Here is a 56,384-nt window from a genome sequence, read left to right on the forward strand (position 1 = left end):
CTGAAGGAACGTTGAAGACGACGACGTTGATAGGTCGGGTGTGTAAGCGCAGCGATGCGTTGAGCTAACCGATACTAATGAACCGTGAGGCTTAACCTTACAACGCCGAAGGTGTTTTGGCGAAGAGACACGATATTTTCAGCCTGATACAGATTTAACAGAATTTGCCTGGCGGCTTTAGCGCGGTGGTCCCACCTGACCCCATGCCGAACTCAGAAGTGAAACGCCGTAGCGCCGATGGTAGTGTGGGGTCTCCCCATGTGAGAGTAGGGAACTGCCAGGCATCAAAATAGAAGAACCCCGTACCGAAAGGTGCGGGGTTTTTTGCTTTTGTTTTCCCACTCTGGCCTTTCTCTTAATCCCTTATCCTGCTAATGGAATGTGTGATCTCTGTCTCAATGTGATTTATAACAAAATTATAACATTTCATTTACGAGCTTATTGAGTCTCCTGGCTCAATACGCCGCAGTTTATGGCAGGAGCATAATCACAATGACAGAAAGCATGACATCAAACGGGACGCTGGGTCACAGTGATACCCGAAGAAGGGTATGGGCAATCGTCAGCGCCTCTTCAGGGAATCTGGTTGAATGGTTCGACTTTTACGTCTACTCATTCTGTTCACTCTACTTCGCACATATCTTCTTCCCCTCCGGCAACACCACAACGCAGCTGCTTCAAACGGCAGGGGTGTTTGCCGCAGGATTCTTGATGCGACCCATCGGGGGCTGGCTGTTTGGCCGCATTGCGGATCGTCGCGGGCGTAAGGCCTCTATGCTGATCTCGGTGTGCATGATGTGCTTTGGCTCGCTGGTGATCGCCTGCTTACCGGGATATGCATCGATTGGTACCTGGGCACCGGCGCTACTTTTGCTGGCCCGCTTATTCCAGGGATTATCGGTGGGCGGTGAATACGGTACCAGTGCAACCTACATGAGTGAAATTGCACTGGAAGGCCGTAAAGGTTTTTACGCGTCATTCCAGTACGTCACGCTGATTGGCGGTCAGCTGCTGGCCATTCTTGTGGTGGTGATCCTGCAGCAAATTCTGACGGACGAACAGCTTCATGCCTGGGGATGGCGGATCCCTTTCGCAATGGGCGCAGTACTGGCGGTCGTTGCACTTTGGCTACGTCGTCAGCTAGATGAAACCTCTCAGAAAGAGGTCCGGATGCTGAAGGAGGCGGGAACATTCAAAGGGTTGTGGCGTAACCGCAAAGCTTTCCTGATGGTGCTGGGCTTCACCGCGGGCGGTTCTCTCAGTTTTTACACGTTCACCACCTATATGCAGAAGTACCTGGTGAACACTACAGGCATGCACGCCAACGTCGCCAGCGTGGTCATGACCGTGGCGCTGTTTGTCTTTATGCTCATACAACCCATTATCGGTGCGCTCTCGGATAAAATTGGCCGACGTACCTCAATGCTCATTTTTGGCGGATTATCTGCATTATGTACGGTTCCTATTCTGACTGCGCTTCAGCATGTCTCTTCACCGTATGCCGCATTTGCGCTGGTGATGGTGGCGATGGTGATTGTCAGTTTCTATACCTCAATCAGCGGGATACTGAAAGCCGAGATGTTCCCGGCGCAGGTCCGTGCGTTAGGGGTAGGGCTCTCTTATGCGGTCGCCAACGCGGTGTTTGGCGGATCGGCGGAGTACGTTGCGTTGTCGCTTAAGTCATGGGGAAGCGAAACGACATTCTTCTGGTACGTAACGGGTATGGGGGCTCTGGCTTTTATTGTTTCCCTGATGCTGCATCGCAAAGGGAAAGGTATCCGACTTTAATAGCGCGCCATCTGCCAAACGGCGTAGCCGGTTGTTGCGCCGGCAACATCCCAGGCGAAATCTTTCCAGCTCCAGCCGCTCCCTGCGGGGCGGCTATCCCATAGTTCTTTTGATGCCCCAAGACCTACTGAGAACATAAGCCCGATCGCCGCGCTACGGTCCCGGCTGTATCCCTGATGCTGGGCATATTCATTACCGGCTGCGGACAACATCGCGGAAGCGAGGAAATGCTGTGCTTTATCCTGTCCGGACCAGCTATCGTTGGCCATATGGCTACAGCCACTCAGGAAAAGGACGCTCAGTAACAGAGGAATACGCATCAACGGGCTCCATAAAAAAGCCCTGCGGGTGGCAGGGCCTGGACATTACAGAATACGGCTGATAAGTCGGTCGATACGGATACGACGTAAGCGGCGGATAAGCTTGCGGACTTTCACCGGATAATCGGCAATGCTCTGCAATTCGCGGTAATGATTAACCACAGTGGTATGTGTGCGAATCAGCTCCAGCTCGCGTTCACGTTTTGCGGCTAACTCATGCTGCGGGTCATGGATCAGGATAGCGTTTTCCAGATCCAGTCGCCACGCGCGCGGGTTCAGGTTGTTACCGGTCAGCAACATCCACTCATCGTCGACCCACATGCCTTTCAGATGGTAACTATTGTCTTCATCTTTCCAGAGACGCACAACCAGTTGGTCAGTGTTGACGTAATACTGTAAGCGGCTCAGGAAACGGCGAAGGTTAATCTCATAGAGATAAGGCAGCGCACCGATGATTTTGAACGGCTGATCTTCAGGAATGAAGAAGTCGTTTGCCGTTTTATCACCAACGATAATTTCCACTTTTTTACCGTCGCGCAGCAGCTGAATGATATTACGCACCAGCACGGCAGGAAGGTTAAAGTACGGCGTACAGATGGTGAGTTTCTGCTCCGCACACGGCATCAGATGGAAGATCGTTTTGTTCAGCTGGCTTGATTTGCCGAGTCCTACCAGCGGGGTAACGGATAACTCTTCGTTGTTCGCATCGCCCTGGAAATGATAGACCGCATCACGCAGCTCCTGGCGGAAGGCGCGAACATCGTTTTTAATTTCCGGGCTTTTAGGGCGCTCGGGATCGTCAAGACGGTTAACACCACGGCCGTGGACCAGATTTTTATCAACCCAGTTAAACATGATATCGGCCATCTGCGGATTACGGATCAGATGATAGCGGTCGTAGCGATATTTATCGAGCTGATGAAGGTAGACATCATTGAGGCTGGCGCCGCTGTACAGCACGCTGTCATCAATGATGAATCCCTTGAAATGAAGGACGCCGAGCGCTTCACGGGTATTAACCGGGACACCATAAACAGGCACATCGACGCCAGGATTTTCCTGCGCCGTACGGCAATACCAGTCAGCATTGGTATTAGACGCGGCAGCGCCAATACGGCCACGCTGAGCTCGATGCCAGTCTACCAGCACGCGAACATCAAGTTCCGGGCGCTGACGTTTGGCATCATAGAGCGCGTTCAGGATCGCGCGCCCGCCTTCATCCTGTTCAAGATACAGTGCCACAATGCAAATGCGTCGTGTGGCGCTGGCAATCTTTTCCAGAAGCGTCTCCCGAAAATGAGCGGGAGCGTAAAAGAACTCTACATCATCAACTGACTGAGAAATCTTCGGTAGTTGAGCAAGGTGTTGTTGATGTTTATTACGCTTAAATTTTGACAACATCACAGTGCGTATCTTCTCTGTTCATTGAAGGGTTGTCTGTACTATGCAAACAACATAAGCGGACAATGATACCACCAGTCCCGTCCAAAGTGGGTAACATTTCCAGTAGCTTACTCGCGTTTGCTTGCTGATGTCAGACTAAGGGACAAGGCAACAATACCTTCGTCAAGCTGAATATCAACGTCAAACCCAAGTTTTCGCGCCAGGGTCACCATACCGCGATTGTTAGGCATAGTAATGCCATTAAGGCGTAACAATCCGTGATCTCGCGTATAACTGATGAGTTTTTCCAGCAACCGTCTTCCCAGACCCAGGCCTTTAAGATCGGAGCGCACCAGCACCGCAAACTCCGCATCGACGTTATCCGGGTCAGAAATCGCACGCGTGACGCCGAGGATCTCATCACCCTTATCGGAGCGACGAACGGCAACAAACGCCATTTCTCGATCGTAGTCGATCTGGGTCATATTGGCTAAATCATCGTGGGTAAATTCGTTGATTTCGCTAAAATAGCGATAATAAAGATCCTCTTTCGTGACCTGAGAGATAAAGGCTCGCAGCTGGGGCTCATCTTCCGGCAGAATAGGGCGGAACAAGGCGCGTTCACCATTTTTCATCTCAACCCACTCCTCCAGCTGCAGGGGATACGGGCGGATTGCCAGGCGACTCTCTCTGTCTCCTTCGAATGGTGCGATATCCAGAGTCACGTCCAGCGCCGTAAACTCATTGCCGGAGGCGAGCAGCGGATGAATGTCCAGCCGCTGGATCTCTGCACAATCTACAATCAGGTTAGAGACCTGCACCAGGAACTGACTTAGCCCGGCAATATCGAGCGGACGCAGCGCGCTCCGGCCGCGGATCTTTTTACTTTTAATCGCCTGAATGATCAGATAACGCGCCAGATTCATGTTAAGAGGCGGCAACGCCACCACGGCCTGCTCTTCCGGGCGCCACTCCACGCCGCCTTCTCCCAGCATGATGAGCGGACCGAAGACGGGATCGTGTTCAACCACCACCCGTAATTCCTGAGCACCAGCGCGGTTGGCCATGCTTTGCACCAGCAATCCGTGGATTCTTGCCTGCGGCCAGGCCATTTTCACACGATCGAAAATGGCATCAGCTGCCTGCTGCACCTCCGTTGCCGTGCGCAGGTACAACATGACCCCCTGCACATCCGACTTATGCGGGATATCCGGGGAGCGCAGCTTCAGGGCAACCGGATAGCCAATCTGCTCGGCAATATGCACGGCCTCAGCGCTGTCGCTGGCGATCCAGGTCGGCAGGGTTTGCATCCCGTAACTGCCCAGAATCGGCTGGACCTCATGTGTATCCAGCGACGTTGCGCCTTCTTCAATGGCCTGCTGCAACAGCCTGTGAACGTCAACGGTATTGGCCGTCAAATTCCCGGGCAACGCCGGCGTCTCGCGGAGCTGTTTCTGGTTACGGCGATATTCCACCATATGCATAAACGCGGTGATGGTGCCTTCCGGCGTGCGGTAGGTTGGCAACCCGGCCTCGCTGAACAAGCGCCGCGCCTCCTGAGAAGAAAACTCACCGCACCAGTTGGTGAGCAGGGTGACATATTTGCCTCGCGGATGGTTGCGTACGGCCTCAATGAGCGCGCGCGCGCTTTCACTGCCCGGCGCGACCGCGCTGGGTGAGTGGATAATCATCAGCGCATCGAAATCCTGGCTATCCAGCAAAATGGAGATCGCCCTGATATAGCGGTCGCTGCTGGCGTCATCGCGCAAATCAAGCGGATTGCCGGGCGTCACGCTGGTCGGAAGTGCTTCTTTCAGGCGCTGCAGCGTCTCTTCACTCAGCGTTGCCAGCTTGCCGAAGCGCCGCCATAGCTCATCCAGAGCGAGCGCGGCAGGGGCGGCACCGTTACTGACGATCATTAGCTTCTCGCCGCGCAACGGGCGCATATGGCTTAACGTCTCAACGGCGGAAAAAAGCTCGTGCGTATCCTGCACCCGCAGCAACCCCGCGCGCTGAATGGCGGCGTCCCAGGCGGGATCCATGCCGGAATGCGAATGCAGCAGGCGCTGTGCCGCAGGGCTTCGCCCGCTTTTGATCACCAGGATCGGCTTATTGCGCGAAGCGCTTCGAGAAGCCGAGACAAAACGACGCGCGTCGCTGAGGTGCTCAAGATAAAGCAGGATTGCACTGGTTTTGCCGTCACGTGCCAGAAAATCCAGTAGCTCATCAACGTCGATATCCAGGCTGTCGCCCAGGGCAATGAAGTAGGAGAATCCCATTTCACGCTGCTGCGCCCAGTCGAGGATAGTGTTCGATACCGCAGCCGATTGCGAGATAAACGCGAGCTTGCCTTTGCGGATCGGAACCGGAGAGAAGCTGGCATTTAAGCCCTGCCAGGGGGCGAGCAGGCCGAGACTGTTTGGCCCAAGAATGCGCATTTGATAGCGGCTGGCGCAGGCCAGAAGCTCGGCTTTCTGTTCAGGCGGAGACGAGAGAATAATGCAGGTTTTACATCCCTTCTTGCCGAGTGATTCCAGCAGCTCCGGGTTACGCTTTGCGTTTGTACAAAGTACGGCCAGATCGGGTACGAAAGGCAGACTCTGTACATCAGGCCATGCAAGCACTCCCTGAACCGCCTTATACGCGGGCGTGACGGGCATAACGGGACCATTAAATCCCCCGGCCAGTAGGTTGCGCATCATCAGATAGCCAGCACGATCCGGTTTCATTGATGCGCCGATGACGGCAATGGATTTAGGACGAAGTAGCGCTTCTAACCCTCGCTGGCTCATGCAGGCCTCCTGTGAATGCAAGCGACCTGATAATTTTAAACGCTTTCCGTCTCGGCTGCTGTGACGCTGCCCTTATGAACGGTTTTTCCCGCCAGATAGCGTTCCCGGAAACAGGAGAAATGGTTGCCCAGGGCGCCAGCCGCAGCGGTATCACCCGCCAGATCCAGAAGCGCAATGGCCACTTCGGCGGTGCAGTATTGTCCGTCAGCATGCGCTTCACGCAGGCGGTAGGCGGAGACGCGGGAAAGATCGACAGAAATCACCGGAAGTGCGTCGAGATACGGGCTTTTGCGAAACATTTTTCGCGCTTCGGTCCAGGTGCCGTCCAGCATAATAAATAGCGGCGGTTTACCGGATGGCGGCGTCGAAAGCACCTGGCGATCCACGCCTGCATAAGAGGCGGGGAAAACGACCATCGGCTGATAGTCCGGACTAGCCACTAAGTCGAGCAGGGCCTGAGGTGGCTCCGTTCGGGACCACTGAAAAGCCGCAGTATCCGGGAGAATATCGGCGATAAGGCGTCCCGTATTGCTGGGTTTCATCGGCTCGGTATCGAACATGACCAGACAAAAACGGCTCTGTGCCGTACTCGGGGTCAGCGTCTCGCACAGGCAAACCTTCAGCGGCAGCAGGCAGCGCTGGCAGCGGCGAATACGGTTGCCTCGGGCGAGGAACGGTCGAGTGGCGCGCGCAAGGCGTTCTGCGCGTAGTTTAAGAACAGCGTTATCAGTCATGGGCGAAATGCAGGAAAAACCCTATTTTCGCAGAGGCAGGAGCGGGGCACAAGATGTGCCCCGTGAATGTTACAGCGACTCGTTTAACCAGCTTTCAAAAGGTGCTTTTGGAACTGCACCATTGAGCATATCGATCACCTCACCATTTTTAAAAATCATAATGGTCGGGATGCTGCGGATGCGAAAACGGGCGCTTAGTTCGGGCTCAGCTTCAGTGTTGACCTTAACGAACCGCATTTTTCCGTTTCGCTCTTCGGCCACATCTTCGAAGATAGGCGCGAAGCTACGGCAAGGGCCGCACCATGGCGCCCAGAAATCGACCACGACAGGAAGATCGTCCTTGAGGAGTTTGTCCAGCGTAGCACCCGTTGCGTTAATGACGTCGCCATCAAACAATTCATGGCCGCAACGTCCGCATTTCGCACCATCTTCCATCCGATCGTCCGGAATGCGGTTAAGAGCCTGACAGTTGGCACATACGGTATTCATAACTAACCTCTGATAGAGCCGTGGGACAGCGGCGGAACGCCGATAATGTTTCTAATATGTTACATATTATCAATGAGCCTGTTTGAAACAACAATGCGTTTTATTCAATGAGAACAATAGTCACAGGCTTTTGTACGAAATTATGGCTATGCGCTGGCACATCGGGTAATCTGCGCGCTTCGCGCAGCGCTGGTGGAGAAAAGCATGAACGACGAAATGAAAAACAAAAGCGGCAAGGTCAAAGTGATGTATGTCCGCAGTGATGATGACTCTGATAAACGCACCCAAAATCCGCGTACCGGAAAAGGTGGCGGGCGTCCGGCGTCTTCTTCTCGTGCTGACGGTGGCCGTCGCCCCGCCCGCGATGACAGAAATAACCGCGGAGATGACCGCAAACGTGACGATCGCAAACGCGATGACCGTCCGCGGGAAGACTTCTCACGTGATAATGCCTCCCCGTGGCGTACCGTTTCTCGCGCCCCTGGCGATGAGACGCCGGAAAAAGCCGATCACGGCGGTATCAGCGGTAAAAGCTTTATCGACCCGGAAGTGCTGCGCCGCCAGCGTGCGGAAGAGACCCGCGTGTATGGTGAGAACGCCTGCCAGGCGCTATTCCAGAGCCGTCCTGAGTGTATCGTCCGCGCCTGGTTTATCCAGAGCGTAACCCCGCGCTTCAAAGAAGCCCTGCGCTGGATGGCCGCGAACCGTAAAGCTTACCACGTGGTTGATGATGCTGAGCTGACCAAAGCCTCCGGTACTGAACACCACGGCGGCGTTTGCTTCCTGATCAAAAAACGTAACGGCACGACCGTGCAGCAGTGGGTCAGCCAGGCGGATGCCGATGACTGCGTGCTGGCGCTGGAAGATGTGGGCAACCCGCATAACCTGGGCGCAATGATGCGCAGCTGCGCGCACTTTGGCGTGAAAGGCGTGCTGTTGCAGGATGCTGCACTGCTGGAATCCGGTGCCGCGATCCGTACTGCGGAAGGCGGAGCCGAGCACGTGCAGCCGATCACCGGCGACAGCGTGCTGGATGCTCTTGAGCAGTTCCGTAAAGCGGGCTATTCCATCGTAACTACTTCAAGCCATGCCGGTACGCCGCTGTTTAAAGCGACGCTGCCGCGTAAAATGGTGCTGGTATTAGGTCAGGAACGTGATGGTCTGTCTGACGCGGCGCTCTCCAGTGCGGATCTGAGCGTCTCTATTGATGGGACAGGCAATGTGGAAAGTCTGAACGTATCCGTTGCGACCGGCGTATTGCTGGCCGAGTGGTGGCGTCAGAATAAGGCATAAGCCTCTTCATGTGCCGGGTCATACCCGGCACATTCAATTATTACTCGCTCTCAGCCGGTAGCACGGGCATCCAGTCAATTGGCGTTTCGCCACGTTTTTCCAGCCATTCATTCGCCAGAACAAAATGATTACAGCCAAAGAAACCGCGATGCGCAGACAGCGGTGACGGGTGCGGTGCTTTCAACACGTGATGACGCTGACGATCGATAATCGCCCCTTTCTTCTGCGCGTGAGAACCCCACAGTAAAAACACGACCCCTTCACGATGCTCGTTGATAAGGCTGATGACTTTATCGGTAAAGGTCTCCCACCCAAGGCTGGCGTGCGAGTGCGCCTGGCCCGCCCGTACGGTAAGCACCGTATTCAGTAACAGCACGCCCTGGCGCGCCCAGCTTTCCAGATAGCCGTGGTTTGGCCGGGTAAAACCGGGCACAGTTCCCTCAAGCTCTTTATACATGTTGAGCAGAGAAGGGGGGATCGCCACGCCGGGACGTACGGAAAACGCCAGCCCATGCGCCTGGCCCGGGCCGTGATAGGGATCCTGGCCCAGAATGACCACTTTCACATCGCTCAGTTCGGTGTAGCGAAAGGCGTTGAAAACATCTTTCTGCGGCGGGTAAATCGTCTGTCCGGACTGACGCTCAGCGGCAACGGTGCTGAGCGTATTGATAAAATATGGCTGCTGCTTTTCTTCTGCCAGCACGTCATGCCAGGTTAAAGGTGTTGTCATCTCGCTCTCCTGCGAATCTCAATCTCTTACTAGCTTACCTTCTAAAGCCCGGTGAGCAAAATTACACGCTGAAATGCGCGCTAAGTGGCTAAATTTATGTTGAAAATGTGCAGGTAAAATTGAATTGGTAAGGTCGTGAAATTGATCTAAAGCAATAAATTCAAACCACACTCTTTATGTGGTTGGTGTTTTTGTTGATTTAAATCAATAAATCACCGTGGTGTGAATGATATATATACACACAAGAAACAATGGTTTTACCAATTGGCCGCGAGAGGCCGACATCAGCTAATGTAGCCTAAGGGAGGCAACACATGATTACAGGTATCCAGATTACTAAAGCTGCAAATGACGATCTGCTCAACTCTTTCTGGCTGCTGGACAGCGAGAAAAACGAAGCGCGCTGTGTCGTTGCGAAAGCGGGTTTTGCTGAAGATGAAATCGTGCCGGTGAGCAAACTGGGCGAAATCGAATACCGTGAAATTCCAATGGAAGTAAAACCGGAAGTGCGTGTGGAAGGTGGTCAGCACCTGAACGTAAACGTACTGCGTCGCGAAACGCTGATGGACGCGGTTGAGCACCCAGAAAAATATCCACAGCTGACCATTCGCGTGTCCGGCTATGCGGTCCGCTTTAACTCACTGACTCCAGAACAGCAGCGCGACGTCATCGCCCGTACCTTTACTGAAAGCCTGTAACGGCTTCAGCAGGGGGGAATAAAAAAGCCGGGGATTTCCCCGGCTTTTTTATTACTCTTCAGTTTTCGTCTCTGGTGCGGCAGAGCTTGGCTTACGTCGCTTACCAATATTCTTGGTATCGCGGTGGCGCTGCTTCACGCGCGGTTTCTCTTTTTCTTTCTCTTTTCTCTCAGCACGTTTCGCGAGCGCTTTCTTGGACGGTTTACCCGTCATTTTTTCACTCGGCGCACGTGTGGTTGGGCGCAAGCCGTCAATAACGCGCGCTTTCAGCGGCTCGTCAACATAGCGGCCAATTTTCTGCAACAGCAGGTAGTCATGCGCTTCGACCAGTGAGATAGCAATCCCTTTGCGGCCCGCGCGGCCGGTACGGCCAATACGGTGCAGATAGGTATCGCCGCTGCGCGGCATATCGAAGTTAATGACGTGGCTGACGTCAGGGATGTCGATCCCGCGAGCGGCAACGTCTGTGGCAACCAGCACGTTAACGCGGCCATCGGTCAGGCGCTTAATGCCTTCGGTACGCTTGATCTGCGCCATCTCGCCTTCAAGATAGCAGTTGTTGATCCCGGCGTTACGCAGCATTTCTGCCAGCTCGTGCACGCGCTCGCGCTTACGCACAAACACGATTGTGCGCAGCGCATCTTCCTGCTTCAGCAGGTGTTTGAGCAATTCGACCTTGTGCTCAAGGTTGTCCGCGCGGTAGTACCACTGGTGGATCTTCTTACGCTCACGGGTGGACGGCGTCGCCGACACTTCTACCGGATCTTCCAGCAGACGCTCTGCGAAGTCTTTAATCGCTTCCCCTTCGAGGGTGGCAGAGAACAGCATCGTCTGGTTACGCCAGCGTGTTTCCCCTGCAATGTGCTCGATATCCTGTGCAAAACCCATGTCCAGCATGCGGTCGGCTTCGTCGAGGATCAGCGTTTCAACCGCGCGGCAGTCGAAGTTCTCTTCTTTAATGTACTGCAGCAGGCGGCCCGTCGTCGCAACGACGATGTCCTGGTTTTCGCTGAACACTTCGGCGTGGTTCATATACGCAACGCCGCCGGTGATGGTAGCGATATCCAGATGGGTATTTGCCGCGAGTTCACGCGCGTGATCGGCCACCTGCATGGCCAGTTCGCGCGTCGGCGTCAGGATTAAAATACGCGGCGGGCCAGATTTTTTACGCGGAAAGTCGAGCAGATGCTGCAACACAGGCAGCAAATAGGCTGCTGTCTTCCCCGTGCCGGTTGGCGCAGAACCGAGCACATCGCGGCCCTCAAGCGCAGGCGGAATGGCCGCTGCCTGAATGGCGGTCGGGCGTGTAAAGCCTTTGCTCTCAAGTGCATTGAGCAGGCTTTCATCGAGTTCAAGTTCGGAAAAAGTCGTTACAGTCATGTTCTACCTCTGTGTGGGGCGCTGATTATAGACGTTACGGCTGTAATCTTCATCTGTTTGTATGGATATCGCTTTTCGGCCACTTCGCTTTCCCCTATGCTACTCCAGTTTCACTTAGAAGGTTGCCCCGACATGTCTCAACTCAAAGCGCAGCTGCGCCGCGATGGTTTTACGTTCAAACAATTTTTTGTCGCTCACGATCGCTGTGCCATGAAGGTCGGTACAGACGGCATTTTACTGGGAGCGTGGGCGCCTGTCGCAGGTGTTAAGCGTATTCTTGATATCGGTACCGGCAGCGGGCTGGTGGCGTTAATGCTGGCGCAGCGCACGGAAGAGCATGTCACCATCGATGCCGTCGAGCTGGATGCGCAGGCGGCAGAGCAGGCGAATGAAAATGTAGCCGAATCCCCCTGGGCTGCCCGCATGAAAGTGGAATGCGCAGATGTGCTCGCCTGGGCGCCTGAACAAACCGCGCGTTACGATCTGATCGTCAGCAACCCTCCTTACTACGAGCCCGGCGTTGAGTGCGGTACCCCCGAGCGTGAGCAGGCGCGTTATACCGGTTCCCTCGATCACAAGGCCCTGCTCACCAGTGCGGCCGAGCTTATCTCCGAAGAAGGTTTTTTCTGCGTGGTCCTGCCTGAGAGTACCGGCAACACGTTCATTGGTATCGCGCAGGAGATTGGCTGGACGTTACGCCTGCGTACCGATATTTCGGATACGGAAGGCCGACTGCCGCACCGCGTGCTGCTGGCGCTCTCGCCGAAAGAGGGGGAATGCTTTAACGATCGAATGGTGATCCGTGGGCCAGACCAGCGTTATTCCGAAGATTACACTGCCCTGACCCAGGCGTTTTATCTGTTTATGTAAACCTGCGGGGCGAGTATCGACGGGCCGGACTCAGCAAGCTGATTCGGGTAGTCCAGGGTGTAGTGCAGCCCGCGGCTCTCTTTACGCATCATCGCGCAGCGAACGATCAGCTCGGCAACCTGCACCAGATTGCGCAGCTCCAGCAGATTATTGGATACGCGGAAATTGGCATAATACTCATCAATTTCCTGCTGCAGCATGGTGATGCGGCGCAATGCGCGTTCAAGACGTTTCGTGGTGCGCACAATTCCGACGTAGTCCCACATAAACAGCCGCAGCTCATGCCAGTTATGCTGGATCACGACCAGCTCGTCCGGGTTATCCACGCGGCTTTCATCCCAGGCTGGCAGGTGCTCAGTCTCACGGGCGTAGGGCATGCGCTTCGTGATGTCTTCTGCGGCCGACCAGCCGTACACCAGACATTCAAGCAGCGAGTTAGAAGCCATACGGTTCGCGCCGTGAAGCCCGGTATAGCTGACCTCACCGATAGCATAAAGTCCGTCCACATCGGTACGCCCATGATCGTCAACCATTACGCCACCGCAGGTATAGTGGGCGGCTGGCACAATCGGCACCGGATCGCGCGTTAAATCAATGCCAAGATTGAGCAGCTTTTCATAAATCATTGGAAAATGCTGGCGAATAAACGCTGCTGGCTTATGGCTGATATCAAGATACATGCAGTCCACGCCAAGGCGCTTCATTTCATGATCGATGGCGCGAGCAACGATATCGCGGGGGGCCAGTTCGCCACGGGCGTCAAAGTCCGGCATAAAGCGGGTGCCGTCAGGGCGTTTCAGATAGGCCCCTTCGCCGCGCAGGGCTTCCGTCAACAGGAAGTTGCGCGCCTGAGGGTGGAACAGGGCGGTTGGGTGAAACTGATTGAACTCAAGATTCGCCACCCGGCAGCCGGCGCGCCAGGCCATAGCGATACCGTCTCCGGAGGCAATGTCCGGGTTCGTGGTGTACTGATACACTTTTGAGGCGCCGCCCGTAGCCAGTACTACAGCCTTTGCCTGACAGGTTTCCACCTTCTCTTTATTACGGTTCCAGACCCAGGCGCCCACCACGCGACGCGTGCCGGGCAGGCCAATCTTGTCAGAGATAATCAGGTCAACGGCATTACTCCGCTCAAGAACCCGAATATTAGGATGCTTCAGCGCTTTGCCGACCAGCGTGGTTTCCACTTCTTTTCCGGTAGCATCTGCTGCGTGCAGGATGCGGCGGTGGCTATGGCCGCCTTCGCGCGTCAGGTGGTAGCTCTCTTCACCGTTGGGTTGAACCTGCGTATCGAACAAGACGCCCTGGTCGATGAGCCACTGCACGCAATGACGGGCATTGCTGGCGACAAACTCTGCGGCGTGTGCATCCACGATCCCGGCCCCGGCAATCAGCGTATCTTCAACGTGGGATGCAATGCTGTCTGTCTCATCAAACACCGCGGCAATGCCACCCTGGGCATAAAACGTGGAACCCTCGCTTATCGGCCCTTTACTCAGAACGATAACGTTTTGATGCTCGGCCAGGCGCAGCGCCAGAGAGAGACCGGCAGCGCCGCTGCCGATGATCAGTACATCACAATGGAGTTCAGGTGTTGTGTTCATGATTGTTGTTTAATTTACTAAACAGTGTTGAGTCAGAATAGCACTCGAATGCGATATATCGCACGTATTTTTTTAGCGACTGTTGCAATGGCTAAACTCTTAAGTTGAGGTAAACGGAGGGTAAATGAGTGAAATTATTTTGCGAAGCAGATCGTTAGCGTCAGATTTTGTGGTGAAATAAAGCCTGTGTTGCGTTACTCTTCTGGCGGGAAAAAGATGTTTCTTGTCAGAAACTGGTGCGTATCGTGAACAGACTTATAATGAGAGAAAATGAACAGTCTGCGGCGCGATGAACAAAAACAAAGGCGTTACGGAACTTATTGAAGATCAGACACTCTAATTTGTGCTTGCTCAAAGTGCGGTATTTTTAGAGTGGCGTTTCGAATAACGCGTGGAATTTAGGTTTGGGGAGACATTACCTCGGATGAGCGAGCAGTTAACGGACCAGGTCCTGGTTGAACGGGTCCAGAAGGGAGATCAGAAAGCCTTTAACTTACTGGTGGTGCGCTACCAGCATAAGGTGGCGAGCCTGGTTTCCCGCTATGTACCGTCAGGCGATGTGCCTGATGTGGTGCAAGAGTCTTTTATTAAGGCCTATCGCGCGCTGGATTCTTTCCGGGGAGATAGTGCTTTTTATACCTGGCTGTACCGTATTGCGGTCAATACGGCAAAGAATTATCTGGTCGCTCAGGGCCGTCGTCCGCCTTCTAGTGATGTGGACGCAATCGACGCCGAAAACTTCGAAAGTGGCGGCGCATTGAAAGAAATTTCGAACCCTGAGAACTTAATGTTGTCAGAAGAACTGAGACAAATCGTTTTTCGCACGATCGAGTCGCTCCCGGAAGATTTACGCATGGCAATTACGTTACGGGAGCTTGATGGTCTGAGCTATGAAGAGATAGCCGCTATCATGGATTGTCCGGTCGGCACGGTACGTTCACGAATTTTCCGTGCGCGAGAAGCTATTGATAATAAAGTTCAACCGCTTATCAGGCGTTGACGATAGCGGGATACTGGAAAAGGTATTAGGCATGCAGAAAGAAAAACTTTCCGCTTTAATGGATGGTGAAACGGTAGATAGTGAGCTGCTCAACGAGCTGTCTCATTCTCCCGAAATGCAAGAGACCTGGGAGAGTTACCATCTCATCCGTGACACCCTTCGCGGTGACACCGGCGAGGTTCTCCATTTCGATATCTCAGCCCGCGTCATGGCGGCGATTGAGAATGAGCCTGTTCATCAGACCACTCCGCTGATTCCTGAAGCTCAACCCGCACCTCACCAGTGGCAGAAAATGCCATTCTGGCAAAAGGTGCGCCCGTGGGCCAGCCAGCTTACCCAAATGGGTGTGGCTGCATGCGTATCGCTTGCAGTTATTGTTGGCGTCCAGCACTATAATACTCAGTCTGAAACTAATCAGCAGCCAGAAGCGCCAGTGTTTAACACACTGCCGATGATGGGCAAAGCCAGCCCGGTAAGCTTGGGCGTACCGGCTGATGCTTCCGCCAGCGGCGGCCAGCAACAGCAGGTTCAGGAGCAGCGCCGTCGCATTAATGCGATGTTGCAGGATTATGAGTTGCAGCGTCGTCTGCACTCTGAACAGCTTCAGTTTGAGCAGGCGCAGACACAGCAAGCTGCTGTGCAGGTGCCCGGAAACCAAACTTTAGGAACGCAATCGCAGTAATGAAGCAACTTTGGTTCGCCATGTCTCTGATGGCGGGTAGCCTGTTCTTCTCTGCCAACGCCTCGGCTGATGTATCATCCGGGGCGTTGTTGCAGCAAATGAATCTGGCCAGCCAGTCACTCAATTACGAGTTGGCATTTATCAGCATCAATAAGCAGGGCGTCGAGTCGTTACGCTATCGCCATGCCCGTCTTGATAACCAGCCGCTCGCCCAGCTTTTACAGATGGATGGTCCGCGTCGGGAAGTTGTCCAGCGTGGTAACGAAATCAGCTATTTCGAGCCCGGCCTGGAACCTTTCACGCTGAATGGCGACTATATCGTTGATTCCCTGCCGTCACTCATTTACACCGACTTCAAACGGCTTGCCCCTTACTACGATTTTATTTCGGTAGGGCGTACGCGTATTGCGGACAGACTGTGCGAGGTGATCCGCGTTGTCGCCCGGGATGGAACGCGTTACAGCTATATTGTCTGGATCGACGCTGAAACTAAACTCCCGATGCGTGTAGACCTGCTTGACCGTGACGGTGAAACGCTGGAACAGTTCCGCGTTATCTCCTTCAGCGTGAACAATCAGGTTGGCAACAGCATGCAGAATCTGGCTAAGGCCAGCCTGCCGCCGCTGCTTTCTGTTCCTGCCGGGGATTCCGTTAATTTCAACTGGGTACCTGCCTGGATCCCACAAGGGTTTAGCGAAGTGTCCAGCAGCCGTCGTCAGCTGCCAACGATTGAAACGCCGGTGGAATCGCGTCTCTATTCGGATGGTCTGTTCAGCTTCTCGGTGAATATCAATCGCGCAACGGCAAACAGCGCTGAACAAATGCTGCGTACCGGGCGCCGTACGGTGAGTACAACGGTACGCGATAATGCAGAAATCACCATTGTGGGAGAACTCCCTCCGCAAACGGCGAAACGTATTTCCGACAGCATTAAATTCAGGGCTGCACAATGATCAAAGAGTGGGCGACAGTTGTCTCATGGCAGAACGGCATTGCGCTGGTGAGCTGCGATGTTAAAGCCTCATGTAATAGCTGTGCATCCCGCGCTGGCTGTGGCAGCCGCGTGCTGAACAAGCTCGGGCCACAAACATCGCACACGATTTCAGTGCCAAGCGAACAGCCGCTGATGGCCGGGCAGAAGGTGGAACTGGGCATCGCGGAAGGCAGCCTGCTCAGCTCCGCTATGCTGGTGTATCTCTCTCCGCTGGTCGGCCTGTTTATCATGGGTGGTCTGTTTCAGATGCTGTTTGGTACCGATGTGGCCGCTATGTGCGGTGCCGCATTGGGTGGCGTAGGGGGATTCTGGCTTGCCAAAGGTCTCTCCCCAACACTCGCCGCGCGCGAGGAGTGGCAGCCTGTCATTCTCAGCGTTGGGCTGGCGCCAGACCAGCTTCGTGTTGAAACGCTCTCTTCTGAGGCCCGGTGATCCATCGGGCTTTATCTTTTTTTACACCCTAAAACAGAAAACGTCCTTTCTTCACGCTATACCAGTCTCTAAGTGCATTTCCAGGTAGCGAGGATGTAGTGTAGAATGCTGCGTTTTCGCACTGAAAAACGTCAGGCTAAGAACAGCGGCCTCCAGGAATTCGTAAGGCATAATTATTTAACTATATGAAGAACATACGTAACTTTTCGATCATTGCTCACATTGACCACGGTAAGTCGACGCTGTCTGACCGTATTATCCAGATTTGCGGTGGCCTGTCTGATCGTGAAATGGAAGCCCAGGTTCTGGACTCCATGGACCTGGAACGCGAACGCGGTATCACCATTAAAGCGCAGAGCGTTACGCTTGATTACAAAGCGGCTGATGGTGAAACCTATCAACTGAACTTTATCGACACCCCAGGCCACGTTGACTTCTCCTATGAAGTATCACGCTCGCTCGCTGCCTGTGAAGGCGCGCTGCTGGTGGTGGATGCCGGGCAGGGCGTTGAAGCCCAGACCCTGGCAAACTGCTACACCGCGATGGAAATGGATCTCGAAGTTGTGCCGGTTCTGAACAAGATCGACCTGCCAGCCGCCGATCCTGAGCGCGTAGCGGAAGAGATTGAAGATATTGTCGGCATTGACGCGACCGATGCCGTGCGCTGCTCCGCGAAAACCGGTGTCGGCGTCACCGACGTGCTGGAACGTCTGGTGCGTGATATTCCGGCCCCGGAAGGCGATCCGGATGCCCCGCTGCAGGCGCTGATTATCGACTCCTGGTTCGATAACTATCTGGGCGTTGTCTCCCTGGTGCGTATTAAAAACGGCACCATGCGCAAAGGCGACAAAATCAAGGTAATGAGTACCGGACAGGTCTACAACGCCGACCGTCTGGGTATCTTCACGCCAAAACAGGTTGACCGCACCGAGCTGACATGCGGCGAGGTTGGCTGGCTGGTCTGCGCCATCAAAGACATCCTCGGCGCGCCGGTGGGTGATACCCTGACGGGTGCGCGCAACCCGGCAGATAAAGCGCTGCCAGGCTTTAAAAAGGTGAAACCGCAGGTTTACGCGGGCCTGTTCCCGGTCAGCTCTGACGACTACGAAAACTTCCGTGATGCGCTTGGCAAGCTGAGCCTGAACGATGCCTCCCTGTTCTATGAGCCAGAAAGCTCAACGGCGCTGGGCTTCGGCTTCCGCTGCGGCTTCCTTGGTCTGCTGCACATGGAGATCATTCAGGAGCGTCTGGAGCGTGAATACGATCTGGACCTGATCACCACCGCGCCGACGGTAGTATATGAAGTTGAAACCACCTCGAAAGAAGTGATCTACGTCGACAGCCCATCCAAGCTGCCGCCGTTGAACAATATTCACGAGCTGCGTGAGCCGATTGCCGAATGTCACATGCTGCTGCCGCAGGAGTTCCTGGGCAACGTCATTACGCTGTGTATTGAGAAGCGCGGCGTGCAGACCAACATGGTTTACCACGGTAACCAGGTCGCGCTGACCTACGAAATCCCGATGGCGGAAGTGGTGCTCGACTTCTTCGACCGTCTGAAGTCGACCTCCCGTGGCTATGCATCACTGGATTACAACTTCAAACGCTTCCAGGCCTCCAACATGGTGCGTGTGGACGTGCTGATCAACGGCGAGCGTGTGGATGCGCTGGCGCTGATCACCCACAACGACAATGCGCCATACCGTGGCCGCGAGCTGGTTGAGAAGATGAAAGATCTGATCCCGCGTCAGCAGTTCGATATCGCGATTCAGGCGGCCATTGGCAACCATATTATCGCGCGTTCAACCGTGAAACAGCTGCGTAAAAACGTTCTGGCGAAGTGCTATGGCGGTGACGTCAGCCGTAAGAAAAAGCTGCTGCAGAAGCAGAAAGAAGGTAAGAAGCGTATGAAGCAGGTCGGTAACGTCGAGCTGCCGCAGGAAGCATTCCTTGCCATCCTTCATGTTGGTAAAGACGGCAAATAACCCTAAGGAGTTGGCATGGCGAACATGTTTGCCCTGATCCTGGTCATTGCTACCCTGGTGACAGGTCTGCTGTGGTGTCTGGATAAGTTTATCTTCGCCCCAAAACGTCGCGAACGTCAGGCTGCCGCACAGGCAGCCACTGGCGATGGGATTGACGCGAAAACCCTGAAGAAAGTCGGCCCGAAACCGGGCTGGCTGGAAACGGGCGCCTCGGTATTTCCGGTGCTGGCGATTGTGCTGGTGGTACGTTCGTTTATTTACGAGCCGTTCCAAATCCCATCAGGTTCAATGATGCCAACGCTGCTAATCGGTGATTTTATTCTGGTAGAGAAGTTTGCCTACGGCATTAAAGATCCTATCTACCAGAAAACGCTGATCGAAACCGGTCATCCGAAACGCGGCGACATCGTGGTGTTCAAATATCCGGAAGATCCGCGCCTGGACTACATCAAGCGCGCGGTAGGTCTTCCGGGTGATAAAGTGACTTACGATCCGGTTGCGAAAGAAGTCACCGTTCAGCCGGGCTGCAGCTCCGGTACCGCATGCGAAAACGCGCTGCCAATCACCTACTCAAACGTTGAGCCAAGTGATTTTGTGCAGACCTTTGCTCGTCGTAACGGCGGCGAAGCGACCAGCGGATTCTTCCAGGTACCGAAAGGTGAAACCAAAGAGGACGGCATTCGTCTGGTTGAGCGTAAAGAGACGCTGGGCGATGTGACGCACCGAATCCTCACCGTGCCGATCGCGCAGGATCAGCTGGGTATGTACTATCGTCAGCCGGGCCAGCAGCTCGCGAGCTGGATTGTACCGCCAGGGCATTACTTCATGATGGGTGACAACCGCGATAACTCAGCGGACAGCCGTTACTGGGGCTTTGTGCCGGAAGCGAATCTGGTCGGTAAAGCTACCGCCATCTGGATGAGTTTTGAGAAGCAGGAAGGCGAATGGCCGACCGGTGTACGCCTGAATCGTATCGGCGGAATCCATTAATTCTCAATAAATGAACGCGTAGCCGCTTTAATTAGCGGCTACGTGAATTATTTCCACGATAAATCTCTTCGAACTAACGACATCCCCTGTCGTTGTGTATAGAATATTCCCCCGAAGTTTAAGGTTGGCCCTGCAAGGGTGCCACGGCACACGAAACCGCGTTGGTTTTCTCAGGTCGGTTTCGTGTGCTGCATTTTTGACGCATTCATTTATTGGTATCGCATGAACCCCATCGTAATTAATCGGCTTCAACGGAAGCTGGGCTACACTTTTCATCATCAGGAGTTGTTGCAACAGGCATTAACCCACCGCAGTGCCAGCAGCAAACATAATGAGCGTCTCGAGTTTTTAGGCGACTCTATTTTAAGTTTCGTGATTGCGAATGCGCTTTATCATCGTTTCCCGCGTGTGGATGAAGGGGATATGAGCCGCATGCGCGCCACGCTGGTTCGGGGTAATACCCTTGCGGAAATCGCGCGCGAATTTGAACTGGGCGAATGTCTGCGTCTTGGGCCGGGTGAACTGAAAAGCGGCGGCTTCCGTCGTGAATCTATTCTTGCCGATACGGTCGAAGCATTAATTGGTGGTGTGTTCCTGGACAGCGATATCCAGACCGTAGAAAAGCTGATCCTTAACTGGTATCAGACCCGTCTGGACGAAATCAGCCCGGGCGATAAACAAAAAGATCCGAAAACGCGTCTGCAGGAATATTTGCAGGGTCGTCATCTGCCGCTGCCGTCTTATCTGGTGGTGCAGGTTCGTGGCGAAGCGCACGATCAGGAATTTACCATCCATTGCCAGGTCAGTGGCCTGAGTGAACCGGTGGTGGGCACAGGTTCAAGCCGTCGTAAGGCTGAACAGGCTGCCGCCGAACAGGCGTTAAAAATGCTGGAGCTGGAATGAGCGAAGAAAAGACCTATTGCGGATTTATTGCCATCGTCGGACGTCCGAACGTTGGCAAATCCACTCTGCTGAATAATCTGCTTGGGCAGAAGATTTCTATCACCTCGCGTAAGGCGCAGACCACGCGTCACCGCATCGTCGGTATCCATACTGAAGGCGCGTATCAGGCGATCTACGTCGATACCCCGGGCCTGCACATGGAAGAGAAGCGTGCCATCAACCGTCTGATGAACAAGGCGGCGAGCAGCTCGATTGGCGACGTGGAGCTGGTGATCTTCGTTGTGGAAGGCACCCGCTGGACGCCGGACGACGAGATGGTGCTGAACAAGCTGCGTGACGGCAAAACGCCGGTCATCCTCGCGGTCAACAAAGTGGACAACGTGCAGGAAAAAGCCGATCTGCTGCCGCATCTGCAGTGGCTGGGTAGCCAGATGAACTTCCTCGACATCGTTCCGCTGTCTGCGGAGACGGGTCTGAACGTGGACACCATCGCGGGCATCGTGCGTAAACATCTGCCGGAAGCGATTCATCACTTCCCGGAAGACTACATCACCGATCGCTCTCAGCGCTTTATGGCGTCTGAAATCATTCGTGAAAAGCTGATGCGTTTCCTGGGCGCTGAACTGCCGTATTCTGTGACGGTGGAGATCGAGCGTTTCCAGAGCAACGAGCGTGGCGGCTACGACATCAACGGCCTGATCCTCGTTGAACGTGAAGGGCAGAAGAAGATGGTGATCGGCAATAAAGGTGCCAAGATCAAAACCATCGGCATTGAAGCCCGTAAGGACATGATGGAGATGTTCGAAGCGCCGGTTCACCTCGAACTGTGGGTGAAAGTGAAATCTGGCTGGGCCGATGATGAGCGTGCTCTGCGCAGCCTCGGTTACGGCGAAGACCAGTAACTCAAGACGACGAGTATGATGGAAGGATGGCAGCGCGCCTTCGTTCTGCATAGTCGTCCCTGGAGCGAAACCAGCCTGATGCTGGACGTCTTCACGGAAGAGTCGGGCCGCGTGCGTCTTGTTGCCAAAGGCGCACGTTCCAAACGTTCTAACCTGAAAGGCGCCCTACAGCCTTTCACACCGCTGCTGGTTCGCTTTGGTGGGCGAGGGGAAGTTAAAACCCTGCGCAGCGCCGAAGCCGTCTCCCTGGCGCTTCCTCTCTCTGGCATCACGCTCTACAGCGGTCTGTATGTCAATGAACTCATTTCACGCGTTCTTGAACATGAGACTCGCTTCTCTGAACTTTTCTTTGATTATTTGCACTGTATCCAGGCGCTGGCTGGCGCAACCGGCACGCCCGAGCCTGCGCTGCGGCGTTTTGAACTGGCGCTGCTGGGCCATCTTGGGTACGGGGTCGATTTTCTGCACTGTGCGGGCAGCGGTGACGAAGTGGAAGACACCATGACCTACCGCTACCGCGAAGAAAAAGGCTTTATTGCCAGCGTCGTGATCGACAACAGCACCTTTACCGGGCGCCAGCTCCGGGCGCTGTATGAGCGCGAGTTTCCCGATCAGGAGACCCTGCGCGCAGCAAAACGCTTTACCCGGATTGCCCTCAAGCCGTATCTTGGCGGCAAGCCCTTAAAGAGCCGCGAATTATTCAGGCAGTTTGTGCCGAAACGTTAGACCACAGAATCGAAAAGAAAACCGAGGATTGTCATGGCTGAATTACTGTTAGGCGTCAACATCGATCATATCGCCACGCTGCGTAATGCGCGCGGCACGGCGTATCCCGATCCGGTTCAGGCGGCGTTTATCGCTGAACAGGCTGGCGCCGACGGCATTACCGTTCACCTGCGTGAAGACCGTCGCCATATCACTGACCGCGACGTTCGCATTCTGCGCCAGACGCTGGACACCCGTATGAATCTGGAGATGGCGGTCACCGAAGAGATGCTCGCCATTGCCTGCGAGACCCAGCCGCACTTCTGCTGCCTGGTGCCGGAAAAACGCCAGGAAGTGACCACCGAAGGCGGTCTGGACGTGGCCGGCCAGCTCGACAAAATACGCGATGCCTGCAAGCGCCTGGCGGATGCCGGTATCCTGGTTTCTCTGTTTATTGACGCTGATTTCGCCCAGATTAAAGCGGCGGCCGACGTGGGCGCACCGTATATCGAAATCCACACGGGCTGCTATGCTGATGCCAAAAACGATGCCGAGCAGGCGAAAGAGCTGGAGCGTATTGCAAAAGCGGCCACGTATGCCTCAAGCCTGGGCCTGAAGGTCAATGCCGGTCACGGCCTGACCTACCATAACGTGAAGGCCATTGCCGCCATTCCGGAAATGCACGAGCTGAACATCGGTCACGCGATCATTGGCCGCGCGGTAATGAGCGGCCTGAAAGAGGCGGTCGCCGAGATGAAACGCCTGATGCTGGAAGCGCGTCAGTAATGGCCATTCTGGGCTTGGGTACCGATATCGTTGAAATAGCCCGCATTGAAGCGGTGATCGCCCGCAGCGGCGATCGCCTCGCAAGGCGTGTGCTGAGCGATAACGAATGGGCCATCTGGGAAGCGCATCAGCAGCCGGTGCGTTTTCTGGCGAAGCGTTTTGCGGTAAAAGAGGCGGCCGCCAAAGCCTTCGGGACCGGCATTCGTAACGGTCTGGCGTTCAACCAGTTTGAAGTGTTTAACGATGAGCTGGGTAAGCCAAGCCTGCGTTTATGGGGCGAGGCGCAAAAGCTTGCAGAGAAGCTGGGCGTGAATCACATGCACGTGACGATCGCGGATGAACGCCACTATGCCAGCGCGACGGTGATCATCGAAAGTTAAAGTTTGTCCGCGTGGTGCATCAGGACAAACTTATCCCACAGCTGCTCTTCGCTCTCGACGCGCGCCGGATCCTTCAGAATGGTATTCGGGATCGGGCACACTTTCTGACAGGTCGGCGTTTCATAGTGGCCGATGCATTCGGTGCAGCGGTCGCTGTTAATCTCATAAATGCTGTCGCCCATCGAAATGGCCTGGTTCGGGCATTCGGGCTCGCACATATCGCAATTAATGCATTTTTTGGTAATTAACAGCGCCATCAGGAAATTCTCAGAAACAACACAAACTGGGCGGGCATTATACGCGTCAAACCAGTTTCTTTACCAGTTCTTCGCTGTGGCGAATGCGCTCTGGCGCTCGCTCCAGATCCTGCTGCACCAGCGCCATAAACAGCAGGTCCGTCAGCATCATTTGTGCGCTGGTGGACGAGATAGCCGCGCTGCGCGTGGCCTGCTCCTCGGCAATGGTATATAAACAGCGCGTGGCCCGCTGCTGCAGAGCATTCGGCGTAAAACCGGTGATTGCCAGAATTTTACCGCCGACGCGCAGCGCTTCATCAGTTGCCATGTTGATTTCACGACGCTCGCCGGAGTAAGAGATGGCCAGCAGCAGATCGTCAGGATCCATCGCCTGTACGGTCGCCAGCAGGGCGTGCATATCCTGTTCGACGATGGCGTTAAGGCCAATTTTCGTCAGCTTCCAGCCAAAGTTACGCGCCACAAGTCCGGACGCGCCGATGCCGGTCAGAACGATCCGCCGCGCGCTACGCAGCATCGCCACGCTCTCCAGCAGCTTCTCTTCCGTATTCACATCGAGCGTCGCATGCATGGCGGCCACGTTCTCTTTGATCAGCTTTTCGCCGACCAGCCGCATCGGGTCATCGCCGCGGATCTGATTATGCACCGGCATGGACTGCGGATTGGGGTTGCTGACCAGTGCTTCGCTAATCGCCAGCTTGAGGGCAGGGAATCCCTTAAAGCCAATCTTCTGGGCAAATTTCACCACGCTGGACTGGCTCACGCCGGCTTCACTTGCCAGCTGCTGCGAGCTGAGATGGCGCGCGCGATCGGGTTGAGAAAGCAAAAAATCCGCCAGCTTCTTGTCGCTTTGGGCAAAGCCTGCGTAGCGCTGGCGAATGCGAATTAAACAGTTCATACGGTCTCCTGGCGAAAATGTGATTATCTGCGCAAATACGAATTTTGCTCGCCTGAATGAATTTTATATTCCATTATAGTGTGATTATTATGAATTAAAAATTCTTGAGGTACAAAAATGAATCTTGGCTCACTTGTTTCTGAAACGCGTAACCCGCAAACCATGGATCTGGATGCGCTCTCCACCCTGGAGCTGGTTAACCGCTTTAATCAACAGGATACGCTGGTCGCGCAGGCAGTGAAAGAGACATTACCCGAGGTGGCGAAAGCGGTCGATGCGGCGGCGGAAGCCCTCAAGGCCGGCGGACGCATTATCTACATGGGGGCGGGGACCAGCGGGCGTCTTGGGGTTCTGGATGCGTCAGAATGTCCGCCCACCTTTGGGGTGCCGCATGGTCTGGTCGTTGGGTTAATTGCCGGTGGTCCCGGTGCGCTGCTGAAAGCCGTTGAAGGGGCGGAAGATAACAAACAGCTGGGCGAGGATGACCTGAAGGCGCTGAATCTGACGGAGAAGGATCTGGTGGTCGGTCTGGCGGCATCCGGGCGCACGCCGTACGTCATTGGCGGCCTGGAATACGCCAACCAGACCGGCTGCACGACGGTGGCCATCTCCTGTAATCCGGGCTCCCCGATTGCGCAGGTGGCCGCTATCGCTATCTCTCCGGTGGTCGGGCCGGAAGCGCTCACCGGCTCCACGCGCCTCAAGTCCGGGACCGCGCAAAAGCTGGTGCTCAATATGATCTCCACCGGCGCGATGGTGAAGTTCGGCAAGGTGTATCAGAACCTGATGGTGGATATGCAGGCCACCAACGTCAAGCTGGTGGACAGAGCCTGCCGCATGGTGATGGAGGCGACGGGCGCAGGCCGTGAAGAGGCCGAAGCGGTACTCAAACAAACCGATCATGATGTTAAACCTGCCATTCTGATGATTTTAAGCGGGCTGGATGCGGCGACCGCGAGAGCAAAACTCGATGCGCATAACGGCTTCTTACGGGCGGCATTAGAAAACTAACAGAGGCGTCTATGGACAAAACAGCAGCGCTCGCCAGCGATATCCTGCGGGGGATCGGCGGGGAAAAAAATATTCAGCGTCTCGAAAACTGCATGACGCGCGTGCGCGTCGAGGTGCATAACGACGACCAGCTTGACGTGCCGGGTCTGAAGCAGCTATCCGGCGTCAGCGGTTACGTGAAGCAGGGCCAGCAGCACCAGCTGATCGTCGGCCCAGGGAAAGCGGCGCAGGTTGTCGATGCTATGCGCGCGCTGATGGGCGTTAGCGCGAGCGTATCGATTGACGATACTGAGCGCACCAAAGCGCAGGCGAAAGCCAAATACAAAGCCCCCATGAGCGACGCGCTGCGACAGCTGGCCAACGTCTTTATTCCGCTGATCCCGGCGTTTATTGCCTCCGGCCTGATCACCGGGATCATCAATATCCTCAAGCGACCGGATATCGTGGGGGATTTCGCCACGCAGTATCCGAACCTGCTGGGGATTCTCGGGATCTTCGGCAGCGCGGTGTTCGCCATTATGAACATTCTGGTCGGGGTCAATACCGCGAAGGTGTTTGGCGGATCGCTGGCGATGGGCGGGGTGATGGCGGGCATTTTGTCCAGCCCGCAGCTGGCGCAGATTACGCTGTTTGGTGAGGCGCTTCAGCCGGGCCGCGGCGGGGTAATTGCGGTGCTGTTGGTGGTCATCCTGATGTGCTGGATCGAGAAAAGGCTGCGCGCGGTTTTGCCCGGCTCGATTGAGCTTATTCTCAACCCGCTGCTGACTACGCTGATTACCGGTAGCGTAGCGATTGTGGCCCTCCAGCCGTTAGGCGGGTGGATCTCTGAAGCCATCGCTCACGGTGCGTCTCTGGCGATTGACCGCGGCGGGCTGCTGGTTGGCGCTGTGCTTTCCGGTACCTTCCTGCCGCTGGTGCTGACCGGCCTGCACCAGGGGCTGGTGCCGATCCACGTCGAGCTGGTGCAGGCGCACGGCTATAACGCGCTGCTGCCTATCCTGTCGATGGCGGGCGTGGGGCAGGTCGGCGCGGCGATTGCCGTCCTGATGAAAACCCGCAACGCGCGTCTGAAGAAAATGATTAAAGGCGCGCTCCCGGTCGGCCTGCTCGGCATCGGCGAGCCGCTGATTTTCGGCGTTACGCTGCCGCTGGGTAAACCTTTCCTCGCGGCCTGTCTGGGGGGCGCGGTAGGCGGGGCGCTGATCAGCTACTGGAAAGTCGCCACCGTGATCACCTTTGGGCTTTCCGGTTTACCGCTGGCATTAACCATCGTGACCGGAAAAGTGATGCTCTATCTGTTAGGCTATTTAGTAGCGGTGATCGCCGGGTTCCTTTTTACCTGGCTATTAGGATTCAACGACCCAGAGGAGTAAGGTTTGGCAAATCACGCGCGTCGCGTTGTCTTTTTCGATCTGGATGGAACGCTGCATCAGCAGGATATGTTTGGTACGTTTATGCGTTACCTGCTGCGGCGTCAGCCTTTGAATGCGCTGCTCGTGCTACCGCTCTTACCCGTTATCGGTATCGCGCTGCTGGTGAAAGGCCGTGCGGCGCGATGGCCGATGAGTCTGTTGCTGTGGGGATGTACCTTTGGGCACAGCGAAGCGCGGCTCAAACAGCTCGAAAAGGATTTTGCGCACTGGTTTCGCGGTCACGTTGCGGCCTTTCCTGTTGTACAGGCGCGCCTGACCAGCTACCTCGACGCGAACGATGCCGACATCTGGCTGATTACAGGCTCCCCGCAGACGCTTGTGGAGCAGGTCTACTTTGATACCCCCTGGCTTCCGCGCGTGAATCTTATCGCCACGCAAATTGCCCGCGGTTACGGCGGCTGGGTGCTAACCCTGCGCTGTCTGGGGCATGAAAAAGTGGTCCAGCTGGAGAAACGCATCGGTACGCCGCTGCGCCTGTACAGCGGCTACAGCGACAGCAAACAGGACAACCCGCTGCTCTATTTTTGCCAGCATCGCTGGCGCGTCACGCCGTCAGGTGAACTCCAGCAACTCGAATAGTCTTATCCATAAGGGGTGTGTATAATGCCGCCGCTTTTCGACTGGAGAATCAACCGTTGTCCATCCCTGAATACAATCATGAATACTGGATGCGCCACGCGCTAACGCTCGCTCAGCGTGCCTGGGACGAGGGCGAAGTGCCCGTAGGCGCCGTGCTGGTCCACAATAACCAGGTGATTGGCGAAGGGTGGAACCGTCCGATTGGCCGCCACGACCCTACCGCGCACGCCGAAATTATGGCGCTTCGTCAGGGCGGTCTGGTGCTGCAAAACTATCGCCTGCTTGATACCACGCTGTATGTGACGCTGGAGCCGTGCGTGATGTGTTCCGGGGCGATGGTGCACAGCCGGATCGGGACTCTGGTTTTCGGGGCGCGGGATGAAAAAACCGGCGCGGCCGGCTCACTGATGGACGTGTTGGGGCACCCCGGAATGAACCACCAGGTGAAGACTATCGGCGGGGTGCTCGCACCAGAGTGTTCGGGGCTATTAAGTGATTTCTTTCGAATGCGCCGTCAGCAGAAAAAGCAGCAAAAGGCAGAATTGAAGCTGTTGGGCGATTAAGTTCGTCCGGCGCCACGACAGGGTAGCTTTGAGCCAGCCGTTTGGCCTCTGTCGCCTCTTTCTCTTTCTCCAGCAGATACCCGACCAGGCTAATCTGATATTTACGGATATTTTCCACGTAGGCGTAGGCTTCATGCCCGCGCGCGTAGCCGTATGTCAGTTTGTTATACCATGGCTTCTGGCTCAGCAGCGGCAGGCGCTGCTTTACGTCTGACCAGCTGTCCGGGTTGCCTTTCGTTTTGGCCGTTAATGCTCGCGCATCCAGCATATGCGCATAGCCCATATTGTAGGCCGCCAGCGCGAACCAGATCCGCTCCTCTTCCGGCACCGTTTCCGGTACTTTGGCCATCATATCCTGCAGATAACGCGCGCCGCCGCTGATGCTTTGTTCGGCATCGGTACGGTCATTCACGCCCAGGCTCAGCGCGGTATTTTTGGTTAACATCATCAAACCACGCACGCCAGTCGGGGACGTGGCCTGGGTATCCCAGTGGGATTCCTGATACGAAATAGCCGCCAGCAGTTTCCAGTCAATTTCCTGGGCGTATTTTTCGAACAGCGGCTGCAGGTCCGGCAGGACGCTGTCTACCGCGCGCAGGAAGCTGCGGGTGTCAACGTAGTCAAAGTCATCGCCGTGCCCGAGGTACTTCTCCTCCAGACGCGCCAGGGTACCGTCTTCATTGATGGTGTTGAAAAAATCAAGCATCGCGGCAGAGAAGGTCTGATCGTCATCAAGCTGGCTAAACCAGGTCACGGGCTGCTCGTCGGTAACGTCCAGCGCCACGGCGATTTCAGGGTGCACGCGCTGGAACAGGCTGATTGCGACCGAATCGGCAATGGTGTAGGGCACTTTCTGGTCTTTTACCTGCTCAAGCAGCTCCGTCGTGCCGAGTTTCGGATCCACCGTCCAGCTCAGGTCGGGATATTTTTTCTCTTTGAGCTCACGCAGGTCGTCAATCACCACGTGGCCGGGCGCAATCGTCAGCTGCCGATCGTTAATCGAAGCCAGCGAGCGCGGGCGCAGGCTCCCGACGCGGTAAACTAGCTGCTGCGAAACGGAATAGTAGGTCGGGCCCGGCTGGTAGTTCTTGCTGCGCTCGCTGTTATACACCAGTCCGGCGGCAAGCATGTCGGCATCGTCGTTATCGAGGTCGTCAAAAAGCTGATTTATATTCTGGCGGACGGTGATTTTAAGCTTCACGCCAAGATAATCGGCGAACTGTTGTGCCAGCTCATAATCCAGACCAATGATTTTGCCGTTGATGTCGCTGTAAATGAGCGGGGAGTTGAGGGTACTGACGCGCAATTCCCCCCGCTCCTGAATGGCGGCGATACGGTTTTCGGCTTTGCCGAACCAGGGGATAGAAGGCCAGAGGGCCACTGCCAACAGCAACGTTACAATGCCGATGAGCAGATAATTAATCTTTAATTTTTTCAATTAGTTAATTCTCTGCGACGCCGGTTGCCTCAGTTTGCTGTAGCCATGTTAATAATAAGGTTTGCCATTGAATGAGCGGCATTTTGCGTAAACTTGCGCCACTTGGCAACCAATTAGAGAGACAGGTCACATCTATTGTTAAACCTCTGGGCAAATTTTATTTCGACGCAAACGGTTTCGTCGGCGCTCAGGATTCTCTATAATGACGCCCGTTTTCCCCCCTTGCGCACACTGTAAGCGCCCCGGCGCTTCGAAGACGAGAGACTTATGATGGAAATTCTGCGTGGTTCGCCTGCACTGTCTGCCTTCCGTATCACTAAACTGCTGGCACGTTTTCAGGCGGCCGACCTTCCGGTAAGCAATATTTACGCTGAGTATGTCCATTTTGCTGACCTGAATGCCCCCCTGAATGCAGAGGAGCGCGTACAGCTGGAACGCCTGCTCAAGTATGGCCCAAGCCTCAGCAGCCATACGCCAACCGGCAAACTGATCCTTGCGACGCCGCGTCCGGGCACCATCTCCCCCTGGTCTTCCAAAGCCACCGACATCGCCCACAACTGTGGCCTGAGCCAGATTAACCGTCTGGAGCGCGGCGTGGCGTACTACGTGGAAGCCTCAACCCTGAGCGACGCGCAGTGGCAGGCGGTTGCGGCTGAGCTGCACGACCGCATGATGGAGAGCGTATTTGCCTCTCTCGATGACGCACAGAAGCTTTTCTCCCACCATCAGCCTGCGCCAGTACAGAGCGTGGACCTGCTGGGGCAGGGCCGTCAGGCACTGATCGACGCCAACCTGCGTCTCGGCCTGGCGCTGGCAGAAGACGAAATCGACTACCTGCAGGATGCGTTCGTTAAGCTCAACCGTAACCCGAACGACATCGAACTTTACATGTTCGCGCAGGCTAACTCTGAGCACTGCCGCCATAAGATTTTCAACGCCGACTGGATTATTGACGGCGAACAGCAGCCGAAGTCGCTGTTCAAAATGATCAAAAACACCATGGAGCAAACCCCTGACCACGTGCTGTCTGCCTATAAAGACAATGCCGCGGTGATGGAAGGCTCCGAGGTGGGCCGCTTCTTCGCCGATCGCGAAGCAGGGCGCTATGACTTCCATCAGGAGCCCGCGCATATCCTGATGAAGGTTGAAACCCACAACCACCCGACGGCGATCTCCCCGTGGCCGGGTGCGGCTACCGGCTCCGGCGGTGAAATCCGTGACGAAGGGGCGACTGGTCGTGGTGCAAAACCAAAAGCGGGTCTGGTCGGTTTCTCCGTCTCCAACCTGCGTATCCCGGGCTTTGAACAGCCGTGGGAAGAAGATTTCGGCAAGCCAGAGCGCATTGTAACCGCCCTGGATATCATGACCGAAGGTCCGCTGGGCGGCGCGGCGTTTAACAACGAGTTTGGCCGTCCGGCGCTGAACGGTTACTTCCGTACCTATGAAGAGAAAGTGGACAGCCACAACGGCGAAGAGCTGCGCGGCTACCACAAACCGATCATGCTGGCAGGCGGGATCGGCAACATCCGTGCCGATCACGTGCAGAAAGGCGAGATCGTCGTCGGCGCGAAGCTGATCGTACTCGGCGGCCCGGCGATGAACATCGGTCTGGGCGGCGGTGCGGCCTCTTCGATGGCCTCCGGCCAGTCTGATGCGGATCTCGACTTCGCGTCCGTGCAGCGTGACAACCCTGAGATGGAGCGCCGCTGCCAGGAAGTGATCGACCGCTGCTGGCAGCTGGGTGATGCCAACCCAATCCTCTTCATCCACGACGTGGGCGCGGGCGGCTTGTCCAACGCCATGCCGGAGCTGGTGAGCGACGGCGGCCGCGGCGGTCGCTTCAACCTGCGCGACATCCTGAGCGATGAACCGGGCATGAGCCCGCTGGAAATTTGGTGTAACGAATCCCAGGAGCGCTACGTGCTGGCCGTTGCGGCGGACCAGCTGCCGCTGTTTGACGAGCTGTGCCGCCGCGAGCGCGCGCCGTATGCCGTCATCGGTGAAGCGACCGAAGAGCAGCATCTCTCCTTGAGCGATACACATTTCGACAACCAGCCGATCGATCTGCCGCTCGACGTCCTGCTCGGTAAAACGCCGAAGATGACCCGCGACGTGCAGACCCGCAAGGCTGCGGGAAAAGCGCTGGATCGCCAGGGCATCACCGTGGCAGAAGCGGTTAACCGCGTGCTGCACCTGCCTGCTGTGGCAGAGAAAACCTTCCTGGTGACCATCGGCGACCGTACCGTGACCGGTATGGTATCCCGCGACCAGATGGTCGGCCCTTGGCAGATCCCGGTGGCGAACTGCGCCGTGACCACTGCGAGCCTCGACAGCTACTACGGCGAAGCGATGGCGCTGGGCGAACGCACCCCGGTGGCGCTGCTGGACTTCGCCGCCTCTGCCCGTCTGGCGGTCGGTGAAGCGCTGACCAACATCGCCGCGACGCAGATTGGCGATATCAAACGTATCAAGCTCTCCGCAAACTGGATGGCCGCAGCCGGCCACCCGGGCGAAGATGCTGGCCTGTATGAAGCCGTGAAGGCGGTGGGTGAGGAGCTGTGTCCAGCACTCGGCCTGACCATTCCGGTGGGTAAAGACTCCATGTCGATGAAAACCCGCTGGCAGGAAGGTAACGAGCAGCGCGAGATGACCTCTCCACTGTCGCTAGTGATCACCGCGTTTGCCCGCGTGGAAGACGTGCGTCACACCGTTACGCCGCAGCTGGCGACTGAAGATAACGCCCTGCTGCTGATTGACCTGGGTAAAGGCCACAACGCGCTGGGCGCCACCGCGCTGGCGCAGGTTTACCGTCAGCTTGGCGATAAGCCAGCCGACGTGCGCGACGTGGCGCAGCTGAAAGGCTTCTACGACGCGATTCAGGCGCTGGTGGCGCAGCGTAAGCTGCTGGCCTACCATGACCGTTCCGACGGCGGCCTGCTGGTGACCCTGGCAGAGATGGCCTTCACCGGCCACTGTGGCGTGGAAGCCAACATCGCTACGCTTGGCGAAGACCGTCTGGCTGCGCTGTTCAACGAAGAGCTGGGCGCCGTGATTCAGGTGCGTGCAGCGGATCGCGATGCGGTTGAAGCGATTCTGGCGAAGCACGGTCTGGCAGACTGCGTCCACTATCTGGGTAAAGCCGTTCAGGGCGACCGCTTCGTCATTGAAGCAGACGGCCATGCGGTGTTCAGCGAAAGCCGAACCACGCTGCGCATGTGGTGGGCGGAAACCACCTGGCAGATGCAGCGCCTGCGTGATAACCCTGAATGTGCCGATCAGGAGCACAACGCGAAGGCCAATGACCAGGATCCAGGCCTGAACGTGAAGCTCTCCTTCGACATTAACGAAGACATCGCTGCGCCGTACATTGCGACCGGCGCGCGTCCAAAAGTGGCGGTGCTGCGCGAGCAGGGCGTTAACTCCCACGTTGAGATGGCTGCGGCCTTCCACCGCGCGGGCTTTGACGCTATCGACGTCCACATGAGCGACCTGCTGGCCGGACGTACCGGTCTGGAAGATTTCCAGGCGCTGGTGGCGTGCGGCGGCTTCTCCTACGGCGACGTGCTGGGCGCAGGCGAAGGCTGGGCGAAATCCATTCTGTTCAACAGCCGCGTGCGCGACGAGTTCGAAACCTTCTTCCACCGTCCGCAGACCCTGGCGCTGGGCGTGTGTAACGGCTGCCAGATGATGTCTAACCTGCGTGAGCTGATCCCGGGCAGCGAAGCCTGGCCGCGCTTTGTGCGTAACCAGTCTGACCGCTTCGAAGCGCGCTTTAGCCTGGTGGAAGTGACCCAGAGCCCGTCTCTGCTGCTGCAGGGAATGGTCGGTTCACAGATGCCAATCGCCGTTTCCCATGGCGAAGGTCAGGTAGAAGTGCGTGATGCTGCGCATCTGGCTCAGCTGGAGAGCAAAGGCCTGGTGGCACTGCGCTTTGTCGATAACTTCGGCAAAGTCACGGAAAGCTACCCGGCTAACCCGAACGGCTCCGCCAACGGTATTACGGCGGTAACCAGCGAAAGCGGTCGCGCGACCATCATGATGCCGCACCCGGAACGCGTGTTCCGCACCGTGAGCAACTCCTGGCACCCGGAAAACTGGGGCGAGGACAGCCCATGGATGCGTATCTTCCGCAATGCGCGTAAGCAATTGGGTTAAGTTTTAGTCCCACATCCTTCCAGGCCCGGTAAGCGAAAGCTCAACCGGGCTTTTTTTTATTTGTGTCGCATAATTGCGACAGACCGGCAACTTAAGTGTCTCCAAAAAGAGACATTTAAGTTATTGATTTATATGTGGCAGGAAAGGTTTCCGTTAAGGTGTTGCTTAATAGCGACACTTAGCCTGAAAATCATTCAACCGATAATTAACAAGCTTAACGAGTAAAAACTTTATATTTCAATATGTTAATATTTTGTTTTGCATTCTGGCACGGGTGTTGCATAATATTAACCAGTGGCTCATTCACCTTCTTATGTCAGCCCCTTCGGGAAGCGCTACATAAACTTCGAATGACGCACAAAAAGGTGCCTGCCGTCCAACTACTGATCATAGCGATGCTTTATCAGGCCAGGGCGAAACGTCGAGTTAGGCACCGCCTCATTCCATGACAAAGCCGGGTTTTTACCCGGCTTTGTTGTATCTGAAGGGCAGACTCAGTTACGCTCTGCGTAAACCCCCATTAAGAGAGTAATGCGTTGAAACGCTGGCCCGTTTTCCCCCGCTCCTTGCGGCAGCTCGTCATGATGGCCTTCCTGCTGATTCTGCTGCCGCTGCTGATCCTTGCCTGGCAGGCGTGGCAAAGTCTGAACGCGCTGAGCGCGCAGGCGGCATTGACCAACCGCACGACGCTCATCGACGCCAGACGCAGTGAAGCGATGACCAACGCCGCACTGGAGATGGAGCGTAGCTATCGTCAGTATTGCGTGCTTGACGATCGAACGCTGGAAAAGGTTTATCAGAGTCAGCGCAAACGCTACAGCGAAATGCTGGACGCTCATGCGGGGGTTTTGCCTGACGACAGGCTGTATCAGGCGTTACGTCAGGATCTGAACGATCTCGCGCAACTGCAATGCAGTAACAGCGGCCCGGATGCGGCCGCCGCCGCACGCCTCGAAGCTTTTGCCAGTGCCAACACCGAGATGGTGCAGTCAACGCGTACGGTGATTTTCTCCCGCGGTCAGCAGCTTCAGCAGGAGATTGCCGAGCGCGGCCAGTTCTTCGGCTGGCAGGCGCTGGTGCTGTTCCTGGTGAGCCTCGGGCTGGTTCTGCTCTTTACCCGCATGATCATCGGCCCGGTGAAGGGGATCCAGCGGATGATCAACCGCCTGGGGGAGGGGAAATCGCTCGGGGATACGGTCGCCTTTAAAGGTCCTCGCGAGCTGCGATCCGTAGGCCAGCGCATTATCTGGCTGTCCGAGCGCCTGGCGTGGCTTGAATCACAGCGTCATCAGTTCCTGCGTCATATCTCCCATGAGCTTAAAACGCCGCTGGCCAGCATGCGCGAAGGGACGGAACTGCTGGCGGACGAAGTGGCTGGGCCGCTTACGCCCGAACAGAAAGAAATTGTCGAGATCCTGGATAACAGCAGCCGGAATCTACAGAAGCTGATTGAGCAACTGCTGGATTACAACCGCAAGCTGGCAGACGGGGCGGTCGTACTGGAAAACGTCGAAATTGAACCGCTGGTGGATATGGTGATATCCGCCCATAGCTTGCCAGCAAGAGCTAAAATGATGCATACCGGTGTAGAGCTGAATGCGCCGACCTGTCTGGCTGAACCCATGCTGCTAATGAGCGTACTGGATAATCTTTATTCCAATGCGGTGCACTATGGTACTGAATCCGGTAACATTTATATCCGAAGCTATACGAAGAGTTCCCGGGTGTTTATCGACGTCGCTAACACCGGCACCCCGATCCCCGATGACGAAAAATCCATGATCTTCGAGCCCTTTTTCCAGGGGAGTCATCAGCGGAAAGGTGCGGTGAAAGGAAGCGGTCTGGGCTTGAGCATTGCCCGGGACTGCATACGACGCATGCAGGGTGAGCTAAACATTGCCACGGACGAACGTTCGGATGTTTGCTTCCGTATTGAACTGCCCCTGAGCCGGAAAAATCAATAAAATGAATCTATGTCTGGTGAGTATGTCACACGTTTTTTCCCGCGCCGTACGCGCGGTGTTTTCCCGCCGCACGCTTCGCCTGAGCCTGCCCTGTTTATTTCTGGCAGGGTGTGTTTCCCATGTGCCGCAAAGTGCCATTACTGATAAACAAGAAGATAAATGGCCCGATAACCAGCTGGCCGATTTCCTCTCGACCCGCTGCGAAGACATCTGGAACCTGTCAGGGCATGACGTCGAAAGCAACCCGCTGTTCTGGCTGCGTGGAATAGATTGCGCCCAGCGTCTGGCGCCGGTAGACGCCCGCTCGAAGGCGGCGATGCTGGATGACGAAACCTGGCAGGACGCTTTCAAGCGCGGCATTTTGCTGGCTGATGCCAAAATCACCCCCGTCGAACGCCGCGTCAATGTAACCCGACTGGACACGTTTGTGGTCAATCTACCCGTACAGGTACGTCCGGTATACCAGCTCTGGCGCGATGGCCAGACGCTACAGCTTCAGCTTTCTGAAGAGCGCTCCCGCTACAGCAAGCTGCAACAGTCAACCGACAGCGAGCTTGATACGCTGCGTCAGCAGCAGCAACATTTACGAACCCAGCTGGATACCACGACGCGTAAGCTGGAGAACCTGACCGATATCGAAAGACAGCTCTCTTCGCGTAAATATCAGCCGGGGAGTTCATCCGCTGCGCCGGACAGCGATACGCCGAAACAAGAGGACGTGAAGCATGACGAGCCGTAAACCAGCCCATCTCTTACTGGTGGATGACGATCCCGGGCTATTAAAGCTGCTGGGGATGCGTCTGGTGAGTGAGGGCTACAGCGTCGTGACTGCGGAAAGCGGGCTGGAGGGGCTGAAAATTCTCAGCCGCGAGAAAATCGATCTGGTGATAAGCGACCTGCGGATGGATGAAATGGATGGCCTGCAGCTGTTCGCGGAGATCCAGAAGCAGCAGCCGGGTATGCCCGTGATTATCCTGACCGCGCACGGGTCGATCCCGGATGCGGTTGCCGCGACGCAGCAGGGAGTATTCAGCTTCCTGACCAAGCCGGTGGACAAAGACGCGCTTTATAAGGCTATCGACAGCGCGCTGGAACATGCCGCCCCGGCGGGGGATGAAGCGTGGCGGGAGTCTATCGTCACCCGCAGCCCCGTGATGCTGCGCCTGCTAGAGCAGGCGAGGATGGTGGCGCAGTCTGACGTCAGCGTGCTCATCAACGGCCAGAGCGGAACCGGGAAAGAGATCCTGGCGCAGGCGATCCATAACGCCAGCCCGCGCAGCAAGAACGCTTTTATTGCGATTAACTGTGGCGCGCTCCCGGAGCAGCTGCTTGAATCGGAACTGTTTGGTCACGCCCGAGGCGCATTCACCGGGGCGGTAAGCAGCCGGGAAGGGCTATTCCAGGCCGCGGAAGGCGGCACGCTGTTCCTGGACGAGATTGGTGACATGCCCGCGCCGCTGCAGGTCAAGCTGCTGCGCGTGCTGCAGGAGCGCAAAGTGCGCCCGCTGGGCAGCAACCGCGATATCGATATTAACGTGCGAATTATTTCGGCGACCCACCGCGATCTGCCAAAAGTGATGGCCCGCAACGAGTTTCGCGAAGATCTCTACTACCGTCTGAACGTGGTTAACCTGAAGATCCCTGCGCTTGCGGAACGTGCGGAAGACATTCCGCTGCTGGCGAACCATCTTTTGCGCCAGGCGGCCGACCGCCATAAACCGTTCGTGCGCGCGTTTTCCACCGATGCGATGAAGCGGCTGATGGCCGCAAGCTGGCCGGGTAACGTGCGTCAACTGGTGAACGTGATTGAGCAGTGCGTGGCGCTGACCTCGTCACCGGTGATCAGCGACGCGCTGGTGGAGCAGGCGCTGGAAGGGGAAAACACGGCTCTGCCGACGTTTGCAGAAGCGCGCAATCAGTTCGAACTGAACTATCTGCGCAAGCTATTGCAGATCACTAAAGGCAACGTGACCCACGCGGCGCGCATGGCCGGACGCAACCGTACCGAATTCTACAAGCTGCTGTCACGTCATGAGCTTGAAGCGAACGATTTTAAAGAGTAGTACCGCAAAATTCGCTTGAATATGATACTGTGAGCAATCGATTACGAGGCAGCTTACAGGCAAGAGTTTAAGGACCCACCATGAAAAAGATTGATGCGATTATTAAACCTTTCAAACTGGATGATGTGCGTGAAGCGCTGGCGGAAGTCGGCATCACCGGGATGACCGTGACGGAAGTGAAAGGTTTTGGTCGTCAGAAGGGCCACACCGAGCTTTACCGTGGCGCAGAGTACATGGTCGACTTTCTGCCGAAAGTAAAAATTGAAATCGTGGTCAGCGACGATATCGTCGATACCTGTGTGGACACCATTATCCGCACGGCGCAGACCGGCAAGATTGGCGACGGTAAAATCTTCGTCTTCGACGTGGCGCGCGTGATCCGTATCCGTACCGGCGAAGAAGACGACGCGGCGATTTAAATATTTTCCAGGCCGGGTAAGGCACCGCCGCCATCCGACGAAAAAAAGCCCCTCAAACGAGGGGCTTTTTGCTTTACAGCACCTTATGCGGCCCGAAGCATTCGTAATGAATGTTGTCCTTGTTCACGCCCAGCTCAACCAGCTGCTTCGCGGCATACTGCATAAACGCCACCGGTCCACAGACGTAGAACTGCATCTCCGGTGCGCTGAATAGGCCTTCGTGCTGGCTAAGATTCATCAGACCTTCGCTGTCAAAGCGGGCAGCTGCGCGGTCAGCTTCCGTCGGCAGGCGATACCAGGTGTGCGCGGTGAAGCGCGGCAGGGAGGCCCTGAGCGTTTTCACCTCATCCGCAAAAGCGTGCACGTCGCCGTTTTCGGCTGCATGGAACCAGTTTACCTGCGCCCCGTGGTGTGATCTTGCCAGCGTATCGAGCATCGCCAGCATCGGCGTTTGGCCGACGCCCGCAGAGATCAGCGTGACCGGCGTATTGGTGTCAACGGCCATAAAGAAATCGCCCGCCGGCGCGGCCAGATGGACCACGTCGCCCACGTTAGCTTCGTTGTGCAGCCAGCTGGAAACCTGACCGCCGTCCTCACGCTTCACCGCAATGCGGTAGCCTTTGCCGTTTGGCTTGCGGGTAAGGGAATACTGGCGGATCTCCTGATGCGGGAATCCTTCAGGCTTCAGCCACACGCCCAGATACTGCCCTGGCTGGTAATCGGCCACCGGTTGACCGTCCACCGGCTCAAATTCGAAGCTGGTGATTAATGCGCTGCGCGGCGTTTTCTCAACGATGCGGAACGCTCGCGTGCCTTTCCAGCCGCCGTTCTTGCTGGCGTTTTCGCTGTAGATCTGCGCTTCACGGTTGATAAACACGTTTGCCAGTACCCCGTAGGCTTTACCCCACGCGTCCAGCACCTCCTGACCCGGGCTGAACATCTCGTCCAGGGTTGCCAGCAGGTGTCCGCCCACGATGTTGTACTGTTCAGGTTGGATCTGGAAGCTGGTATGTTTCTGCGCGATTTTTTCCACCGCAGGCAGCAATGCTGGCAGGTTTTCAATATTGCTGGCGTAGGCCGCGATGGCGTTGAACAGCGCTTCACCCTGATCGCCGTTACGCTGGTTGCTCATGTTGAAAATTTCTTTGAGCTCCGGGTTGTGCGTGAACATGCGATCGTAGAAATGGGCGGTGAGTTTAGGGCCAGTTTCCACCAGCAGGGGAATGGTGGCCTTTACGGTAGCGATGGTTTGAGCGTCGAGCATAGCTGCTTCCTTCCGATGTGACTTTAATGATGTATTTTAAATGCATCTTATAAAAAATACCCCTGCGTTGTAAATGGTTCTTTGCAAGATGAAAAATATGCATCACAAACCTGAAAAGAAATCCGCTGGAAAGGGCGAGAGCTTTATTCCTCAAACCCTTGCGTGGCGGGTAGGAAAACGTTTGCGTAAAATCGTTTGTCAAGACCTGTTATCACAGAACTAATCAGTTATACTGTTGCCCGTCGTCCAACAGGACTGCCTTTTCAGGCCAAAATTTACTTGTTAGCTGAGTCAGGAGATGCGGATGTTAAAGCGTGAAATGAACATTGCCGATTATGATGCCGAACTGTGGCAGGCTATGGAGCAGGAAAAAGTACGTCAGGAAGAGCACATCGAACTGATCGCCTCCGAAAACTACACCAGCCCGCGCGTTATGCAGGCGCAGGGTTCTCAGCTGACCAATAAATACGCTGAAGGTTACCCGGGCAAACGCTATTACGGCGGTTGCGAGTACGTTGATATCGTTGAGCAGCTGGCTATCGATCGTGCGAAAGAACTTTTTGGCGCTGACTATGCAAACGTGCAGCCGCACTCTGGCTCTCAGGCTAACTTCGCGGTCTACACCGCGCTGCTGCAGCCGGGCGATACCGTTCTGGGTATGAACCTGGCGCAGGGCGGCCACCTGACTCACGGCTCCCCGGTTAACTTCTCCGGCAAACTGTACAACATCATCCCTTACGGTATTGATGAGTCCGGTAAAATTGACTACGAAGACATGGCGAAGCAGGCTAAAGAGCACAAGCCGAAGATGATCATCGGTGGCTTCTCTGCTTACTCCGGTATCGTTGACTGGGCAAAAATGCGTGAAATCGCAGACAGCATCGGTGCTTACCTGTTCGTTGACATGGCGCACGTTGCGGGTCTGATCGCTGCAGGCGTTTACCCGAACCCGGTTCCACACGCTCACGTTGTGACCACCACCACCCACAAAACCCTGGCGGGTCCACGCGGTGGCCTGATCCTGGCGAAAGGCGGTGACGAAGAGCTGTACAAAAAACTGAACTCCGCGGTGTTCCCAAGCGCGCAGGGTGGCCCACTGATGCACGTTATCGCGGCAAAAGCGGTCGCGCTGAAAGAAGCGATGGAGCCAGAGTTCAAGGTTTACCAGCAGCAGGTTGCTAAGAACGCCAAAGCGATGGTGGAAGTGTTCCTTAACCGTGGCTACAAAGTGGTATCCGGCGGTACTGAAAACCACCTGTTCCTGCTGGATCTGGTTGATAAGAACCTGACCGGTAAAGAAGCTGACGCTGCCCTGGGCCGCGCCAACATTACCGTGAACAAAAACAGCGTGCCAAACGATCCGAAGAGCCCGTTTGTGACCTCCGGTATCCGTATCGGTTCTCCGGCCGTAACTCGCCGCGGCTTTAAAGAAGCGGAAGTGAAAGAGCTGGCAGGCTGGATGTGTGACGTTCTGGACAACATCAATGACGAAGCGGTTATCGAGCGCGTCAAAGGTAAAGTTCTGGATATCTGCGCACGCTTCCCGGTCTACGCATAATTCCTCTGCCCTGCAGAAATAAAAAAGGCCGCGCTTGCGGCCTTTTTTTATGGCTTAACGCCGGTCCAGGGAAATAGCCCCCGGCCCAACAATGGCCAGCAAAATAAAGGCGCCAGCAATACTGACGTTCTTATAGAAGTTAATCATATTCGGCACGACCGCATCACCGGTCATATCCCAGTAATGGTGACCGATAATCGCCGTGCCCAGGGTATAGAACACAAACATTACCGCGAGAGGACGGGTGAAAAAGCCCAGTACGATCAGAATGGCGGCAGGCACTTCCATCACTACCGCAATAATGGCCGCCAGCATGGGCATCGGCGTTCCCAGCGAGGTCATGTATTGTACGGTGCCGCTAAACCCCGTCAGTTTTGGATAACCAAAGATAATAAACAGCACGACAAGCGCGATGCGGCCAATGAGCAGCAGCAGGTGACGTGACTGGCCGAAATCGAGATAACGTAGTGAGTTCATGGCAGAAAAACCTCTGCAAGTGGAGTAATTTAAACGTAATACATATTTTCATTCCCTGCCATAAGCCAGACGATTGCACAAGATGTTAAATTTTCGTTAATTTATAGCAGGCTATCTACTTGCTTAATTTTTATATTCTCGCCAGACTATGGCCTCGATTTCGGGAGGGATTCATGGTCTTGCATTCCACGCGCTGGCTGGCGCTCAGTTATTTCACCTATTTCTTTAGCTACGGCATTTTTCTGCCTTTCTGGAGCGTCTGGCTTAAGGGTATCGGCCTGACGCCCGAGACCATCGGCGTCCTGCTCGGGGCAGGGCTGGTGGCGCGTTTCCTCGGCAGCCTGCTGATTGCCCCGCGCGTCAGCGATCCCTCCTTACTGATCAAGGCCGTGCGCATTCTTGCTCTGCTGACGCTGGTCTTTGTTGCCTGCTTCTGGGTTAGCCACCAGTTTGCCTGGCTGATGGTGGTGATGGTCGGCTTTAACCTGTTCTTCTCGCCGCTGGTACCGCTGACGGATGCCCTGGCGAACACCTGGCAAAAGCAGATCACCATGGACTATGGACGCGTGCGCCTGTGGGGCTCTATCGCCTTTGTGATTGGCTCTGCGCTGGTGGGGAAACTGGTCAGCCTTTACGATTACCGCGCCATTCTTGCCCTGCTGAGTATCGGTATTGCCTCGATGCTGCTGGGCATGCTGCTGCGACCGTCGGTGATGCCGCAAGGGGAAAGTCGCCATCAGGAGAGCGCGGGCTGGCCCGCGTGGCGGAGCCTGGTTGCACAGAGCTGGCGTTTTCTGGCGTGTGTCTGTCTGCTTCAGGGGGCACATGCGGCGTACTATGGCTTCAGCGCCATCTACTGGCAGGGAGCGGGATATTCTGCTTCTGCAGTGGGCTATCTTTGGTCGCTGGGCGTGGTGGCCGAAGTCATTATTTTCGCCCTGAGCAAGAAGCTGTTTCGACGCTTTGGCGCACGTGACCTGCTGCTGCTTTCCGCCGTGTGCGGCGTGGCGCGCTGGGGGATTATGGGCTGGACAACCGATCTGCCGTGGCTGATTGTGGCGCAAATTCTTCACTGCGGTACCTTTACCGTGTGCCATCTGGCGGCCATGCGCTATATCGCAGCGCGCGAGGGCGGAGACGTTATTCGTCTGCAGGCCGTCTATTCTGCGGTAGCCATGGGGGGCAGTATCGCGATCATGACGGTCTTTGCGGGGTTCCTTTACCAGCACCTGGGGCATGGCGTGTTCTGGGTAATGGCGCTGGTGGCGCTACCGGCAATGTTTGTTCGACCGAAAGTGGCCGCACGCGCGTAACTACGATTCCAGCATGGCGCGAATATGTTCTTGCTGCTGCGCGTTCAGTGTCTCAACGGCATGGATCAGCGGTGGCGAGAACAGCGGCAGGGCCGTGGGGTAGGGGGTGATAACCAGCGCGGCTTCACGCGGCGCCCCCTCTTTCTGAAAGGCCTGCAGCGTCAGATAGCGAATGTTGAGCGGCAGCAGCGTCAGCTCGCGAAGCTGCTGTTCAATCAGGTCCTCACTGGCTTTATCGTCTCCCGTCAGCAGGATCACCTGTTTTTCGTGCAGATCGGTCTCCTGCATCAGCCAGGCACCGAAAATCACAGCCACCAGACTCATCTCTTCATCGGAAAAACGCAGCCCAAACTCCGCTTCCAGCTCAAACAGCGCTTCCTTCGTGGTGCGTAACAGCCGGGGATAGAGACGGTGGATCTCCTCCGGCAGGTTATTGTCGATGCCGATCTCAAACAGCGAGCGGTCCAGCGCCTGAGCAAGGTGGATATACAGCTGATCGGTGAGCCCTTGCTCATCGCTGAAGTTCATCCCGGTCTGCGAGCGAAAGCGGGCGACCATGCGTACGATGGCCCGGCGCAAACGCTGATCCTGCTGGTGTTTATCGAGCACCGGGTCGGGCGTGCGGAGCATCATAAACAGCAGCGCCAGAAACAGCTGTTCATCCCCGTGGGCACCCTGCGGGACGCGCCGTCTCCAGTGGCGCACGATCTCCTGCGCTGTAAAATACTCCCCTCTTGACTGGGTCCAGCTGCGCTGAACGTGAGAAAACTGCGGCGTATTCCCGAGCTGGTGCTGAATAAGGCAGTATTGCAGATAGAGCTGTAAAAACTGGACGTCGCGGCATTCAAACTGGCGCTGCAGCTTGCGAGAGCAGAAGCCGATCAGCGCCCGCAGGTTCGCATCGTCGTAAAGCGGACGCGCGATGCCGTGTTGTTTAAGCGCGGTTTTTAATGCGGGGGTAAACTGGTGCGAGACAAACTGCGGGCAAAGCCGCAGCGCACGGCGCAGCCAGTGCAGCAGGCATAAACGCTGATTCAGGGCTGTGCCTTCAATCCGGTAGCTGCCGTCGTGGTGCGTGACGATATCCAGCCGGTGATAGCGCTGGATTTCATCGCGCGTCTCGGCTATATCTTGCCGTGCCATCGCGTCGTCCACGCCGTTGGCAGCAATTATGCTCTGTGCGGTGACGGCAGCATCGGGCAGGTAAAGCATCAAAAGCACCTGGCAGCGGCGCTGCGAACTGGAAAGCACAGATGGAATTTCAAGCGTCGTCATCATCTGTCGGGTATCCAGTGTGAATGTTTGATAAGAATAGCTAAAGGATGAACGCTGAAAAGCGCGCCGGCAGGCCTTTCATTCAGGATTGCTGGGGAACATCACAGAATTTTTGACGTGAGGAATTGATGCAAACAGTTAAACAAAGTGCGATGGCGTTATTTTTGGCGGTTATCAGCTTCACCGCCAGCGCACACCCTCACAGTTTTATTGACCTCCAGACCGAGCTGGTCACCGACGGCACGCAGCTCAGCGGCCTGAAAATGCGCTGGACGATGGATGAAATCACCTCGGCCGATCTGCTCTATGATGCGGGAAACGCGAAGCCCTGTGACGAAATCTGGAAAAAGCTGGCGGCAGAAGTGATGGCTAACGTGCTCGGCCAGCACTATTTCACCGAGTTCTGGCATAACGGGCAAAAGGTCAAATTTCTGAACCGACCCACGGAATACGGGATGACGCGCGACGGGCACCAGGCGGTGCTGACGTTCGTGCTCCCGCTGGCGCACCCTCAGCCGCTGGCGGGGCAAACGTATCGCTTTTCCACCTTTGACCCTACCTATTATGTCGACATGCGCTATGACAAAGACAGCGACGTGCGGCTGCCGGACGCGCTGCAAAAAAGCTGCAAAATCGGCGTTCATACCCCGAAGCCCAGCGAAAAGACGCTGAACTTTGCGGTCTCTCTCGACAAGGAAGATGCCCCGCCTGAGGACATGGAATTGGGTAAACAGTTCGCGCAGGAGGTGACGTTACAATGTCAGTGATCTCTTCTCCGGTTCGAAAACAGCGCCGCTGGCTGCACCTCTGGCCGCTGGCGATCTTTTTGCTGTTCGCCGTTTGCGGCGCGATGTGGCTGTGGCAGGCCTGGCCGCAGGTCATGATGAAAAGCATTATCTGGCAGCGTGAGGTCAACCAGCAGATGAGCGGTCTGCTGAAGGCGGTGGCGGAGAATCCGACAAAGGCGGGCGGTTCCCTGCTGGCGTTCAGCTTTATCTATGGCGTGCTGCACGCGCTGGGGCCGGGGCACGGCAAAATTGTCATCACAACCTGGCTCGCCACGCATCCGTCAAAGCTGAAATCAAGTATCGGCCTGACGCTGGCCTCCTCGCTGCTTCAGGGCGGCGTGGCGATAGCGCTAGTCGTGGTCGTCCTTTCGCTGTTACAGCTTCCCGCGCGCCAGCTGCACATGAGCAGTTTCTGGCTTGAGAAGGGGAGCTACGCGCTGGTGGGCGTGCTGGGGCTGATCCTGTGCTGGCGGGCGCTGAAAAAGCTGCGTGCGCTGCTGCGAAAGCCAACGTTCAAATCCTTTACGCCGCACCACGTTCATGATGAAAACTGCGGTTGCGGGCATCAGCATTTGCCCACGCAGGAACAGTTGCAGAACGGCGACGACTGGCGTGCGCGGCTGATGATTGTTCTCTCGATGGGCATGCGTCCGTGCTCGGGTGCCATCATGGTGCTGCTGTTCAGTAAGGTGATTGGCGTGTTCGGCTGGGGCATGCTGTCCGCGCTGGCGATGGCGGCAGGAACCTCTCTCACTATTTCGTCTTTAGCGCTGTTGGTACACAGCTTCCGTCAGCTGGCGGTCAAACTCAGCGGCAATAAAACGCCGGTGCTGTGGCGACAGGTAGGGTGGACCACGCTTGCGCTGGCGGGCGGGGTCATTCTGTTGGTGGCGGCGGTAACCATGTGGATGAGTGCGGTGCCGGTGGGAAGGGGATTACGGCCGTTTTAGTTGGGATCCCCTCTCCCACAGGGAGAGGGGATTACCGGGATTAACGCTTCAGCGCATCGCTCAGTTCATCACGCATGTTTGCCAGCATGGCTTTAACAACGCGTGGGTTACCCGCAACGATGTTGCCGGTAGACATATAGTTATGGCCGCCGGTGAAGTCACACACGATGGCGCCTGCTTCACGTGCGATCAGCTCGCCCGCTGCAAAATCCCATGGCTTCAGTGAGAGTTCGAAGTAACCGTCAACGCGGCCGGTTGCCACGTAGGCCAGATCCAGCGCAGCAGAACCGGTGCGACGGAAGTCCGCGCATTCGGTGAACAGTTTGCCCAGGATATTCATGTAGGTGGTCGCGTGCTGTTTCGCCTTGAACGGGAAACCGGTCGCCAGAATGGTGCCGTCCAGATCGCGTGCGTTGCTGCAGCGCAGACGGTAGCCGTTCAGCTGTGCGCCCTGACCGCGGGTCGCGGTGAACAGTTCGTTACGCATTGGATCATACACAACGGCGACTTCAGTACGGCCTTTAATGCGTACTGCGATAGACACAGAGAAGTGTGGCAGGCGTTTAACGAAGTTGGTGGTGCCATCCAGTGGATCGATAACCCATTGAACATCCTGATCGGTACCTTCATGTTCACCGCTTTCTTCGGTGATGATGGTGTGCTGTGGGTAAGATTTGCGGATCGTTTCGATAATAATCGCTTCTGCGGCTTTATCGACGTTAGTCACGAAATCATTGCTGCCTTTCTGGCTGGTTTCTACGGAGTCTGGCGTTTCGTAGTGTTTGGCAATTACATTACCCGCCTTGCGCGCTGCGCGCACGGCGATGGTCAGCATCGGATGCATCGGTCTCTCTCACTGGATGTTAAAGAACAGGAAAATCGGCGCAGAGTATAGCAGCGGGATCGGATTATGTCTCCCGTTTATGATAATATGCCCGAATATTCTTCAGACACTGAATTCAGACATTAAAAATTATGCTGCAAAACATTCGAATTGTGCTGGTCGAAACATCGCATACCGGCAACATGGGCTCCGTTGCCCGCGCTATGAAAACCATGGGCTTAACGAACCTGTGGCTGGTTAACCCGCTGGTGAAGCCTGACTCTCAGGCGATTGCTCTGGCGGCCGGTGCCAGCGACGTAATCGGCAATGCCCAGATCGTCGATACCCTTGACGAAGCGCTGGCCGGCTGCAGCCTCGTTGTCGGTACCAGCGCGCGTTCACGCACGCTGCCGTGGCCAATGCTCGATCCGCGTGAATGCGGCCTGAAAAGTGTCTCGGAAGCAGCACAGGCACCGGTTGCGCTGGTGTTTGGCCGCGAGCGCGTAGGCTTGACTAACGACGAGCTGCAGAAGTGTCATTATCACGTCGCGATTGCGGCAAACCCGGAGTACAGCTCGCTAAACCTGGCGATGGCGGTGCAGGTTATCGCTTACGAAGTACGAATGGCGTGGCTGGCGACGCAGGAGAAAGAGGTCGAGCCAAAAGAAGAGACGGCTTACCCGCTGGTGGATGACCTTGAGCGCTTCTACGGTCATCTGGAGCAGACGCTGCTCTCAACCGGCTTTATTCGCGAAGGCCACCCGGGGCAGGTGATGAACAAGCTGCGCCGTCTGTTTACCCGCGCGCGTCCGGAAAGTCAGGAGCTGAACATCCTGCGCGGGATTCTTGCGTCGATTGAGCAGAAGAATAAAGAGTAGTGTCGATTTCCTCCTCTCCCTGTGGGAGAAGGGCGGGGTGAGGGCATCAGCCCGCACCTGGGTTATGAAGGCACAGAAGGTTAAATACCTGACTAAAACAGTCAAGTAAATAGTTGACCATTTTAGTCAGGAATGTCAGACTTGGCCCTGCTATGCAATACCCCCATTTTACAATAAAAAACCCCGGGCAGGGGCGAGTTTGAGGTTAAGTAAGACATGAGACTGACATCTAAAGGGCGTTATGCCGTGACCGCGATGCTGGACGTTGCGCTCAACTCCGAAGCGGGCCCGGTTCCGTTGGCTGATATTTCTGAACGACAAGGGATCTCCCTCTCTTACCTGGAACAGCTGTTCTCCAGACTGCGTAAAAATGGACTGGTTTCCAGCGTTCGTGGCCCAGGCGGCGGTTATCTGCTGGGTAAAGACGCGGGCAGTATTGCAGTTGGCGAAGTGATCAGCGCAGTTGACGAATCCGTTGACGCGACCCGTTGCCAGGGTAAAGGCGGCTGCCAGGGCGGCGATAAGTGCCTGACCCACGCGCTGTGGCGCGATCTGAGCGACCGTTTGACCGGCTTCCTCAACAACATCACCCTCGGTGAGCTGGTGAATAACCAGGAAGTTCTGGACGTATCGGGCCGTCAGCACGGCCATGATTCCCAACGCAGCACCCGCGCGCAGGACGCTATCGACGTCAAACTGCGCGCGTAATAAAACGATAAGTATTTCAGAATCAGGCCGGGGCGAAGACTCGCCCCGTGTACTCGGTCGTACATCCAGCCGGTTGCCTGATTCCTTGCATTGAAGCGATGTACGGAGTTTATAGAGCAATGAAATTACCGATTTATCTCGACTACTCCGCAACCACGCCGGTGGACCCGCGTGTTGCCGAGAAAATGATGCAGTGTCTGACCCTGGACGGAAACTTTGGTAACCCAGCTTCCCGTTCACACCGTTTTGGCTGGCATGCTGAAGAGGCGGTTGATATCGCCCGTAATCAGATTGCTGACCTGGTCGGTGCCGACCCGCGTGAAATTGTTTTCACCTCCGGCGCGACCGAATCCGACAACCTGGCGATCAAAGGTGCAGCCAACTTTTATCAGAAAAAAGGCAAGCACATCATCACCAGCAAAACCGAACACAAAGCCGTGCTGGACACCTGCCGTCAGCTGGAGCGTGAAGGGTACGAAGTCACCTATCTGGCGCCACAGAGCAACGGCATTATCGATCTGAAAGAGCTCGAAGCGGCCATGCGTGATGACACCATTCTGGTCTCCATCATGCACGTTAACAACGAAATCGGCGTCGTGCAGGACATCGCGACCATCGGCGAAATGTGCCGCGCGCGCGGTATCATCTATCATGTGGACGCGACTCAGAGCGTGGGCAAACTGCCTATCGACCTGAGCCAGCTGAAAGTGGACCTGATGTCCTTCTCCGGCCACAAAATCTATGGTCCGAAAGGGATCGGCGCGCTGTACGTTCGTCGTAAACCACGTATCCGCATCGAAGCACAGATGCACGGCGGCGGTCACGAGCGCGGCATGCGTTCCGGTACGCTGCCTGTTCATCAGATCGTGGGCATGGGCGAAGCCTACCGCATTGCAAAAGAAGAGATGGAAACCGAGATGGCACGCCTGCGCACGCTGCGTAACCGTCTGTGGGATGGCGTGAAAGATATGGAAGAAGTGTATCTGAACGGCGATCTCGAGCAGGGCGCACCGAACATCCTCAACGTCAGCTTCAACTATGTTGAAGGCGAATCGCTGATCATGGCGCTTAAAGACCTGGCGGTTTCTTCCGGTTCTGCCTGTACCTCTGCAAGCCTTGAGCCATCCTACGTGCTGCGTGCGCTGGGTATGACTGACGAGCTGGCACACAGTTCTATCCGTTTCTCTTTAGGTCGTTTCACTACCGAAGAAGAGATTGACTACACCATCAAGCTGGTTCGCAACTCCATTGGCCGTCTGCGCGACCTTTCTCCACTGTGGGAAATGTTCAAGCAGGGCGTGGATCTGAACAGCATTGAATGGTCACATCACTAATCGGTACATAAGGAGAATTCAATCATGGCATACAGCGAAAAAGTCATCGATCATTACGAAAACCCACGCAACGTTGGCTCTTTTGACAACAGCGACGAATCTGTTGGAAGCGGCATGGTCGGTGCGCCAGCGTGTGGCGACGTGATGAAGTTGCAGATTAAAGTCAACAATGAAGGTATCATTGAAGACGCGCGCTTCAAGACCTACGGCTGCGGTTCTGCAATTGCGTCCAGCTCCCTGGTTACCGAATGGGTTAAGGGCAAGTCTCTGGACGAAGCACAGGCAATTAAGAACACGGATATTGCTGAAGAACTCGAACTGCCACCGGTGAAAATTCACTGTTCAATTCTGGCAGAAGACGCGATCAAAGCCGCCATTGCGGATTACAAAAGCAAACGTGAAGCAAAATAATTGAGGTTTGAGTATGTCGATTACCCTTAGCGACAGCGCTGCCGCGCGAGTAAGCTCTTTTCTGGCGAACCGTGGTAAAGGCTTTGGCCTGCGACTGGGCGTACGTACCTCCGGCTGTTCTGGTATGGCTTACGTACTGGAGTTTGTTGACGAACCGGCGTCTGACGACACCGTGTTTGAAGACAAGGGCGTGAAGGTGGTGGTCGATGGCAAAAGCCTGCAATTCCTCAACGGCACTCAGCTGGACTTCGTTAAAGAAGGCCTGAACGAAGGGTTTAAATTCACGAACCCGAACGTCAAAGACGAGTGTGGTTGCGGCGAAAGCTTCCACGTTTAACCGCGCGTCATCCGAAACCCCACCGTGGCGTACCCGCTGCGCGTGGGGTTTGTTCTAACAGGCTACCCCTGAGATTGTTATGGATTACTTCACTCTCTTCGGACTACCCGCTCAATACCCGATCGATCTCCAGGCGTTGACGATCCGCTTTCAGGATCTGCAGCGTCAGTACCATCCGGACAAATTCGCGAGCGGTACTCAGGCAGAGCAGCTGGCTGCGGTTTCCCACTCTGCCACCATCAACCAGGCCTGGCAGACGCTGCGTCACCCGCTGGCGCGCGCTGAATATCTGCTCTCGCTCAACGGTTTTGATCTGGCGAGCGAACAGCACACCGTGCGCGACACGGCGTTTCTGATGGAGCAGCTGGAGCTTCGCGAAGAGCTCGATGAAATTGAACAGGCCAAAGACGAAGCGCGTCTGGAAAGCTTTATCACGCGCGTGAAGGGCATGTTCGATACCCGCCATCAGCAGATGGTGGAGCAACTGAACAACGAGACCTGGGACGTGGCGGCAGACACTGTGCGCAAACTCCGTTTTCTCGATAAACTGCGAAGCAGTGCTGAACAACTCGAAGAAAAGCTGCTCGATTTTTAATTTCGGAAGCAATTATGGCCTTATTACAAATTAGTGAGCCTGGCTTAAGTGCCGCACCGCACCAGCGTCGTCTGGCGGTGGGTATCGATCTGGGCACCACCAATTCCCTCGTGGCGACCGTGCGCAGCGGCCAGGCGGAAACGCTGGCCGACGAGCAGGGGCGCCATCTGCTGCCTTCCGTGGTCCACTACCAGCAGCAGGGTCACGCGGTAGGCTATGACGCCCGCGCTAACGCCGCGCGCGATCCGGCCAACACCATCAGCTCCGTCAAGCGCATGATGGGCCGCTCGCTGGCCGATATTCAGACCCGCTACCCGCATCTGCCGTATCAGCTGCAGGCCAGTGAAAACGGCCTGCCGATGATTGCGACCGCGGCCGGTCTGCTGAACCCGATTCGCGTTTCCTCCGACATCCTCAAAGCGCTGGCTGAGCGCGCTACGGCGACGCTCGGCGGCGATCTGGACGGCGTAGTCATTACCGTTCCGGCCTATTTTGACGATGCACAGCGCCAGGGCACCAAAGACGCCGCGCGTCTGGCGGGCCTGCACGTGCTGCGTTTGCTGAACGAACCGACGGCGGCTGCGATTGCCTACGGCCTCGATTCCGGTCAGGAAGGGGTGATCGCGGTTTACGATCTCGGCGGCGGGACGTTTGATATCTCTATCCTGCGCCTGAGCCGCGGGGTGTTTGAAGTGCTGGCGACCGGCGGGGATTCCGCGCTGGGCGGTGATGACTTCGACCACCTGCTGGCGGACTACATCCGCGAGCAGGCGGGCATCAGCGATCGCAGCGATGCGCGCGTACAGCGTGAACTGCTTGATGCGGCCATTGACGCCAAAATCGCCCTGAGCGATGCGCAGTCCGTAAGTGTGAACGTTGCGGGCTGGCAGGGAGAGATCACCCGCGACCAGTTCAACGAACTGATTGCGCCTTTAGTTAAACGCACCCTGCTGGCCTGCCGTCGCGCATTGAAAGATGCGGGCGTTGAGGCGAACGAGGTGCTGGAAGTGGTCATGGTGGGCGGTTCGACCCGCGTGCCGCTGGTGCGCGAGCGCGTGGGCGAATTCTTTGGCCGCACGCCGCTGACCTCCATCGACCCGGACAAAGTGGTTGCCGTGGGCGCCGCGATCCAGGCCGATATTCTGGTTGGCAACAAGCCGGACAGCGAAATGCTGCTGCTGGACGTCATCCCGCTGTCGCTGGGCTTAGAAACCATGGGCGGCCTGGTGGAGAAAGTGATCCCGCGTAACACCACCATTCCGGTGGCGCGCGCGCAGGAGTTCACCACCTTTAAAGACGGCCAGACCGCGATGTCCATCCACGTGATGCAGGGTGAGCGCGAGCTGGTGCAGGACTGCCGCTCTCTGGCGCGCTTTGCGCTGCGCGGAATTCCAGCGCTGCCTGCGGGCGGGGCGCATATTCGCGTTACCTTCCAGGTGGATGCGGACGGCCTGCTGAGCGTCACGGCGATGGAAAAATCCACCGGCGTGGAATCGTCCATTCAGGTGAAGCCGTCCTACGGCCTGACCGATGGCGAAATCGCCTCCATGATTCAGGACTCAATGAGCTACGCCGAGCAGGATGTGAAGGCGCGTATGCTGGCGGAACAAAAAGTGGAAGCCGCACGCGTGCTGGAGAGCCTGAACGGCGCGCTCGCTGCCGACGCCGCGCTGCTCAGCGCCGCTGAGCGCCAGGTGATTGACGACGCTGCCGCGCGCTTAAGCGCCGTGGCCGAAGGCAATGACGCTGACGCAATAGAAGAAGCCATTAAAAACGTTGATAAACAAACCCAGGACTTCGCTGCTCGCCGCATGGACAAATCTGTCCGCGTCGCGCTGAAAGGCCAGTCCGTGGACGAGGTTTAATATGCCAAAGATTGTTATTTTGCCTCATGCGGACCTCTGTCCGGATGGCGCTGTTCTGGAAGCGAAGACCGGTGAAACCATTCTCGATGTAGCCCTGCGTGCAGGTATCGAAGTGGAACACGCCTGTGAAAAATCCTGTGCCTGCACCACCTGCCACTGCATCGTGCGTGAAGGTTTTGACTCTCTCGCCGAGAGCACCGAAGATGAAGACGACATGCTGGATAAAGCATGGGGTCTGGAGCCAGACAGCCGCTTGAGCTGCCAGGCCGCGGTGACCGATGAAGATCTGGTCGTGGAATTCCCACGCTACACCATCAACCACGCACGCGAGCATTAATATGGGACTGAAGTGGACAGACAGCCGTGAAATCGGCGAAGCGCTCTACGACGCGAACCCGGATCTCGATCCGAAGACCGTACGATTCACCGATATGCATCAGTGGATCTGCGATTTAGAGGATTTCGACGACGATCCAAACGCATCCAATGAAAAAATTCTGGAGGCGATTCTGTTAGTCTGGTTAGATGAAGCAGAATAAATAACAAAACGGGCTGCCTTCAGGCGGCCCGTTTGCTAGTTGCTAATAAGGAAAAATAAAATGACCGAAGCGATGAAGATTACGCTCTCTACGCAGCCCGCCGACGCGCGCTGGGGCGAGAAAGCCAGCTACAGCATCAACAACGACGGTATTACCCTGCACCTGACGGGCAACGACGATTTGGGTCTGATCCAGCGTGCTGCCCGCAAAATCGACGGTCTGGGCATTAAGCATGTCTCGCTGGAAGGTGAAGGCTGGGACACCGACCGCAGCTGGGCATTCTGGGCGGGTTACAAAGGGCCGAAAGGCAGCCGCAAAATTGAGTGGGCGAACCTCGACGAAGCCGGTCAAAAAGAGCTGGAAAGCCGCCTGCAAATCATCGACTGGGTGCGCGACACCATTAACGCTCCGGCGGAAGAGTTAGGCCCTGAGCAACTGGCGCAGCGCGCGGTTGACCTGCTGTGCGGCGTGGCGGGCGACAAAATGTCCTACCGCATCACCAAGGGTGAAGACCTGCGCGAGCAGAACTACATGGGTATCCACACCGTGGGCCGCGGCTCCGAGCGTCCACCGGTGCTGCTGGCGCTGGACTACAACCCAACCGGCGATAAAGCAGCGCCAGTCTTTGCCTGCCTGGTAGGTAAAGGCATCACCTTCGACACCGGCGGCTACAGCCTGAAGCAGAGCGCGTTCATGGACTCCATGAAGTCCGACATGGGCGGTGCGGCAACCATCACCGGCGCGCTGGCGTTTGCCATCACCCGCGGTCTGAAAAAGCGCGTGAAGCTGTATCTGTGCTGCGCGGACAACATGGTGAGCGGTAACGCCTTCAAGCTGGGCGACATCATTCGCTACCGCAACGGTAAAAACGTTGAGGTGATGAACACCGACGCCGAAGGCCGTCTGGTGCTTGCCGATGGCCTGATCGACGCGTCTGCCCAGAAGCCTGAGCTGATCATCGACATGGCGACCCTGACCGGCGCGGCGAAAACCGCCCTGGGCAACGATTACCATGCGCTGTTCAGCTTCGACGACAAGCTGGCCGCTCGCCTGCTGGCAAGCGCCGCTGCGGAAAACGAACCGTTCTGGCGTCTGCCGCTGGCCGAGTTCCACCGCAGCCAGCTGCCGTCCAACTTTGCCGAGCTGAACAATACCGCCAGCGCGGCGTACCCGGCGGGTGCAAGCACCGCGGCAGGCTTCCTGTCCCACTTCGTTGAGAATTATCACGAAGGCTGGCTGCACATCGACTGCTCCGCGACGTACCGTAAAGCGGCGGTGGAGCAGTGGTCCGCGGGCGCGACCGGTCTGGGCGTGCGTACTGTGGCGAACCTGCTGACGGCTGAGTAATCTTCATTGCCCTCACCCTAACCCTCTCCCACGGGGAGAGGGCCGGGGGGGAAATGCATCATCTGGAATTGCTATGTCCGAAACCAAAAACGAATTAGAAACCCTGCTGGAGCAGGCGGCGACCGAGCCCGCCCACCGTCCGGCATTTTTCCGCACCCTGCTGGAATCGACCGTCTGGGTGCCGGGTACCGCCGCGGAAGGTGAGCAGGTCGTAGAAGACAGCGCGCTGGATCTGCTGCACTGGGAGAAAGACGACGGCACGTCGGTGATCCCGTTCTTCACCTCGCTGGAAGCGCTTCAGAAAGCGGTAGAAGATGAACAGGCGTTCGTGGTGATGCCGGTGCGTACTCTGTTTGAAATGACGCTAGGCCAGACGCTATTCCTCAACGCGAAGCTGCCGACCGGGAAAGAGTTTACGCCGCGTGAAATCAGCCACCTGATTGGCGAAGAGGGCAACCCGCTCAGCACGCAGGAAGTGCTGGAAGGGGGCGAAACGCTGCTGCTCTCTGAGGTGGCCGAGCCGCCCGCGCAGATGATTGATTCCCTGACGACGCTATTCAAAACCCTGAAACCGGTTAGACGCGCGTTTCTCTGCTCCATTAAAGAGCGTGCGGACGAACAGCCGGTTCTGCTGATTGGTATTGAGGCGGACGGCGATATCGACGACATCATTCAGGCGGCGGGAAGCGTGGCGACCGACACGCTGCCGGGCGACGAGCCGATTGATATCTGCCAGGTGAAGAACGGCGAGAAGGGCATCAGCCACTTTATTACCGAGCACATCACCCCGTTCTACGAGCGTCGCTGGGGCGGCTTCCTGCGCGATCTCAAAACCAACCGCATCATCTGATTACGGCGGGGTGAATATCACCCCGTTGCTTCCAGCAGCAGTAAATCCATCAGCAGCACCAGATTCGACTCAAACGACGTCACCCCTGCCGCTTCGGCGGCGAAGTGTACCGCTTCGTCATAGAGCGCAAAATGCACGTCAGCCATTCCCGCCAGCGTATTGGCGGAGGCGCGGGTAAACGCGACGATCGTCATACCGACGTTTTTGGCTATCCGCGCTTTATCCAGCACCTGTTCCGTTTCGCCGCTGCGCGAGACGGCAATAAACACCTGATAGCGGGCGGCGTTGCTGAGGAAAATATTCCGGCTGTCTCCCGGCCCGGAAATAAACGCCGTTTTGCCCAGTACCTGCAGCTTCTTGGTCAGGTACTCCGCAAACAGATAAGAAAACCCGGCGCCGTAGAGAAAGAAACTCTCTTTCTGGTGCAGCAGGTTAGCAAACTGCTGGCGTTTCAC

Annotated in this window: 55 protein-coding genes and 2 rRNA genes (1 of these 57 running past the window's edge); 41 read left to right on the forward strand and 16 right to left on the reverse strand. The window is 56.2% G+C overall.

From position 1 onward, the window contains the following. The 3 genes from USH94_RS00005 to USH94_RS00015 form a co-directional block, all read left to right on the forward strand. Positions 1-99: ribosomal RNA gene (locus USH94_RS00005) — 23S ribosomal RNA — on the forward strand; the annotation flags it as partial. Between the two features lie 68 nt (positions 100-167). Further along, positions 168-283, forward strand: a 5S ribosomal RNA gene (gene rrf / locus USH94_RS00010). A 209-nt stretch (positions 284-492) separates the two neighbouring features. Further along, the gene (locus USH94_RS00015; RefSeq protein WP_111965116.1) at positions 493-1,788 is read left to right on the forward strand and encodes an MFS transporter; all 1,296 of its coding nucleotides are present in this window, start codon (positions 493-495) and stop codon (positions 1,786-1,788) included. Here USH94_RS00015 and USH94_RS00020 read toward each other — a convergent pair. The 5 genes from USH94_RS00020 to trxC form a co-directional block, all read right to left on the reverse strand. Next, complete coding sequence (locus USH94_RS00020) at positions 1,785-2,108, reverse strand: YfiM family lipoprotein (protein ID WP_032643716.1); 324 nt, start codon at positions 2,106-2,108, stop codon at positions 1,785-1,787. The genes USH94_RS00015 and USH94_RS00020 overlap by 4 nt on opposite strands. 45 nt (positions 2,109-2,153) lie before the next feature. Beyond that, the gene (gene pssA / locus USH94_RS00025; RefSeq protein ID WP_111965117.1) at positions 2,154-3,509 is read right to left on the reverse strand and encodes a CDP-diacylglycerol--serine O-phosphatidyltransferase; all 1,356 of its coding nucleotides are present in this window, start codon (positions 3,507-3,509) and stop codon (positions 2,154-2,156) included. Positions 3,510-3,619: 110 nt separating this feature from the next. Next, entirely contained in the window at positions 3,620-6,283 is a 2,664-nt protein-coding gene (locus USH94_RS00035) for a bifunctional acetate--CoA ligase family protein/GNAT family N-acetyltransferase (protein WP_111965118.1), read from the reverse strand. A 35-nt stretch (positions 6,284-6,318) separates the two neighbouring features. After that, positions 6,319-7,017 (reverse strand): tRNA-uridine aminocarboxypropyltransferase, encoded by a 699-nt coding sequence (tapT, locus tag USH94_RS00040; RefSeq protein WP_111965119.1) that lies wholly within the window; start codon positions 7,015-7,017, stop codon positions 6,319-6,321. Between the two features lie 69 nt (positions 7,018-7,086). Then, positions 7,087-7,506: a thioredoxin TrxC gene (gene trxC, locus USH94_RS00045; protein WP_111965120.1), complete on the reverse strand. Its 420-nt coding sequence runs from the start codon at positions 7,504-7,506 to the stop codon at positions 7,087-7,089. Between the two features lie 204 nt (positions 7,507-7,710). Here trxC and USH94_RS00050 point away from each other — a divergent pair, with 204 nt between their 5' ends. Further along, positions 7,711-8,799, forward strand: a complete 1,089-nt coding sequence (locus USH94_RS00050) for a tRNA/rRNA methyltransferase (protein WP_111965121.1) — start codon at positions 7,711-7,713, stop codon at positions 8,797-8,799. A 40-nt stretch (positions 8,800-8,839) separates the two neighbouring features. Here the strand turns inward: USH94_RS00050 and ung are convergent, their stop codons facing one another. Next, positions 8,840-9,529 (reverse strand): uracil-DNA glycosylase, encoded by a 690-nt coding sequence (gene ung / locus USH94_RS00055; protein WP_111965122.1) that lies wholly within the window; start codon positions 9,527-9,529, stop codon positions 8,840-8,842. 314 nt (positions 9,530-9,843) lie between these two features. On the opposite strand from ung, the gene grcA reads away from it, so the two are divergent. Next, complete coding sequence (gene grcA / locus USH94_RS00060) at positions 9,844-10,227, forward strand: autonomous glycyl radical cofactor GrcA (protein ID WP_008502190.1); 384 nt, start codon at positions 9,844-9,846, stop codon at positions 10,225-10,227. Positions 10,228-10,278: 51 nt separating this feature from the next. Here the strand turns inward: grcA and srmB are convergent, their stop codons facing one another. Next, positions 10,279-11,607, reverse strand: coding sequence for an ATP-dependent RNA helicase SrmB (srmB, locus tag USH94_RS00065; RefSeq protein WP_023344704.1), 1,329 nt, complete (start codon positions 11,605-11,607; stop codon positions 10,279-10,281). 132 nt (positions 11,608-11,739) lie between these two features. Between srmB and trmN the strand changes: the two genes are divergently transcribed. After that, on the forward strand, positions 11,740-12,477 hold the full coding sequence (gene trmN, locus USH94_RS00070) for a tRNA(1)(Val) (adenine(37)-N(6))-methyltransferase TrmN (protein ID WP_111965123.1): 738 nt from the start codon (positions 11,740-11,742) through the stop codon (positions 12,475-12,477). Here the strand turns inward: trmN and nadB are convergent. Beyond that, positions 12,462-14,081 carry an L-aspartate oxidase gene (gene nadB / locus USH94_RS00075; protein ID WP_111965124.1) on the reverse strand — a complete coding sequence of 540 codons (1,620 nt, stop codon included), beginning with the start codon at positions 14,079-14,081 and terminating at the stop codon, positions 12,462-12,464. The genes trmN and nadB overlap by 16 nt on opposite strands. Positions 14,082-14,505: 424 nt before the next feature. Here nadB and rpoE point away from each other — a divergent pair, with 424 nt between their 5' ends. The 11 genes from rpoE (at position 14,506) to acpS (ending at position 23,840) form a co-directional block, all read left to right on the forward strand. Next, the gene (gene rpoE / locus USH94_RS00080) at positions 14,506-15,081 is read left to right on the forward strand and encodes an RNA polymerase sigma factor RpoE (protein WP_006176728.1); all 576 of its coding nucleotides are present in this window, start codon (positions 14,506-14,508) and stop codon (positions 15,079-15,081) included. 31 nt (positions 15,082-15,112) lie between these two features. Continuing rightward, the gene (gene rseA, locus USH94_RS00085) at positions 15,113-15,763 is read left to right on the forward strand and encodes an anti-sigma-E factor RseA (protein WP_008502186.1); all 651 of its coding nucleotides are present in this window, start codon (positions 15,113-15,115) and stop codon (positions 15,761-15,763) included. Beyond that, the gene (rseB, locus tag USH94_RS00090) at positions 15,763-16,716 is read left to right on the forward strand and encodes a sigma-E factor regulatory protein RseB (protein WP_023308851.1); all 954 of its coding nucleotides are present in this window, start codon (positions 15,763-15,765) and stop codon (positions 16,714-16,716) included. Before rseA ends, rseB begins: the two co-directional genes overlap by 1 nt. Beyond that, positions 16,713-17,189, forward strand: a complete 477-nt coding sequence (gene rseC / locus USH94_RS00095; protein ID WP_023308850.1) for a SoxR-reducing system protein RseC — start codon at positions 16,713-16,715, stop codon at positions 17,187-17,189. Before rseB ends, rseC begins: the two co-directional genes overlap by 4 nt. Before the next feature lie 185 nt (positions 17,190-17,374). Further along, the gene (gene lepA / locus USH94_RS00100; RefSeq protein WP_023308849.1) at positions 17,375-19,174 is read left to right on the forward strand and encodes a translation elongation factor 4; all 1,800 of its coding nucleotides are present in this window, start codon (positions 17,375-17,377) and stop codon (positions 19,172-19,174) included. A 15-nt stretch (positions 19,175-19,189) separates the two neighbouring features. Further along, a complete protein-coding gene (gene lepB / locus USH94_RS00105) occupies positions 19,190-20,164 on the forward strand; it encodes a signal peptidase I (protein WP_023308848.1) in 975 nt (324 codons plus the stop codon). A gap of 222 nt (positions 20,165-20,386) precedes the next feature. Then, a complete protein-coding gene (gene rnc / locus USH94_RS00110; RefSeq protein WP_003860711.1) occupies positions 20,387-21,067 on the forward strand; it encodes a ribonuclease III in 681 nt (226 codons plus the stop codon). Further along, positions 21,064-21,969 carry a GTPase Era gene (gene era / locus USH94_RS00115; RefSeq protein ID WP_111965125.1) on the forward strand — a complete coding sequence of 302 codons (906 nt, stop codon included), beginning with the start codon at positions 21,064-21,066 and terminating at the stop codon, positions 21,967-21,969. The genes rnc and era overlap by 4 nt, the downstream gene beginning before the upstream one ends. Before the next feature lie 18 nt (positions 21,970-21,987). Continuing rightward, entirely contained in the window at positions 21,988-22,695 is a 708-nt protein-coding gene (recO, locus tag USH94_RS00120; RefSeq protein ID WP_111965331.1) for a DNA repair protein RecO, read from the forward strand. Positions 22,696-22,728: 33 nt separating this feature from the next. After that, a complete protein-coding gene (pdxJ, locus tag USH94_RS00125; protein WP_111965126.1) occupies positions 22,729-23,460 on the forward strand; it encodes a pyridoxine 5'-phosphate synthase in 732 nt (243 codons plus the stop codon). After that, on the forward strand, positions 23,460-23,840 hold the full coding sequence (gene acpS / locus USH94_RS00130; RefSeq protein WP_023294331.1) for a holo-ACP synthase: 381 nt from the start codon (positions 23,460-23,462) through the stop codon (positions 23,838-23,840). Before pdxJ ends, acpS begins: the two co-directional genes overlap by 1 nt. On the opposite strand, the gene USH94_RS00135 is transcribed toward acpS, so the two are convergent. Together USH94_RS00135 and USH94_RS00140 are read right to left on the reverse strand one after the other, a co-directional pair. Then, positions 23,837-24,097 carry a YfhL family 4Fe-4S dicluster ferredoxin gene (locus USH94_RS00135; protein WP_111965127.1) on the reverse strand — a complete coding sequence of 87 codons (261 nt, stop codon included), beginning with the start codon at positions 24,095-24,097 and terminating at the stop codon, positions 23,837-23,839. The two genes, acpS and USH94_RS00135, sit on opposite strands and share 4 nt — an antisense overlap. 46 nt (positions 24,098-24,143) lie before the next feature. After that, positions 24,144-24,992 carry a MurR/RpiR family transcriptional regulator gene (locus tag USH94_RS00140; RefSeq protein ID WP_111965128.1) on the reverse strand — a complete coding sequence of 283 codons (849 nt, stop codon included), beginning with the start codon at positions 24,990-24,992 and terminating at the stop codon, positions 24,144-24,146. A gap of 117 nt (positions 24,993-25,109) precedes the next feature. On the opposite strand from USH94_RS00140, the gene murQ reads away from it, so the two are divergent. The 4 genes from murQ to tadA are packed head-to-tail and all read left to right on the forward strand — an operon-like array spanning position 25,110 to position 28,578. Then, on the forward strand, positions 25,110-26,003 hold the full coding sequence (gene murQ / locus USH94_RS00145; RefSeq protein WP_111965129.1) for an N-acetylmuramic acid 6-phosphate etherase: 894 nt from the start codon (positions 25,110-25,112) through the stop codon (positions 26,001-26,003). 11 nt (positions 26,004-26,014) lie between these two features. Then, positions 26,015-27,376, forward strand: coding sequence for a PTS transporter subunit EIIC (locus tag USH94_RS00150; RefSeq protein ID WP_111965130.1), 1,362 nt, complete (start codon positions 26,015-26,017; stop codon positions 27,374-27,376). Positions 27,377-27,379: 3 nt separating this feature from the next. Further along, entirely contained in the window at positions 27,380-28,015 is a 636-nt protein-coding gene (gene yfhb, locus USH94_RS00155) for a phosphatidylglycerophosphatase C (protein WP_039263757.1), read from the forward strand. 56 nt (positions 28,016-28,071) lie between these two features. Beyond that, positions 28,072-28,578 carry a tRNA adenosine(34) deaminase TadA gene (gene tadA / locus USH94_RS00160; protein WP_220123739.1) on the forward strand — a complete coding sequence of 169 codons (507 nt, stop codon included), beginning with the start codon at positions 28,072-28,074 and terminating at the stop codon, positions 28,576-28,578. Here tadA and mltF read toward each other — a convergent pair. Continuing rightward, complete coding sequence (mltF, locus tag USH94_RS00165) at positions 28,466-30,016, reverse strand: membrane-bound lytic murein transglycosylase MltF (RefSeq protein ID WP_111965132.1); 1,551 nt, start codon at positions 30,014-30,016, stop codon at positions 28,466-28,468. The genes tadA and mltF overlap by 113 nt on opposite strands. Before the next feature lie 267 nt (positions 30,017-30,283). On the opposite strand from mltF, the gene purL reads away from it, so the two are divergent. From purL to glnB, 5 genes are all read left to right on the forward strand, one after another. Next, positions 30,284-34,171 carry a phosphoribosylformylglycinamidine synthase gene (gene purL / locus USH94_RS00170; RefSeq protein ID WP_111965134.1) on the forward strand — a complete coding sequence of 1,296 codons (3,888 nt, stop codon included), beginning with the start codon at positions 30,284-30,286 and terminating at the stop codon, positions 34,169-34,171. Positions 34,172-34,707: 536 nt separating this feature from the next. After that, positions 34,708-36,135 (forward strand): two component system sensor histidine kinase QseE/GlrK, encoded by a 1,428-nt coding sequence (gene qseE / locus USH94_RS00175; protein WP_111965135.1) that lies wholly within the window; start codon positions 34,708-34,710, stop codon positions 36,133-36,135. A 1-nt stretch (position 36,136) separates the two neighbouring features. Next, positions 36,137-36,874, forward strand: a complete 738-nt coding sequence (gene qseG / locus USH94_RS00180) for a two-component system QseEF-associated lipoprotein QseG (protein WP_111965136.1) — start codon at positions 36,137-36,139, stop codon at positions 36,872-36,874. Then, positions 36,861-38,198: a two-component system response regulator GlrR gene (gene glrR / locus USH94_RS00185; RefSeq protein WP_021241871.1), complete on the forward strand. Its 1,338-nt coding sequence runs from the start codon at positions 36,861-36,863 to the stop codon at positions 38,196-38,198. The genes qseG and glrR overlap by 14 nt, the downstream gene beginning before the upstream one ends. 80 nt (positions 38,199-38,278) lie before the next feature. Continuing rightward, a complete protein-coding gene (gene glnB, locus USH94_RS00190) occupies positions 38,279-38,617 on the forward strand; it encodes a nitrogen regulatory protein P-II (RefSeq protein WP_003860685.1) in 339 nt (112 codons plus the stop codon). A gap of 73 nt (positions 38,618-38,690) precedes the next feature. Here glnB and hmpA read toward each other — a convergent pair whose 3' ends face one another. Continuing rightward, positions 38,691-39,881 (reverse strand): NO-inducible flavohemoprotein, encoded by a 1,191-nt coding sequence (hmpA, locus tag USH94_RS00195; protein ID WP_111965137.1) that lies wholly within the window; start codon positions 39,879-39,881, stop codon positions 38,691-38,693. Between the two features lie 304 nt (positions 39,882-40,185). Here hmpA and glyA point away from each other — a divergent pair, with 304 nt between their 5' ends. Further along, positions 40,186-41,439, forward strand: coding sequence for a serine hydroxymethyltransferase (glyA, locus tag USH94_RS00200; RefSeq protein ID WP_008502165.1), 1,254 nt, complete (start codon positions 40,186-40,188; stop codon positions 41,437-41,439). A 54-nt stretch (positions 41,440-41,493) separates the two neighbouring features. On the opposite strand, the gene USH94_RS00205 is transcribed toward glyA, so the two are convergent. Then, positions 41,494-41,916 (reverse strand): DoxX family protein, encoded by a 423-nt coding sequence (locus USH94_RS00205; protein ID WP_111965138.1) that lies wholly within the window; start codon positions 41,914-41,916, stop codon positions 41,494-41,496. A 173-nt stretch (positions 41,917-42,089) separates the two neighbouring features. Here USH94_RS00205 and USH94_RS00210 point away from each other — a divergent pair, with 173 nt between their 5' ends. Then, the gene (locus USH94_RS00210; RefSeq protein ID WP_045908544.1) at positions 42,090-43,229 is read left to right on the forward strand and encodes a 3-phenylpropionate MFS transporter; all 1,140 of its coding nucleotides are present in this window, start codon (positions 42,090-42,092) and stop codon (positions 43,227-43,229) included. On the opposite strand, the gene csiE is transcribed toward USH94_RS00210, so the two are convergent. Continuing rightward, positions 43,230-44,507, reverse strand: a complete 1,278-nt coding sequence (gene csiE / locus USH94_RS00215) for a stationary phase inducible protein CsiE (RefSeq protein ID WP_111965139.1) — start codon at positions 44,505-44,507, stop codon at positions 43,230-43,232. 125 nt (positions 44,508-44,632) lie between these two features. Here csiE and USH94_RS00220 point away from each other — a divergent pair, with 125 nt between their 5' ends. Next, on the forward strand, positions 44,633-45,271 hold the full coding sequence (locus USH94_RS00220; RefSeq protein WP_111965140.1) for a DUF1007 family protein: 639 nt from the start codon (positions 44,633-44,635) through the stop codon (positions 45,269-45,271). Beyond that, a complete protein-coding gene (locus tag USH94_RS00225; protein WP_111965141.1) occupies positions 45,262-46,242 on the forward strand; it encodes a nickel/cobalt transporter in 981 nt (326 codons plus the stop codon). The genes USH94_RS00220 and USH94_RS00225 overlap by 10 nt, the downstream gene beginning before the upstream one ends. A 40-nt stretch (positions 46,243-46,282) precedes the next feature. Here USH94_RS00225 and suhB read toward each other — a convergent pair whose 3' ends face one another. Then, the gene (gene suhB, locus USH94_RS00230) at positions 46,283-47,086 is read right to left on the reverse strand and encodes an inositol-1-monophosphatase (protein ID WP_003860668.1); all 804 of its coding nucleotides are present in this window, start codon (positions 47,084-47,086) and stop codon (positions 46,283-46,285) included. Positions 47,087-47,217: 131 nt separating this feature from the next. On the opposite strand from suhB, the gene trmJ reads away from it, so the two are divergent. The 11 genes from trmJ (at position 47,218) to sseB (ending at position 55,929) form a co-directional block, all read left to right on the forward strand. Continuing rightward, positions 47,218-47,943 carry a tRNA (cytosine(32)/uridine(32)-2'-O)-methyltransferase TrmJ gene (trmJ, locus tag USH94_RS00235; RefSeq protein WP_111965142.1) on the forward strand — a complete coding sequence of 242 codons (726 nt, stop codon included), beginning with the start codon at positions 47,218-47,220 and terminating at the stop codon, positions 47,941-47,943. Positions 47,944-48,159: 216 nt separating this feature from the next. Continuing rightward, the gene (iscR, locus tag USH94_RS00240; RefSeq protein WP_045399615.1) at positions 48,160-48,651 is read left to right on the forward strand and encodes a Fe-S cluster assembly transcriptional regulator IscR; all 492 of its coding nucleotides are present in this window, start codon (positions 48,160-48,162) and stop codon (positions 48,649-48,651) included. Positions 48,652-48,770: 119 nt separating this feature from the next. Beyond that, positions 48,771-49,985: a cysteine desulfurase gene (gene iscS, locus USH94_RS00245; RefSeq protein WP_008502157.1), complete on the forward strand. Its 1,215-nt coding sequence runs from the start codon at positions 48,771-48,773 to the stop codon at positions 49,983-49,985. A gap of 24 nt (positions 49,986-50,009) precedes the next feature. Continuing rightward, a complete protein-coding gene (gene iscU / locus USH94_RS00250; RefSeq protein WP_003860661.1) occupies positions 50,010-50,396 on the forward strand; it encodes a Fe-S cluster assembly scaffold IscU in 387 nt (128 codons plus the stop codon). A gap of 13 nt (positions 50,397-50,409) precedes the next feature. Beyond that, entirely contained in the window at positions 50,410-50,733 is a 324-nt protein-coding gene (iscA, locus tag USH94_RS00255) for an iron-sulfur cluster assembly protein IscA (protein ID WP_003860659.1), read from the forward strand. A 79-nt stretch (positions 50,734-50,812) separates the two neighbouring features. Next, entirely contained in the window at positions 50,813-51,328 is a 516-nt protein-coding gene (hscB, locus tag USH94_RS00260) for a co-chaperone HscB (protein WP_111965143.1), read from the forward strand. A 14-nt stretch (positions 51,329-51,342) separates the two neighbouring features. Next, a complete protein-coding gene (hscA, locus tag USH94_RS00265; RefSeq protein ID WP_111965144.1) occupies positions 51,343-53,193 on the forward strand; it encodes a Fe-S protein assembly chaperone HscA in 1,851 nt (616 codons plus the stop codon). A gap of 1 nt (position 53,194) precedes the next feature. Continuing rightward, a complete protein-coding gene (gene fdx / locus USH94_RS00270) occupies positions 53,195-53,530 on the forward strand; it encodes an ISC system 2Fe-2S type ferredoxin (protein WP_003860652.1) in 336 nt (111 codons plus the stop codon). Between the two features lies 1 nt (position 53,531). Next, positions 53,532-53,732 carry a Fe-S cluster assembly protein IscX gene (iscX, locus tag USH94_RS00275; protein WP_003860650.1) on the forward strand — a complete coding sequence of 67 codons (201 nt, stop codon included), beginning with the start codon at positions 53,532-53,534 and terminating at the stop codon, positions 53,730-53,732. A 60-nt stretch (positions 53,733-53,792) separates the two neighbouring features. Next, positions 53,793-55,079: an aminopeptidase PepB gene (gene pepB / locus USH94_RS00280; protein WP_047173878.1), complete on the forward strand. Its 1,287-nt coding sequence runs from the start codon at positions 53,793-53,795 to the stop codon at positions 55,077-55,079. 73 nt (positions 55,080-55,152) lie between these two features. After that, positions 55,153-55,929, forward strand: coding sequence for an enhanced serine sensitivity protein SseB (gene sseB, locus USH94_RS00285; RefSeq protein ID WP_045399624.1), 777 nt, complete (start codon positions 55,153-55,155; stop codon positions 55,927-55,929). Positions 55,930-55,946: 17 nt separating this feature from the next. Here the strand turns inward: sseB and USH94_RS00290 are convergent, their stop codons facing one another. Next, a protein-coding gene (locus USH94_RS00290) for a MurR/RpiR family transcriptional regulator (protein ID WP_111965145.1) crosses the window boundary here: on the reverse strand, positions 55,947-56,384 show its 3' portion. It continues 333 nt past the right edge of the window; only the last 438 of its 771 coding nucleotides appear in the window; its start codon lies off the right edge, out of view; it ends in the stop codon at positions 55,947-55,949.

The sequence above is a fragment of the Enterobacter sp. 148H3 genome (assembly GCF_034107425.1).
Lineage (GTDB): Bacteria > Pseudomonadota > Gammaproteobacteria > Enterobacterales > Enterobacteriaceae > Enterobacter > Enterobacter vonholyi.

Bases quoted from the DNA above. Each gene is read 5' to 3' on its own strand.
- USH94_RS00015 (WP_111965116.1), top strand. From the start codon at position 493: ATGACAGAAAGCATGACATCAAACGGGACGCTGGGTCACAGTGATACC.
- USH94_RS00020 (WP_032643716.1), bottom strand. From the start codon at position 2,108: ATGCGTATTCCTCTGTTACTGAGCGTCCTTTTCCTGAGTGGCTGTAGC.
- pssA (WP_111965117.1), bottom strand. From the start codon at position 3,509: ATGTTGTCAAAATTTAAGCGTAATAAACATCAACAACACCTTGCTCAA.
- USH94_RS00035 (WP_111965118.1), bottom strand. From the start codon at position 6,283: ATGAGCCAGCGAGGGTTAGAAGCGCTACTTCGTCCTAAATCCATTGCC.
- tapT (WP_111965119.1), bottom strand. From the start codon at position 7,017: ATGACTGATAACGCTGTTCTTAAACTACGCGCAGAACGCCTTGCGCGC.
- trxC (WP_111965120.1), bottom strand. From the start codon at position 7,506: ATGAATACCGTATGTGCCAACTGTCAGGCTCTTAACCGCATTCCGGAC.
- USH94_RS00050 (WP_111965121.1), top strand. From the start codon at position 7,711: ATGAACGACGAAATGAAAAACAAAAGCGGCAAGGTCAAAGTGATGTAT.
- ung (WP_111965122.1), bottom strand. From the start codon at position 9,529: ATGACAACACCTTTAACCTGGCATGACGTGCTGGCAGAAGAAAAGCAG.
- grcA (WP_008502190.1), top strand. From the start codon at position 9,844: ATGATTACAGGTATCCAGATTACTAAAGCTGCAAATGACGATCTGCTC.
- srmB (WP_023344704.1), bottom strand. From the start codon at position 11,607: ATGACTGTAACGACTTTTTCCGAACTTGAACTCGATGAAAGCCTGCTC.
- trmN (WP_111965123.1), top strand. From the start codon at position 11,740: ATGTCTCAACTCAAAGCGCAGCTGCGCCGCGATGGTTTTACGTTCAAA.
- nadB (WP_111965124.1), bottom strand. From the start codon at position 14,081: ATGAACACAACACCTGAACTCCATTGTGATGTACTGATCATCGGCAGC.
- rpoE (WP_006176728.1), top strand. From the start codon at position 14,506: ATGAGCGAGCAGTTAACGGACCAGGTCCTGGTTGAACGGGTCCAGAAG.
- rseA (WP_008502186.1), top strand. From the start codon at position 15,113: ATGCAGAAAGAAAAACTTTCCGCTTTAATGGATGGTGAAACGGTAGAT.
- rseB (WP_023308851.1), top strand. From the start codon at position 15,763: ATGAAGCAACTTTGGTTCGCCATGTCTCTGATGGCGGGTAGCCTGTTC.
- rseC (WP_023308850.1), top strand. From the start codon at position 16,713: ATGATCAAAGAGTGGGCGACAGTTGTCTCATGGCAGAACGGCATTGCG.
- lepA (WP_023308849.1), top strand. From the start codon at position 17,375: ATGAAGAACATACGTAACTTTTCGATCATTGCTCACATTGACCACGGT.
- lepB (WP_023308848.1), top strand. From the start codon at position 19,190: ATGGCGAACATGTTTGCCCTGATCCTGGTCATTGCTACCCTGGTGACA.
- rnc (WP_003860711.1), top strand. From the start codon at position 20,387: ATGAACCCCATCGTAATTAATCGGCTTCAACGGAAGCTGGGCTACACT.
- era (WP_111965125.1), top strand. From the start codon at position 21,064: ATGAGCGAAGAAAAGACCTATTGCGGATTTATTGCCATCGTCGGACGT.
- recO (WP_111965331.1), top strand. From the start codon at position 21,988: ATGGAAGGATGGCAGCGCGCCTTCGTTCTGCATAGTCGTCCCTGGAGC.
- pdxJ (WP_111965126.1), top strand. From the start codon at position 22,729: ATGGCTGAATTACTGTTAGGCGTCAACATCGATCATATCGCCACGCTG.
- acpS (WP_023294331.1), top strand. From the start codon at position 23,460: ATGGCCATTCTGGGCTTGGGTACCGATATCGTTGAAATAGCCCGCATT.
- USH94_RS00135 (WP_111965127.1), bottom strand. From the start codon at position 24,097: ATGGCGCTGTTAATTACCAAAAAATGCATTAATTGCGATATGTGCGAG.
- USH94_RS00140 (WP_111965128.1), bottom strand. From the start codon at position 24,992: ATGAACTGTTTAATTCGCATTCGCCAGCGCTACGCAGGCTTTGCCCAA.
- murQ (WP_111965129.1), top strand. From the start codon at position 25,110: ATGAATCTTGGCTCACTTGTTTCTGAAACGCGTAACCCGCAAACCATG.
- USH94_RS00150 (WP_111965130.1), top strand. From the start codon at position 26,015: ATGGACAAAACAGCAGCGCTCGCCAGCGATATCCTGCGGGGGATCGGC.
- purL (WP_111965134.1), top strand. From the start codon at position 30,284: ATGATGGAAATTCTGCGTGGTTCGCCTGCACTGTCTGCCTTCCGTATC.
- qseG (WP_111965136.1), top strand. From the start codon at position 36,137: ATGAATCTATGTCTGGTGAGTATGTCACACGTTTTTTCCCGCGCCGTA.
- glrR (WP_021241871.1), top strand. From the start codon at position 36,861: ATGACGAGCCGTAAACCAGCCCATCTCTTACTGGTGGATGACGATCCC.
- glnB (WP_003860685.1), top strand. From the start codon at position 38,279: ATGAAAAAGATTGATGCGATTATTAAACCTTTCAAACTGGATGATGTG.
- hmpA (WP_111965137.1), bottom strand. From the start codon at position 39,881: ATGCTCGACGCTCAAACCATCGCTACCGTAAAGGCCACCATTCCCCTG.
- glyA (WP_008502165.1), top strand. From the start codon at position 40,186: ATGTTAAAGCGTGAAATGAACATTGCCGATTATGATGCCGAACTGTGG.
- USH94_RS00205 (WP_111965138.1), bottom strand. From the start codon at position 41,916: ATGAACTCACTACGTTATCTCGATTTCGGCCAGTCACGTCACCTGCTG.
- USH94_RS00210 (WP_045908544.1), top strand. From the start codon at position 42,090: ATGGTCTTGCATTCCACGCGCTGGCTGGCGCTCAGTTATTTCACCTAT.
- csiE (WP_111965139.1), bottom strand. From the start codon at position 44,507: ATGATGACGACGCTTGAAATTCCATCTGTGCTTTCCAGTTCGCAGCGC.
- USH94_RS00220 (WP_111965140.1), top strand. From the start codon at position 44,633: ATGCAAACAGTTAAACAAAGTGCGATGGCGTTATTTTTGGCGGTTATC.
- USH94_RS00225 (WP_111965141.1), top strand. From the start codon at position 45,262: ATGTCAGTGATCTCTTCTCCGGTTCGAAAACAGCGCCGCTGGCTGCAC.
- suhB (WP_003860668.1), bottom strand. From the start codon at position 47,086: ATGCATCCGATGCTGACCATCGCCGTGCGCGCAGCGCGCAAGGCGGGT.
- trmJ (WP_111965142.1), top strand. From the start codon at position 47,218: ATGCTGCAAAACATTCGAATTGTGCTGGTCGAAACATCGCATACCGGC.
- iscR (WP_045399615.1), top strand. From the start codon at position 48,160: ATGAGACTGACATCTAAAGGGCGTTATGCCGTGACCGCGATGCTGGAC.
- iscS (WP_008502157.1), top strand. From the start codon at position 48,771: ATGAAATTACCGATTTATCTCGACTACTCCGCAACCACGCCGGTGGAC.
- iscU (WP_003860661.1), top strand. From the start codon at position 50,010: ATGGCATACAGCGAAAAAGTCATCGATCATTACGAAAACCCACGCAAC.
- iscA (WP_003860659.1), top strand. From the start codon at position 50,410: ATGTCGATTACCCTTAGCGACAGCGCTGCCGCGCGAGTAAGCTCTTTT.
- hscB (WP_111965143.1), top strand. From the start codon at position 50,813: ATGGATTACTTCACTCTCTTCGGACTACCCGCTCAATACCCGATCGAT.
- hscA (WP_111965144.1), top strand. From the start codon at position 51,343: ATGGCCTTATTACAAATTAGTGAGCCTGGCTTAAGTGCCGCACCGCAC.
- fdx (WP_003860652.1), top strand. From the start codon at position 53,195: ATGCCAAAGATTGTTATTTTGCCTCATGCGGACCTCTGTCCGGATGGC.
- iscX (WP_003860650.1), top strand. From the start codon at position 53,532: ATGGGACTGAAGTGGACAGACAGCCGTGAAATCGGCGAAGCGCTCTAC.
- pepB (WP_047173878.1), top strand. From the start codon at position 53,793: ATGACCGAAGCGATGAAGATTACGCTCTCTACGCAGCCCGCCGACGCG.
- sseB (WP_045399624.1), top strand. From the start codon at position 55,153: ATGTCCGAAACCAAAAACGAATTAGAAACCCTGCTGGAGCAGGCGGCG.